Source organism: Actinoplanes sp. NPDC026623 (assembly GCF_040638275.1).
Lineage (GTDB): Bacteria > Actinomycetota > Actinomycetes > Mycobacteriales > Micromonosporaceae > Actinoplanes.
In genome coordinates this window covers 1-55,957 of sequence record NZ_JBEZXZ010000020.1, presented here as the reverse complement: position 1 = coordinate 55,957, position 55,957 = coordinate 1, and the positions used below count along the sequence as shown (strand labels likewise).

Annotated in this window: 53 protein-coding genes (1 of these 53 cut by a window edge); 26 read left to right on the top strand and 27 right to left on the bottom strand. The window is 72.5% G+C overall.

Features of this window, described 5'->3' with window-relative positions; genetic code table 11:
• The 4 genes in view from AB0F10_RS09145 to AB0F10_RS09130 are tightly spaced (at most 7 nt apart) and all read left to right on the top strand, a layout consistent with a single transcriptional unit that may run on beyond the window.
• Positions 1 to 326: the 3' portion of a metalloregulator ArsR/SmtB family transcription factor gene (locus tag AB0F10_RS09145; RefSeq protein WP_360621716.1), read on the top strand. 31 nt of this gene lie to the left of the window's left edge; only the last 326 of its 357 coding nucleotides appear in the window; its start codon lies off the left edge, out of view; its stop codon occupies positions 324 to 326.
• Positions 327 to 1,163, top strand: coding sequence for an MIP/aquaporin family protein (locus AB0F10_RS09140; protein WP_360621714.1), 837 nt, complete (start codon positions 327 to 329; stop codon positions 1,161 to 1,163).
• The gene (locus AB0F10_RS09135; RefSeq protein WP_360621712.1) at positions 1,160 to 1,570 is read left to right on the top strand and encodes an arsenate reductase ArsC; all 411 of its coding nucleotides are present in this window, start codon (positions 1,160 to 1,162) and stop codon (positions 1,568 to 1,570) included. Before AB0F10_RS09140 ends, AB0F10_RS09135 begins: the two co-directional genes overlap by 4 nt.
• A gap of 7 nt (positions 1,571 to 1,577) precedes the next feature.
• Complete coding sequence (locus AB0F10_RS09130; RefSeq protein ID WP_360621709.1) at positions 1,578 to 1,793, top strand: nuclear transport factor 2 family protein; 216 nt, start codon at positions 1,578 to 1,580, stop codon at positions 1,791 to 1,793.
• Between the two features lie 3 nt (positions 1,794 to 1,796).
• Here the strand turns inward: AB0F10_RS09130 and AB0F10_RS09125 are convergent, their stop codons facing one another.
• From AB0F10_RS09125 to AB0F10_RS09075, 11 genes are all read right to left on the bottom strand, one after another.
• The gene (locus AB0F10_RS09125; RefSeq protein WP_360621707.1) at positions 1,797 to 3,239 is read right to left on the bottom strand and encodes a M28 family metallopeptidase; all 1,443 of its coding nucleotides are present in this window, start codon (positions 3,237 to 3,239) and stop codon (positions 1,797 to 1,799) included.
• A 67-nt stretch (positions 3,240 to 3,306) separates the two neighbouring features.
• Complete coding sequence (locus AB0F10_RS09120; protein ID WP_360621705.1) at positions 3,307 to 4,155, bottom strand: serine hydrolase; 849 nt, start codon at positions 4,153 to 4,155, stop codon at positions 3,307 to 3,309.
• Positions 4,152 to 4,796, bottom strand: a complete 645-nt coding sequence (locus AB0F10_RS09115; RefSeq protein ID WP_360621703.1) for a response regulator transcription factor — start codon at positions 4,794 to 4,796, stop codon at positions 4,152 to 4,154. The genes AB0F10_RS09120 and AB0F10_RS09115 overlap by 4 nt, the downstream gene beginning before the upstream one ends.
• 1 nt (position 4,797) lies before the next feature.
• Positions 4,798 to 6,015 (bottom strand): sensor domain-containing protein, encoded by a 1,218-nt coding sequence (locus AB0F10_RS09110; RefSeq protein WP_360621701.1) that lies wholly within the window; start codon positions 6,013 to 6,015, stop codon positions 4,798 to 4,800.
• Positions 6,012 to 7,331 carry an ABC transporter permease gene (locus AB0F10_RS09105; RefSeq protein ID WP_360621699.1) on the bottom strand — a complete coding sequence of 440 codons (1,320 nt, stop codon included), beginning with the start codon at positions 7,329 to 7,331 and terminating at the stop codon, positions 6,012 to 6,014. Before AB0F10_RS09105 ends, AB0F10_RS09110 begins: the two co-directional genes overlap by 4 nt.
• On the bottom strand, positions 7,328 to 8,050 hold the full coding sequence (locus tag AB0F10_RS09100; RefSeq protein WP_360621697.1) for an ABC transporter ATP-binding protein: 723 nt from the start codon (positions 8,048 to 8,050) through the stop codon (positions 7,328 to 7,330). The genes AB0F10_RS09105 and AB0F10_RS09100 overlap by 4 nt, the downstream gene beginning before the upstream one ends.
• A 75-nt stretch (positions 8,051 to 8,125) precedes the next feature.
• Complete coding sequence (locus tag AB0F10_RS09095; protein WP_360621695.1) at positions 8,126 to 8,800, bottom strand: ElyC/SanA/YdcF family protein; 675 nt, start codon at positions 8,798 to 8,800, stop codon at positions 8,126 to 8,128.
• Between the two features lie 96 nt (positions 8,801 to 8,896).
• Positions 8,897 to 9,733, bottom strand: coding sequence for an NAD(P)-dependent oxidoreductase (locus tag AB0F10_RS09090; protein WP_360621693.1), 837 nt, complete (start codon positions 9,731 to 9,733; stop codon positions 8,897 to 8,899).
• 44 nt (positions 9,734 to 9,777) lie between these two features.
• Positions 9,778 to 12,060 (bottom strand): glycoside hydrolase family 3 N-terminal domain-containing protein, encoded by a 2,283-nt coding sequence (locus tag AB0F10_RS09085; RefSeq protein ID WP_360621690.1) that lies wholly within the window; start codon positions 12,058 to 12,060, stop codon positions 9,778 to 9,780.
• A 193-nt stretch (positions 12,061 to 12,253) separates the two neighbouring features.
• Entirely contained in the window at positions 12,254 to 13,000 is a 747-nt protein-coding gene (locus tag AB0F10_RS09080; RefSeq protein ID WP_360621688.1) for a Crp/Fnr family transcriptional regulator, read from the bottom strand.
• A 23-nt stretch (positions 13,001 to 13,023) separates the two neighbouring features.
• Positions 13,024 to 13,539: a Pycsar system effector family protein gene (locus tag AB0F10_RS09075; RefSeq protein WP_360621686.1), complete on the bottom strand. Its 516-nt coding sequence runs from the start codon at positions 13,537 to 13,539 to the stop codon at positions 13,024 to 13,026.
• Positions 13,540 to 13,748: 209 nt separating this feature from the next.
• Here AB0F10_RS09075 and AB0F10_RS09070 point away from each other — a divergent pair, with 209 nt between their 5' ends.
• The 11 genes from AB0F10_RS09070 to argG all read left to right on the top strand — a co-directional run bounded on the left by AB0F10_RS09070 (position 13,749) and on the right by argG (position 25,468).
• Positions 13,749 to 14,474 carry a hypothetical protein gene (locus AB0F10_RS09070; protein WP_360621684.1) on the top strand — a complete coding sequence of 242 codons (726 nt, stop codon included), beginning with the start codon at positions 13,749 to 13,751 and terminating at the stop codon, positions 14,472 to 14,474.
• Positions 14,471 to 16,726 (top strand): hypothetical protein, encoded by a 2,256-nt coding sequence (locus AB0F10_RS09065; RefSeq protein ID WP_360621682.1) that lies wholly within the window; start codon positions 14,471 to 14,473, stop codon positions 16,724 to 16,726. Before AB0F10_RS09070 ends, AB0F10_RS09065 begins: the two co-directional genes overlap by 4 nt.
• 2 nt (positions 16,727 to 16,728) lie before the next feature.
• On the top strand, positions 16,729 to 17,562 hold the full coding sequence (locus tag AB0F10_RS09060) for a hypothetical protein (protein WP_360621680.1): 834 nt from the start codon (positions 16,729 to 16,731) through the stop codon (positions 17,560 to 17,562).
• A gap of 87 nt (positions 17,563 to 17,649) precedes the next feature.
• Complete coding sequence (argC, locus tag AB0F10_RS09055) at positions 17,650 to 18,651, top strand: N-acetyl-gamma-glutamyl-phosphate reductase (protein ID WP_360621678.1); 1,002 nt, start codon at positions 17,650 to 17,652, stop codon at positions 18,649 to 18,651.
• Positions 18,648 to 19,820 (top strand): bifunctional glutamate N-acetyltransferase/amino-acid acetyltransferase ArgJ, encoded by a 1,173-nt coding sequence (gene argJ, locus AB0F10_RS09050; RefSeq protein ID WP_360621676.1) that lies wholly within the window; start codon positions 18,648 to 18,650, stop codon positions 19,818 to 19,820. The genes argC and argJ overlap by 4 nt, the downstream gene beginning before the upstream one ends.
• Positions 19,817 to 20,683, top strand: coding sequence for an acetylglutamate kinase (argB, locus tag AB0F10_RS09045; protein WP_360621674.1), 867 nt, complete (start codon positions 19,817 to 19,819; stop codon positions 20,681 to 20,683). Before argJ ends, argB begins: the two co-directional genes overlap by 4 nt.
• The gene (locus tag AB0F10_RS09040; protein WP_360621672.1) at positions 20,680 to 21,837 is read left to right on the top strand and encodes an acetylornithine transaminase; all 1,158 of its coding nucleotides are present in this window, start codon (positions 20,680 to 20,682) and stop codon (positions 21,835 to 21,837) included. Before argB ends, AB0F10_RS09040 begins: the two co-directional genes overlap by 4 nt.
• Positions 21,834 to 22,757 carry an ornithine carbamoyltransferase gene (argF, locus tag AB0F10_RS09035; protein ID WP_360621670.1) on the top strand — a complete coding sequence of 308 codons (924 nt, stop codon included), beginning with the start codon at positions 21,834 to 21,836 and terminating at the stop codon, positions 22,755 to 22,757. Before AB0F10_RS09040 ends, argF begins: the two co-directional genes overlap by 4 nt.
• A 55-nt stretch (positions 22,758 to 22,812) precedes the next feature.
• Positions 22,813 to 23,313 (top strand): arginine repressor, encoded by a 501-nt coding sequence (locus AB0F10_RS09030; protein WP_360621668.1) that lies wholly within the window; start codon positions 22,813 to 22,815, stop codon positions 23,311 to 23,313.
• Entirely contained in the window at positions 23,310 to 24,203 is an 894-nt protein-coding gene (locus AB0F10_RS09025) for a hypothetical protein (protein WP_360621667.1), read from the top strand. The genes AB0F10_RS09030 and AB0F10_RS09025 overlap by 4 nt, the downstream gene beginning before the upstream one ends.
• An 11-nt stretch (positions 24,204 to 24,214) precedes the next feature.
• The gene (gene argG / locus AB0F10_RS09020; RefSeq protein ID WP_360621666.1) at positions 24,215 to 25,468 is read left to right on the top strand and encodes an argininosuccinate synthase; all 1,254 of its coding nucleotides are present in this window, start codon (positions 24,215 to 24,217) and stop codon (positions 25,466 to 25,468) included.
• Positions 25,469 to 25,474: 6 nt separating this feature from the next.
• Here argG and dapE read toward each other — a convergent pair whose 3' ends face one another.
• On the bottom strand, positions 25,475 to 26,542 hold the full coding sequence (gene dapE / locus AB0F10_RS09015) for a succinyl-diaminopimelate desuccinylase (RefSeq protein WP_360621664.1): 1,068 nt from the start codon (positions 26,540 to 26,542) through the stop codon (positions 25,475 to 25,477).
• A gap of 69 nt (positions 26,543 to 26,611) precedes the next feature.
• On the opposite strand from dapE, the gene argH reads away from it, so the two are divergent.
• Entirely contained in the window at positions 26,612 to 28,042 is a 1,431-nt protein-coding gene (gene argH, locus AB0F10_RS09010) for an argininosuccinate lyase (protein WP_360621662.1), read from the top strand.
• Positions 28,043 to 28,121: 79 nt separating this feature from the next.
• Here the strand turns inward: argH and AB0F10_RS09005 are convergent, their stop codons facing one another.
• Entirely contained in the window at positions 28,122 to 29,081 is a 960-nt protein-coding gene (locus tag AB0F10_RS09005) for a sulfite exporter TauE/SafE family protein (RefSeq protein WP_360621660.1), read from the bottom strand.
• A gap of 300 nt (positions 29,082 to 29,381) precedes the next feature.
• On the opposite strand from AB0F10_RS09005, the gene AB0F10_RS09000 reads away from it, so the two are divergent.
• On the top strand, positions 29,382 to 30,392 hold the full coding sequence (locus tag AB0F10_RS09000) for a LysR substrate-binding domain-containing protein (protein ID WP_360621658.1): 1,011 nt from the start codon (positions 29,382 to 29,384) through the stop codon (positions 30,390 to 30,392).
• Positions 30,393 to 30,469: 77 nt separating this feature from the next.
• On the opposite strand, the gene glpK (AB0F10_RS08995) is transcribed toward AB0F10_RS09000, so the two are convergent.
• Positions 30,470 to 31,978 (bottom strand): glycerol kinase GlpK, encoded by a 1,509-nt coding sequence (glpK, locus tag AB0F10_RS08995; RefSeq protein WP_360621656.1) that lies wholly within the window; start codon positions 31,976 to 31,978, stop codon positions 30,470 to 30,472.
• Entirely contained in the window at positions 31,975 to 32,742 is a 768-nt protein-coding gene (locus tag AB0F10_RS08990) for an IclR family transcriptional regulator (protein ID WP_360621654.1), read from the bottom strand. Before AB0F10_RS08990 ends, glpK (AB0F10_RS08995) begins: the two co-directional genes overlap by 4 nt.
• Before the next feature lie 120 nt (positions 32,743 to 32,862).
• Between AB0F10_RS08990 and glpK (AB0F10_RS08985) the strand changes: the two genes are divergently transcribed.
• Complete coding sequence (glpK, locus tag AB0F10_RS08985; protein ID WP_360621652.1) at positions 32,863 to 34,350, top strand: glycerol kinase GlpK; 1,488 nt, start codon at positions 32,863 to 32,865, stop codon at positions 34,348 to 34,350.
• A 24-nt stretch (positions 34,351 to 34,374) separates the two neighbouring features.
• Positions 34,375 to 36,099: a glycerol-3-phosphate dehydrogenase/oxidase gene (locus tag AB0F10_RS08980; RefSeq protein ID WP_360621650.1), complete on the top strand. Its 1,725-nt coding sequence runs from the start codon at positions 34,375 to 34,377 to the stop codon at positions 36,097 to 36,099.
• Positions 36,100 to 36,135: 36 nt separating this feature from the next.
• Here the strand turns inward: AB0F10_RS08980 and AB0F10_RS08975 are convergent, their stop codons facing one another.
• Both AB0F10_RS08975 and AB0F10_RS08970 read right to left on the bottom strand, forming a co-directional pair.
• On the bottom strand, positions 36,136 to 37,020 hold the full coding sequence (locus AB0F10_RS08975; protein ID WP_360621648.1) for a hypothetical protein: 885 nt from the start codon (positions 37,018 to 37,020) through the stop codon (positions 36,136 to 36,138).
• Positions 37,021 to 37,206: 186 nt separating this feature from the next.
• The gene (locus AB0F10_RS08970) at positions 37,207 to 38,154 is read right to left on the bottom strand and encodes a DMT family transporter (protein WP_360621646.1); all 948 of its coding nucleotides are present in this window, start codon (positions 38,152 to 38,154) and stop codon (positions 37,207 to 37,209) included.
• Between the two features lie 38 nt (positions 38,155 to 38,192).
• Between AB0F10_RS08970 and AB0F10_RS08965 the strand changes: the two genes are divergently transcribed.
• The 3 genes from AB0F10_RS08965 to AB0F10_RS08955 all read left to right on the top strand — a co-directional run bounded on the left by AB0F10_RS08965 (position 38,193) and on the right by AB0F10_RS08955 (position 40,403).
• Complete coding sequence (locus AB0F10_RS08965; RefSeq protein ID WP_360621644.1) at positions 38,193 to 38,735, top strand: CGNR zinc finger domain-containing protein; 543 nt, start codon at positions 38,193 to 38,195, stop codon at positions 38,733 to 38,735.
• Positions 38,736 to 38,892: 157 nt separating this feature from the next.
• Positions 38,893 to 39,240, top strand: a complete 348-nt coding sequence (locus AB0F10_RS08960; RefSeq protein WP_360621642.1) for a YciI family protein — start codon at positions 38,893 to 38,895, stop codon at positions 39,238 to 39,240.
• Positions 39,234 to 40,403: a sigma-70 family RNA polymerase sigma factor gene (locus tag AB0F10_RS08955; RefSeq protein ID WP_360621640.1), complete on the top strand. Its 1,170-nt coding sequence runs from the start codon at positions 39,234 to 39,236 to the stop codon at positions 40,401 to 40,403. Before AB0F10_RS08960 ends, AB0F10_RS08955 begins: the two co-directional genes overlap by 7 nt.
• On the opposite strand, the gene AB0F10_RS08950 is transcribed toward AB0F10_RS08955, so the two are convergent.
• The 9 genes from AB0F10_RS08950 to AB0F10_RS08910 form a co-directional block, all read right to left on the bottom strand.
• Positions 40,393 to 41,877: an alpha-N-arabinofuranosidase gene (locus tag AB0F10_RS08950; RefSeq protein ID WP_360621638.1), complete on the bottom strand. Its 1,485-nt coding sequence runs from the start codon at positions 41,875 to 41,877 to the stop codon at positions 40,393 to 40,395. The genes AB0F10_RS08955 and AB0F10_RS08950 overlap by 11 nt on opposite strands.
• 2 nt (positions 41,878 to 41,879) lie before the next feature.
• Positions 41,880 to 42,731, bottom strand: a complete 852-nt coding sequence (locus tag AB0F10_RS08945; protein WP_360621636.1) for a carbohydrate ABC transporter permease — start codon at positions 42,729 to 42,731, stop codon at positions 41,880 to 41,882.
• The gene (locus tag AB0F10_RS08940) at positions 42,728 to 43,660 is read right to left on the bottom strand and encodes a sugar ABC transporter permease (protein ID WP_360621634.1); all 933 of its coding nucleotides are present in this window, start codon (positions 43,658 to 43,660) and stop codon (positions 42,728 to 42,730) included. The genes AB0F10_RS08945 and AB0F10_RS08940 overlap by 4 nt, the downstream gene beginning before the upstream one ends.
• A gap of 11 nt (positions 43,661 to 43,671) precedes the next feature.
• Positions 43,672 to 44,991, bottom strand: a complete 1,320-nt coding sequence (locus tag AB0F10_RS08935) for an extracellular solute-binding protein (RefSeq protein WP_360621632.1) — start codon at positions 44,989 to 44,991, stop codon at positions 43,672 to 43,674.
• Positions 44,992 to 45,084: 93 nt separating this feature from the next.
• The gene (locus AB0F10_RS08930; protein WP_360621630.1) at positions 45,085 to 45,756 is read right to left on the bottom strand and encodes a hypothetical protein; all 672 of its coding nucleotides are present in this window, start codon (positions 45,754 to 45,756) and stop codon (positions 45,085 to 45,087) included.
• A 195-nt stretch (positions 45,757 to 45,951) separates the two neighbouring features.
• Positions 45,952 to 49,050, bottom strand: coding sequence for a GH92 family glycosyl hydrolase (locus AB0F10_RS08925; RefSeq protein ID WP_360621628.1), 3,099 nt, complete (start codon positions 49,048 to 49,050; stop codon positions 45,952 to 45,954).
• Between the two features lie 127 nt (positions 49,051 to 49,177).
• Complete coding sequence (locus AB0F10_RS08920; protein WP_360621626.1) at positions 49,178 to 49,645, bottom strand: hypothetical protein; 468 nt, start codon at positions 49,643 to 49,645, stop codon at positions 49,178 to 49,180.
• Positions 49,646 to 49,671: 26 nt separating this feature from the next.
• Positions 49,672 to 50,307: a DNA-3-methyladenine glycosylase gene (locus tag AB0F10_RS08915; protein WP_360621624.1), complete on the bottom strand. Its 636-nt coding sequence runs from the start codon at positions 50,305 to 50,307 to the stop codon at positions 49,672 to 49,674.
• Between the two features lie 204 nt (positions 50,308 to 50,511).
• Entirely contained in the window at positions 50,512 to 51,279 is a 768-nt protein-coding gene (locus AB0F10_RS08910; protein ID WP_360621622.1) for a CAP domain-containing protein, read from the bottom strand.
• 161 nt (positions 51,280 to 51,440) lie between these two features.
• On the opposite strand from AB0F10_RS08910, the gene AB0F10_RS08905 reads away from it, so the two are divergent.
• Genes AB0F10_RS08905 through AB0F10_RS08895 form a run of 3 tightly spaced genes read left to right on the top strand, consistent with a single transcriptional unit; the run spans position 51,441 to position 53,203 of the window.
• Complete coding sequence (locus AB0F10_RS08905) at positions 51,441 to 51,917, top strand: type II toxin-antitoxin system PemK/MazF family toxin (protein ID WP_360621620.1); 477 nt, start codon at positions 51,441 to 51,443, stop codon at positions 51,915 to 51,917.
• Positions 51,918 to 51,955: 38 nt separating this feature from the next.
• Positions 51,956 to 52,537, top strand: a complete 582-nt coding sequence (locus tag AB0F10_RS08900) for a hypothetical protein (protein WP_360621618.1) — start codon at positions 51,956 to 51,958, stop codon at positions 52,535 to 52,537.
• Between the two features lie 12 nt (positions 52,538 to 52,549).
• The gene (locus tag AB0F10_RS08895; protein WP_360621616.1) at positions 52,550 to 53,203 is read left to right on the top strand and encodes a nucleoside monophosphate kinase; all 654 of its coding nucleotides are present in this window, start codon (positions 52,550 to 52,552) and stop codon (positions 53,201 to 53,203) included.
• A gap of 14 nt (positions 53,204 to 53,217) precedes the next feature.
• Here AB0F10_RS08895 and AB0F10_RS08890 read toward each other — a convergent pair whose 3' ends face one another.
• Complete coding sequence (locus tag AB0F10_RS08890; protein WP_360621614.1) at positions 53,218 to 53,979, bottom strand: UDP-galactose-lipid carrier transferase; 762 nt, start codon at positions 53,977 to 53,979, stop codon at positions 53,218 to 53,220.
• A 101-nt stretch (positions 53,980 to 54,080) separates the two neighbouring features.
• On the opposite strand from AB0F10_RS08890, the gene tyrS reads away from it, so the two are divergent.
• On the top strand, positions 54,081 to 55,322 hold the full coding sequence (tyrS, locus tag AB0F10_RS08885; protein ID WP_360621758.1) for a tyrosine--tRNA ligase: 1,242 nt from the start codon (positions 54,081 to 54,083) through the stop codon (positions 55,320 to 55,322).
• Positions 55,323 to 55,957: the final 635 nt, after the last annotated feature.

Sequence of the window (55,957 nt, the reverse complement as noted above, 5' to 3'; positions counted from 1 at the left end):
CCCCGGAGGTTCCCTGCTGCTCTCCGATGGCCCGGCAGAGCCTGGACTCCGCCGCCGCGATCAACCTGTCGGTCGCGTTCAAGGCGCTCGGTGACCCGGTCCGCCTGCAGCTGATGTCGATGATCGCCTCGGCGCCGGGCGGCGAGATCTGCGTCTGCGACCTGACCCCCGCCTTCGAGGTGTCCGCCTCGACCATCTCGCACCACCTCAAGACCCTGCGCGAGGCCGGCCTGGTCGACGCCGAGCGCCGGGCGAGCTGGGTCTACTACCGGCCCCGGCCGGAGCTCATGGGCCGGCTCGCCACGCTGCTCACCCCGGGCGCCTGAGTGCCGGCCCGCAGAAACGCGGCCTGGCGCCGGCTGCTCGCCGAGTTCCTCGGCACCGCGATGCTGGTCACCGCCGTCGTCGGCTCCGGCATCATGGCCGCCGAACTCTCGCCGGCCGACGTCGGCCTGCAACTGCTGGAGAACTCGGTCGCCACCGCGCTCGCCCTCGGCGCGGTGATCCTCACCTTCGGCCCGATCTCCGGCGGCCATTTCAACCCGGTCGTCTCCGCCGCCGACTGGTTCCTCGGCCGCCGCACCCGCACCGGCCTGTCCGGCGCGGACCTCGCCGGATACCTGGCCGCGCAGTGCGCCGGGGCGATGGCCGGATCCGTGCTGGCGAACCTCATGTTCGGCCTGGCGCCGGTCACCGTCGCCACCCGCGACCGCACCGGCGGCCACCTGTGGCTCGGCGAGATCGTGGCCACCGCCGGGCTGCTCCTGCTGGTGTTCGCGCTGGCCCGCTCCGGCCGGGCCGCCGTCGCCCCGGCTGCGGTCGGCGCCTACATCGGTGCCGCGTACTGGTTCACCAGCAGCACCAGCTTCGCCAATCCGGCCGTCACCGTCGGCCGCACGCTCACCGACACCTTCGCCGGCATCGCGCCCGGCTCCCTGCCCGGATTCCTCATCGCGCAGGCGGCCGGGCTGGTCGCCGGCGTCATCCTGCTGCTCGCCCTCTACCCGGACGCGGCGGAGACCGCCACCGCGGTCGTGGCCGAGCACCCGGACCCGGCAGAGGCCGCCGGGGTCGGGGTCGAGCACTCGGCGCCGGCGGAGACCGCTCCCGGGGTCGTGGTCGAGGACCCGGCGCCGGCATTCATCTCGAGGACGGGGCCGTGAGCGACACCAGACCCAGCGTGCTGTTCGTCTGCGTGCACAACGCCGGGCGGTCGCAGATGGCCGCCGGCTGGCTGCGCCATCTCGCCGGCGACGCCGTCGAGGTCCGCTCCGCGGGGTCCGAGCCCGCCGACCGGATCAACCCGGCCGCGGTCGAGGCCATGCGGGAGGTCGGTATCGACATCACCGATCGGGTCCCGGCGAAGCTGACCTGGGACGCCGCCCGGGAATCCGACGTCATCGTCACCATGGGCTGCGGCGACGCCTGCCCGGTCTTTCCCGGCAAACGTTACGAGGACTGGAGGCTCGACGACCCCGCGGGCCGGGGCGTCGACGCCGTGCGCCCGATCCGCGACGCCATCCGGACCCGGGTCGAGAAGCTCCTCACCGAACTCGACATTGGTCCATGATGGGCGCATGGATCGGATCGTCGCCGAGGTGCTGGCCGCCGCCGAGCGTGCCGACACCGCCGCGCTGAAGGCGCTGCTGCATCCCTACCTGCACTGGCACGAGCCGCGCCTGGACCTGCGCGGCCGGGTCAAGGTGCTGGCCCGCCTGGCCGCCGCGCCCGCGCCGCGCCCGCCGGCCTCCTACGAGCTGCGGGACGGCCAGATCTACCGCTGGAACGGCTGAGCCTCAGCTCGACGGCCGGGGCGCCGTCACCGGGCTGCGATGGCCGGCCCGGTCCAGCGCCCGTACGCCGAAGAAGACGTTGTCCTTCGACAGGTCGATCGTCACCGAGGTCACGTTCCCGACCGCCATCGCGTTCGTCCAGTCCGGCGCGGTCGTCTCGCGCCAGACCACCTCGTAGCCGGCCAGGTCCGCCGCCGTGTCCGGCTGCCAGCGCAGGGTCGTCGCGTTGGTCAGCTGGGTCGTGTCGATCACCACGCCCTTCGGCGTGCCCGGCGCCTGCGCGAGGGACCACAGCACCGCCCCGTTCACCCGGGCCACCCGCGCGATGTAGGCGAAGTCGCAGAACTCCACCAGGTCGCCGTATTGGACGCCGTTCTCGACGCGGACGTCCTGGTGCTCGTGCGCGAAGTTCTCCCGCGGCTCGGTGAAGCGGGCCGCGGGGTAGCCCCGGAGCAGGAACGAGACGTGATCGCTGCCGCGCAGGTAGCGGTCGCGCCGCCAGATCACGCGGATCTTCATCCCGGTCTGCGGATTCTCCGCGACCTCCTTGACGAAGCGGCCGAGCTGCCGCGACGGGCCGTCGTTCTCGCCGCCGACGGACCTGCGGACGTTTGCCTCCGCGGCGGTCTCCGCGGTGGGCACGCCCTCGACGAACAGCCGCACGGTCCGCGGGTCCGGTGCGGTGCCGTCGTGCGCGTCGCCGGTGCCGACGATGTCGTTGCTGAACATGGCCTGCACGTCGGCGCCCGCGTCCCGGAACTGCTGCGCCAGGTGGTCGGAGCCGTAGAGGCCCTGCTCCTCGCCCGCGACGGCGGCGAAGACGATCGTCGCCTCGGTGTGCCGGGTGGCCATCACCCGGGCCAGCTCCATGATCACCGCCACGCCGGACGCGTCGTCGTCGGCGCCCGGCGCGTCGCTGGTGGCGTCCATGACGTCGGTGACCCGCGAGTCGTAGTGGCCGGTCACCACGTAGACCCGGCCGGGATCGTCGTCGCCGCGCAGCGTGGCGACGACGTTGGTGATCAGGGTCGGTTCGGGGATGCGCGACGCCGGCGGCTGGATGAAGGACTGCAGCTCGACGGTCATCCGGCCGCCGGACGCGGCGGCGTAGGCGCTGAGCTGCTCGAAGATCCAGTCCCGCGCCGCGCCGATGCCGCGCGCGGGGTTGTCCTGCGCGGACAGGGTGTGCCGGGTGCCGAAGGCGGCGAGCCGGGTGACGGTGGCGCCGATCCGGTGCGGATCGATCTCCCGGAGCATCGCCCGGAGCTCCCGGTCGGGCGCCTGTCTGCGCGGAGCGGAACCGGCGGCCTCGGCGCGGCCGGCGCCGAGCGCGGGGCCGGCGCCGAGTGCCGAGCCGGCGCCGAGTGCTGGGATCGCGGCGGCGGCCGCCGAGGCCGACAGGAACGCGCGCCGCGAGGACGTGGGCCTTTCGCGCTGATCTGTCATACCCCGCATGCTTGTCCAAAGGAGAGCGCATGTCCATGCCCGTCGATGTCTTATCTCGTCGCGGTAGCTACTTCGGCGTCTCCGGCAGGTTGTCCAGCATGGCCCGGCCGATCCTGGAGTGCGCCCGCACCGCCGGGTGGGTCGCGCCGTAGTTGTCCGGCTCGCCCAGGCCCTCGGCGAACATCGCGTAGGTCAGCAGCGGCCCGCCGTTCTCGCCGAACATGACGCCGGCCTCGTGCCGCGACTCGCCGAGGCGGTTGAAGTCGGCGCCGTGCTTCGTCGCGATCCGCCCGCGCTCGCGCGACGACATCACCCGGCGGACCCCGTCGTGATAGCCGTTGTGCCCGCGCAGGATGCTCAGCAGGAAGTCGCAGGAGTCCGGCGCGAGCAGCGTCCGGCTCGCGAGCCGCCAGAGCAGGTCGTGCGTCTCCCGCGGGGTGGTGGTGCCGAGCAGGAAGCGGCTCGGGTCGGCCACCGGCTCGACCCGGGTGTGCGCGAAGCCCAGCGCCGCGAGAATCTCGTTCATCTCGGCCGCCGGCACCACCCGGCCGCACATGCGCACGGCGGTGTTGTCCGAGACCAGCAGCATCGCGGTGAGGAAGTTGGCGACCGTGATCTCGTCGCCCCAGACCCGGTGCAGGTGGTAGCTGCCCGAGCCGCCGAGGATGAGGCCCGCCGGCAGGTCGAGCCGGGTGCCCAGGGTCAGCCCGCCCCGGTCGATCCGGTGCATGACCGCGACCGCCACGGCGAGCTTCTGCACGCTGTAGCCCTGGGTGACGTGATCGGCGTCGTCCTCGAGGATCGGCCTGGGCCCGCCGTCCGGGCCCACGGCGGCGATGTGGGTGTGCCACACGCCGCCCGCCGCGGCCTTCTGCAGCCGGTACACCCTCCTGATCCGCGCGGCCGGGCCGCTCATGAGCGGAGATACCGCAGCACGGCCAGGACGCGCCGGTGGTCGGTGCGCGCCTGCGGCAGGTCCAGCTTGGTGAAGATGGCCGTCACGTGCTTCTCGACGCTGCGCTCGACCAGGTGCAGGGTGTCCGCGATGGCCACGTTCGAGCGCCCCTCGGCCAGCAGGCCGAGGATCTCCCGTTCCCGTTCGGTGAGCCGGGCCAGCCCGGCGTCGACGGCCGGCCCGGCGAGCAGCTGCCGGACCACCTCCGGATCCAGGGCGGTGCCGCCGTCGGCGACCCGCCGCAGCGCGCCGATGAACTCGTCGGTGCTCACGATCCGGTCCTTGAGCAGGTATCCGACGCCGCCGACGTGCTCGGAGAGCAACTGCCGCGCGTAGCTGGTCTCGACCCACTGCGAGAAGACCAGGACCCCGACCCCGGGGTACGCCGACCTGATGGTCAGCGCGGCCCGCAGTCCCTCGTCGGTGTGTGTCGGCGGCATCCGGACGTCGACCACCGCGGCGTCGGGCGGATCGGCGGCGACGGCCGAGAGCAGCGCGCCCGCGTCGGCCACCGCGGCGGTCACCTCGATGTCGTGCTCGCCGAGCAGCAGCGCGATGCCGTCGCGCAGCAGGGCGTTGTCCTCGGCGATCACCACGCGCATGTCAGGTCTCCACGGGAAGGGTCATGGTCACGGTCGTCGGGCCGCCCTGCGGCGAGTCGACGGCCAGCGAGCCGTCCAATGCGGACGCCCGGCGCGCGAGGCCCGCGAGCCCCGTACCGGAGGAGGCCAGGGTCGCGCCGCCGCGCCCGTCGTCGGTCACCGTGAGCAGCAGCAGCCCGTCGTCGGTGCGCAGGCCGACCCGCACCCGGCTCGCCTGCGCGTGCCGCGCGACGTTCGTGAGCAGCTCGGCCACCGCGAAGTACAGCGCGGAGGCGGTCGCGTCCGGCGGCCGGGCGGCCAGGACGACGGTGACCTCGGCGGGCACGGCGCTGCGGGCCGCGAGGGTGGTCAGCGCGACGTCGAGGCCGTCGTCGAGCGCGGGCGGGTGCATGCCGCGGACGATGTCGCGCAGCTCGGCGAGCGCCTCGGTGACCGTGCCACGGGCGTCGGCGGCCATCGTGCGCACGTCCTCGTCGGCGGTGCGGTGCTCGATCCGCGACAGGGTGACGCCGAGCGAGACCAGCCGGGCCTGGGTGCCGTCGTGCAGGTCGCGTTCGACCCGGCGCAGCATCGCCGTCGCGTCGGCCTGCAGGGCGGCCCGGCCGGCCTCGAGCTCGGCGATGCGCCGCTGTGACCGGCTCGGGTGCAGCAGCGCCCGGACCAGGAGGCGGTCGCCGGCGACGACCAGCCGCATCCACCACGGCACCGCGAGCAGGACGGCGGCGCCCTGCAGCGCGACCCGCCAGGTGCCCGCCCAGCTGTCGGTGTCGAACGCGCCGAGACCGGTCGGCGTCACGAACCACCACAGTGGATAGGTGAGCGCCGACGGCGCGATGACCAGGGCGACCGCCGCCGGATACGCGCCGACGATCGTCAGCGGCCAGCGGGCGAGGCAGTAGCCGAGCGCGCGCCACGCGGCCGGGTCGAGGATCAGCGCCAGGATCCGGCGCCAGAAGGTGCGGGCCGGCAGCGGCGGCGGGTCGCCCCACTCCCAGCCGAGGAAGTAGCGGGCGTGGCCGCGGAACCAGCGCGGGCTGAGCCGGGCCAGGGCCAGCACCCCCACCAGGATCGGAAGGCCGACGGTGAGCACCGAGGGCGCCAGCGCGATGATGCCGAGCAGGCCGAGCACGAACGTCGGCGCGGTGACCAGCACCCCGGTGATCAGGTAGCCGAGCTCGCGCCAGGTGCGCGCCGTCAGCCAGGCCCGCAGCACGATCATGCGACCACCTCGATCGGCGGCCGGCGCAGCGCCAGCGCCGCCGGCAGGACGGTGCCGGCCAGCACCAGCGCCGCGGTGCCCAGCACGCCCGCGAGCAGCCACGACGGCGGCAGCCACGGCGTCCAGGTGCCCAGCGCGGTGTGCAGCAACGGCAGCAGCGTCGTCGTCGCCACGACCGCAGCCACCGCCAGCGCCGTACCCGTCACCACCAGAGCCTCGCAGAAGATCACGGCCAGCGTGCGCCCCCGGGTGCCCCCGGCGAGTTGGGTGACCGCCAGGTCGCGGCGCCGGCTCAGCATGAGCGTGACGAGGGTGTTCAGCGCGGCGACCGCCGCGAACACCGCGTAGACGGCCGTGCCGGAGTACTCCAGCCAGCGGTCCGCGGCCGAGCCGGGATCGCCGGTGACGTGCACCCGGGTCGTGTACGAGACGACCTTGACCGCGGCGAACGCCACCGCGAGGGTGAGCGGCACCAGCGCGCCGGACAGCGCCTTCGCGCGTACCCCGATGTTGTCGGCGGCGAGGCGCCCGGCGTCGCCGAGCAGGCGCGCGGCCGGCGCGGCGACGGCGAGCAGCGCCGGGCCGAGGCAGCCGGCGCCGACGCACATCGCCAGCATCACGAAGAGGCCGGCCTGGTCGGCGATCGCCGCGGAGCGGCCGGCGATCGCCGCGGACAGCCCGATCCCGCCGCAGATCAGGAGCAGGCCCACCACGGTACGGACGACGCCGACCCGCCGCCGGGGCGCCGCGGTCTCGGCCAGCGCGACCGCCGGGCGTACCCGGGAGGGCCGGACGGCGGCGACGAGCGCGCCGATCAGCGAGGTGCCGACGGTGATCGCGAGGGCGATCGGCAGCGCGCCGCCGTGCGCGTGGAAGGTGACGGCCGGCGGGGCGATGCCGTGCGAGACCAGGGATTCGAGCCAGGCCCGGGCGCCGAACGCGCCGGACGGCACCCCGGCGAGGGTGGCGGGCACGGCCACGCACGCGGCCTGGGCGGCGATCGCCCGCCGCACCCGGCCCGGGGTGGCGCCGATGGCCCGGACCAGGGCGATGTCGCGGGCCTGCTGCGCGATCGTGGCGTTCATCGTGACGCCGACGATGATGATCGACAGATAGATCGCCAGCATCAGGAAGACGACCGCCATGTCGGGCAGGCCGCTGTCGGTCACCGCGCGCCGGGCGGCGGGGTCGAGCGGCGACCGGTCGATCGAGGCCATGATCCCGAGCGCGGCCGCGACCAGCGCGGCGGCCAGGAACTGGGTGGCGGCCGGGCCGAGGAACGACCACGGGTTGCGGCGCAGCGCCTGCCGGATCACGCCGCCACCGCCGCGGAGACGCCGCGCAGCCGGTCGGCGATGGTCGCGGCGTCCGGTGTCGCGTCGTCGGCGGCGAGGGCGCCGTCGCGGAGCAGGATCAGCCGGTCGCTCCAGGCGGCCGCCGCCGGGTCGTGGGTCACCATCACCACGGTCACCCCGTCGCGGTCGACCGAGGCGCGGAGCAGGCCGAGGATCTGGCCGCCGGTGGCGGGGTCGAGCGCGCCGGTCGGCTCGTCCGCGAAGATCACCGCAGGGCCGGTCACCAGCGCCCGGGCGATCGCCACCCGCTGGCGCTGGCCGCCGGAGAGCTCGCCGACCGGGCGCCGGCCCAGCCCGCCGAGGCCGACGGTCTCCAGCACGTCCTCGATGCGGCGCGGGCGCGGCCCGCCGAGCCGGCCGGGCAGCGCGACGTTCTGCCGCACGCTGAGCTCGGAGAGCAGGTTGTAGGACTGGAAGACGAAGCCGAGCCGGTCGCGCCGCAGCCGGGTCAGCGGGCCCTCGCGCATCCGGGTGATGTCGCGCCCGGCGAGCCGCACGGTGCCGGCGCTGGGCCGGTCGAGCCCGGCGGCGCAGTGCAGCAGCGTGCTCTTGCCCGAGCCGGTCGCGCCCATGACGGCGACGAACTGCCCGCCGGGCACGGCCAGCGACACGTCACGAAGGGCGACGACGCCGCGGGGGAAACGACGGGTGACACGGGTGAGTTCCAGGACCGGTTCCATGCGTTCCAGCCTGGTCGGCGGGGGCGCCGCGGTCAGCCGGGCAGGCCCGCCGGCCCTGGTACGGGAAACCGAACCTCAGCGGCTCGCGAGCGCGTCGCCGACGCCCGGCTCGTTCGGGCCGAGGAAGACCGGGTCGCGGCCCGAGACCACGTCGAACAGGGCCTTGACCACCGCGCCGCGCTCGCGGATCACGCAGTTGCGCCACGGCTCGGTGTAGATCCGCACGCTGTCGTCCCCGACGCCGTTCGCGGCGACGCCGAGGCGGCGGCACAACGCCACCGCCCGGTCGATGTGGTAGCTCTGCGTCACCACGATCGCCGCGTCGACCCCGAAGACCTGCTTGGCCCGGGCGCACGAGTCGTAGGTGTCGAAGCCCGCGTGGTCCAGCACCACCAGGCGGCTGGGCACGCCGCGGTCGGTCAGCCACCGGAACATCGCGCCGGGCTCGTTGTAGCCCCAGTCCATGTGGTCGCCGGAGACGAGGATCGCCTTGACCTTGCCGGCGGCGAGCAGCTGCCGGGCGATCTCCAGCCGGGCGGCGAGGAACGGCGACGGGTTGCCGTCGGGGTAGACCTCGGAGCCGAGCACGAGCGCGACCGGCGCGGCCGGGACGTCGGCCGCGCTGTACACGTGGCCGGAGGCCTCCGCGCGCACCCAGAGGTCACCGGTCGCCATCGCGAGCACCGCGACGGCCACGCCGAGCGCGCCCGCCACCACGGCACGCTTGAACCACGTCTTCAACCTGACCATGTCCGCCACCCTGTCAGCCGCCGTCAACCGCGTGCCGGCGACGACCGGGTTACGCATGAGCGGCCCAGGATACCCGTCGGGCCGGCCGGCGCCCGGTCACGAGCGCCAGGAGTGCTCGGGCTCGTAGCCCAGGACCCGGCGGGCCTTGTCGATCGAGAGCAGCGTCTCGTGCTCACCGAGCTCCCTGGTCACCGGTACGCCCGGGAAGACCTCGGCCGCCAGCGACGCGCTGGAGCGGCTCATGACCGTGTCGGCGTTGGCGATCACGAAGACGTCCATCCCCCGCGCCTGGTGTGCGAGGGCCCGGCGGACGGCCTGCGCGCCGTCGCGCGCGTCGATGTAGCCCCACAGGTTCCAGCTGCGGGCGCGCGGATCCGCGTCGAACGAGGCGAACTCGGCGTAGTCCTGCGGCTCCATGACGTTGGAGAACCGCAGGCCGATCATCTTGAGCTGGGGGTTCCACCGGCAGAACTGCGCGGCCATCTGCTCCTCGAGGTGCTTGACCAGCGAGTACGTCGACTCCGGCCGGGCCGCGTACTCCTCGTCGACCGGGAGGTACGGCGGCGGGGTGGCGAACGGCAGGCCGAGCACGGTCTCGCTGGACGCCCACACCACGTTGGTGATCCCGGCGAGCCGGGCGGCGGCGAAGACGTTGTAACTCGCCGTGATGTTGTGGTGGAACGTGGCCGCGTTCGGGATGAGCCCGGGTGCGGGGATCGCGGCGAGGTGCACGACGGCGTCGATCCGGTCGTAACGGTCGTCGATGCGGGTGAGCGCCTCGACGGTCTGCCCGTAGTCGGTCAGATCGATCTTGAGTGCCGGGCGCGGCGCGGCCACGTCCAGGTTGACCACCTCGTCGCCGTGCGCGACCAGGTCGTCGACCACGGCGCGACCCAGCTTGCCGCTTCCACCGGTGACCGCGATCCGGGCCATCTCGATCCCCTCTCCACCTGCCTGTCGAGCAGTATCCGGTGGGTTCAGCCGATCCGGAAGCGGGCGGCGGTCAGGCTCTCCGGGCGCGAGTCGGGGCCGACCAGCAGGTCGAAGTCGCCGGGCTCCACGACCCGGCGGGCGTCGGCGGTGACCAGGGAGCATTCGGCGGCCGGCACCTCGATCCACACGGTCACGCTCTCGCCGGGCGCCACGTGCACCTGCCGGTACGCCTTCAGCTCCCGCGCCGCCCAGGTGACGCTGGTGACCAGGTCGCTGACGTACGCCTGCACGGTCTCCAGCGCCGGGCGGGTGCCGGTGTTGGTCAGCCGTACGCTCGCCCGCACGACGCCCGTCGGCGACACGTCCGGATCGGGGATGCTCAGGTCCGAGTACTCGACGGTGGTGTAGCTCAGGCCCTGGCCGAAGGCGAAGAGCGGATCCTGGGTCAGGTCCGCGTAGCGGGTGCCGTGCTGGCCGCGTACCTGGTTGTAGTAGACCGGCTGCTGGCCGACGTGCCGGGCGGCCGAGACCGGCATCCGGCCGGTCGGCTCGACGAGGCCGAGCAGGAGCTCGGCCAGGGCCCGGCCGCCGCGCATGCCCGGGTTGAACGCCTGCACGATCGCGGCCGCGTCCAGCGCGGACTGCGGCAGCGCGGCCGGCTTCGAGTTCAGCAGCACCAGCACGAGCGGGGTGTCCGTCGCGGCGAGCGCGTCGAGCAGCGCGATCTGGCCGCCCTGCAGCTCCAGCGTCGCGGTGGACCTGCTCTCGCCGGTCAGCGCGACGGTGTCGCCGACGACCACGACCGCGTAGTCGGCGGCGCGGGCGACGGCGACGGCCTCGGCGATCAGCGCCGGGTCGGCGGTGGCCGGCTCGGAGATCGGCGGCCGGGGCTGCCCGTCCGGGTACGCGGCGCCGGCCGGATCGGGCACCAGCCGCTCGATCTCGGCGCCGAGCGCGGTCGTGATGTTCCACCCGGCCGGCGCGAGGGCCCGGAAGCCGTCGAGCACGGTCTCGATCAGCTCACGGGGCTGCCCGTCGGGCATCCAGTCGACCTGCCCGGACGCGCCGGCCCAGTCGCCGAGCTGGGACTGCGGCGCGTCGGCGTTCGGGCCGATGATCGCGATCGTCCGCGCGGCGCCGGTGTGCGCGGCCCGGCCGTCGCCGCCCGCCGTCAGGCCGCCGGCCAGCGGCAGCGTGCCGTCGTTGGCGAGCAGCACCAGCGAGCGGCGGGCGATCTCGAGGTTGAGCGCGGCGTGGTCGGCGTGCCCGATCACGGCGGCCTGCCGCGCGGCGTCGGGCGCCCGCGGGTTCTCGAAGAGGCCGAGCTCGAACTTGAGGCGCAGGATCCGCCGGACCGCGGCGTCGATCTCCTCCTCGGCGATCAGGCCCCGCTCGACGGCGGTCTGCGCGCCCTCGAAGAAGCCCGGCGTGGTCATCACCAGGTCGTTGCCGGCCCGCACGGCCTGCGCCGAGGCGTCGACGAGGTCGGCGCAGACCTGCTGCTCCCAGACCATCCGCCCGACGTTGTCCCAGTCGGTGACCAGCGTGCCGGCGAAGCCCCACTCCTGCTTGAGGACGTCGTGCAGCAGCCACCGGTTCAGGGTGATCGGCACGCCGTCCATCGACTGGTAGCCGAGCATGAACGTGCGGCAGCCCTCGCGGGCGACCCGCTCGAACGGCGGCAGGAACCAGGAGCGCAGCTTGCGCGGGCTCAGGTCGGCCTCGCTGGCGTCGCGCCCGCCCTGGGTCTCCGAGTAGCCGGCGAAGTGCTTGGCCGAGGCCAGGATCGCGGTCGGGTCGGCGAGGCCGTCGCCCTGATAGCCGCGGACCATCGCGGCGCCGAGCTCGCCGATCAGGAAGGGATCCTCGCCGAAGGTCTCGTTGAGGCGGCCCCAGCGCAGGTCTCGGGCGATGCACAGCACGGGGGAGAAGGTCCAGTGGATGCCGGTCGCGGAGACCTCGATCGCGGTGACCCGGGCGACCCGCTCGATCAGCTCCGCGTCCCAGCTCGCGGCCATCGCAAGCTGGGTGGGGAAGACGGTGGCGCCGGACCAGAAGCCGTGGCCGTGGATGCAGTCCTCGGCGGTGATCAGCGGGATGCCGAGCCGGGTGCCGGCGGCCAGGTCGACGGCCTCGAGCATGCGCTGCGGCGAGGCGTGCAGGATCGAGCCCGCGAGCCGGGTGCCGACCGATTCCTTGAGATCCTGCCGCGCGTCGAGCTGCAGCATCTGCCCGACCTTCTCGGGCAGGGTCATCCGGCCCAGGAGATCGTCGACGCGCTGCTCCACGGAGAGGCTGGGATCACGGTACGGGTCGTCAGCGGCCACGAGTTCCTCCGGATCGACCGCACGACACACGGTCTTCGAAACGCAACACATCGGTAAGCGTTCGGAAGTGTCGCACAGCCCGGAACCGGTACCGGCGCCCACCGGGGTCGGATCTTTGGTCAATCAGTACCGGAACCGGATCGAACGGGAGCGAATTTGTGCGTTCCGGTGCCAGACGTCGGCTTGGCCCGGCTCAGTAGAGGTCGGGCCGCCGCTGATCCGGTGCCATGTCCGCGCTGCCGCGAAGCTCGGCGAGATTCCAGATGGTGATCCGGCCGTACCGGGTGCTGATGAGATTGGATCGGCGCAGGTCCCGCAGCGCCTTGTGCACGGTGATCTCCGCGGCGCCGCACATGGTGGCGAGCTCGGTCTGGGTCAGCCTGACCCCGATCTCCAGGGCGCCGCCGCGGCGCTGCTGGCCGTAGAGGTCGGCGAGTTCGGCCAGGACGCGGGCGAGCCGGGTCTTGAGCGGGTACGAGGTGTAGTCGATCCGGCGCCGGTTCGACCAGCGCAGCCGTTCGGCGACCATGGTGGCCAGCTCGACCGCGGCGCCGGGGAACTCGTTCAGGAACGGGGTGAAGTCCCGGCGGTGCACGAACCTGACCAGGCCCGTCCCGCACATGGTCACGGTCGCGGAGCGCGGCGATCCGCTGAGCGCCGACATCTCACCGAGCAGGTCCCCGGCGACCCGGATGGAGAGCAGCGCCGCGCGCCCGTCGGCCATCTCCGCGGTCACCTTGGTCAGGCCCCGCTGGATGACGATCACGTGCGACTCGAGGTTGCCCTCCCGGATCAGCACCCGGCCGGGCGCCACGCGCTGCTCGACGCCGAGCCGCAGCAGCGCCCGCGCCGTCGGCGGGGCCAGCCTCGCCAACAGGGTGCCGACCGGCCATTGTGGTGTGTCCGTTTCGCCCACCCGAGACTCCCGAGCGCCCGCCATGTGCACCCAACGCTATCGCGAGCCTACTGTGAGGCGCCGATCAGGCATAGCCAGCCGACGATGGCCGTGGTCGAGCCGGCCATCGACCACATCGCCCAGCGGATGAGCTCGTACTTGCGCCGCGCCGTACGCGACAGCCGCATGGCGAGCCGCCAGGCGTCGTCGGATGACTCACGGTAGTGGGCGCGCGGCGGCGCGTCCCGGGTCGCCAGCGCGGGGAAGGCGAAGAGGTTGCCGGTGCCCTCGCCGCTGAGCCGGGGCCAGATGACCGCGCCGAGCAGGCTCAGCGAGCCGCCGAGCCCGGCGACGAGCAGCACCGCGAGCAGGATCGCCGCGGGGCGGTCGGCGGGGCTCGAGTGCCAGACCCGGGAGGCGTCCCCCGCCCGGCCCAGCGCGATCGTCAGCACCGAGAGCTGGAATCCGACCAGCCCGGCGGCCTTGGTGTCGGCGCGCCGGATGGCGATCTGCACCCGCTCCAGGGCGGTGAGCGCGATGGCCAGCTCCTGCTCGGTGGCCACGGTTGCGTTCTGCTGCTCCATGTCTACAGCAGACCGCATCCCGGCCGCGGCGATCCGATAGAACGACGGCTTGTGACCGGCTCGCAAACCCGTATTTCTACGGGGTGCCGGCGGGCGCCGCGGCCTAGGAAGTAATCAGCCGGCGAAGTGTCGAGCCGGATGGGTCCTTCCTGGAGGTCGACGTGGGAGACAGCTCGCGTCCCTATCGGCGGTTGGTCATGGTCGCCGACATGGAGCGTTACAGCGCGCTGAGTTCGGTGCTGCAGAACCGGGCGCAGGGCGCGTTCCTCGACGCGCTGGACGCGGCCGGCACGGCCGCCGGGCTCGATCGGGGCGCGTGGCGGCGCCAGTCGAGCGGGGACGGCGAGCTGGCCGTGCTGCCGGCGGACGTCGACGAGCCCGCGCTGCTGAGCGCGTTTCTGGTGAAGCTGGACGGTCAGCTGCGGGCCTACAACGCCGGGCGTGAGGCGAGGATCCGGATCCGGGTCTCGGTCCATCAGGGACTGATCTTCCAGGACAGCCGCAACGGCTTCGCCGGCGAGGCGGTGAACACGGCCGCGCGGCTCGTCGACGCCCCCGCGCTGAAGCGGGCGCTGAGGGCGTTCCCCGCCGCGGCGGTGGCGTGCATCGTCTCCGAGGGCATCCACCGCGACGTCGTGACGGGCGGCTACGAGGGCATCCGGCCCGAGCGGTTCCGGCGCCTGCGGGTCGTGCTTGCCGACAAGGGTTTCGACGAGTGGGCCTGGCTGGAGATCGTCGGCGAGGACGCCACCGGGATCGATCTGGCGCCGGTCGCCGAGGAGCCCGGCCCGGACGAGGCCCCGGCCGGGCCCGAGGAGGCGCCGACCGGCGGGATCCGGGTCGGCGACGTGGACAACCGCAACGGCCAGGTGGCCATCGGTCACGGCGCGACCGCCGTCGGCGGCAAGGGCCACCGGATCCGGTTCCCGCGATGAGCGACGAGCCGCAGGAACAGCCTCCCGTCGAGGCCGCGAGCCCGCAGGACAGCAGCGCCGCGCCGGAAGCCGAGCCGGAGACCGCGCCGGAGTCCGCAGCCGATGACCCGAAGCCTGCCGCGGGGCGGGCGGGCGACGACGTGCCCGACGACTTCGTGGTGGACGAGACGCAGACCATCGGGCAGGCGGACATCAACCGCCAGCTGTTCGACATGCTCGGCCGCCTCGGCGCCACCACGACCGGCAACATCCGCAACGAGGGGCAGACCGCGGTCGGCGACGGCGCCACCGCCGCGGAGTCCATCCTCTACACCACCTTCAACGTCGGGCAGAAGGGCAAGAGCTGGTCCGGGGCGGTGCCGCGGGAACACCTCGACCGCCTGGTCGCCGCGTACGCCACCGGGCCCTCGGACGCCGAGCTGGCGAGCGTGCTCACGCTCCGCAGCGTCGTCTATCTCAGCGCGCGCCCGGGATGGGGCCGGTACGCCGCCGCGCAGGTCGCGCTCGCGACCCGGCACTCTCCCGACCGGGTGGTGATGATCCACGTCGCGCCCGGCGAGCGGATCGTCGAGGCCGTCGAGGACGACAGCTACTTCGAGGGGCACGGCCACGTCGTCGACGCCACCGACGCGCACTCGATCGGCTTCATGGACCTGCTGTCGATCGACCGGCACGCCCGGGCCAAGAAGGCGACGGTCGTCGTCATCGGCCCGCTGGCCGAGCGCGGGCACGACCTGGGTTCCTACCTGTTCAGCCACCGCCGGCCGACCGCCGTCGCGGCGTTCCGCAGTCAGCTGACCTACCTGCTGAACAAGCGCGGCAAGTGTGTCGCCCGCTGCCCGGTGTGCCGGCTCGACTGCGTGCCGGCGTACCTCGACGGCTGCATCTCCCAGCATGCGCTGCGCTCACACCTCAACGAGACGCTCTCCCTCGAGGACGCCGCCAAGATCGCCGCGGTGATCGGCGGGGCCGCGCCCGGCACGGATCTCGACCGGCTGGTGGCGGACATCCTCAACCAGCGGCTGCACGCACAGGCGCGGCTCGTGCTGCGGGCGTCCGACGAGGAGAGCCGCACCGACCGGGAGCTGTGGAGCGGCACCGCCGACTACCGGCGGGCCTTCCGTCTCGCCTTCGGCGCGCTCGAGGGCGCGCCGATGGCGGCCGTCTACGGCGCGGCCGACCGCCTGATCCGGATCCAGCGGGCGGAGAACACGGACGTCGTCGCGGCGCCGGATCCGGTCGAGTTCGAGCTCGACTGCCTGCTCTCGTACGGGATGCAGGTGCCCGGGCTCGACGCCCCGCCCGTCGGCAGGCCCCGGATCGCGCGGATGGCCAACCCCGAACTCGTGCCGGCGATGCTCGACGTCGGCTGGAACGAACGCGGGCTGGGCCCGCGGCTGATGCGGTGGCTGGGCGAGCTCGCGGTCGAGCCGTTGCCGGTGGTCCGTGAGCGGGCCGCGATGATGGCCGGGCTGCTGAGCTTCAGCGACTACGACGCGGTCATGGACGGCCTCATCTCGCCCTGGGCCCGCAGCCGGGGGATGCGTCCGCGGCAGGCGGCCGGCCTGAGCCTGCTGTCGTGCGCGCACAACCCCGCCCTGCACCCGAACCTGCGGCGGCAGATCGACCTCTGGATGGACCGGTCCAAGGGCAGCGTCTACACCCGCGACACGGTCGCCTGGGCCTACGCGTACGGCCTGGGCGCGGCGTTGCCGTACGAGGGGCTGGGGCATCTGCGCCGCATCGGCAAGGACCGCTGGCAGCGGCGCAGCTTCCTCGTGGCGTTCGGGGTGGAACAGGCGTACGCCCGCGAGCGCGCCGCGTCGGTGCTGGACGAGCTGCTGGAGTGGGTTCGGGCGAACGACGAGGAGAAGCGGCTGCAGGTGCACGCGGCCCGCGCGTTCGTCCGGCTGGCCCGCCGCGAGACGCTGCTCGGCGAGGCGCGCTGGCCGGAGCTGCTGCTGCGCAGGCACCGCGGCGACGTCGGCGAACGGCAGCTCGCCGACCTTTGGCACGCCGCGTTGTGCCTGCCCTCGACGGCGGCCTCGGCCTGGCAGGCGTTCACGGCCTGGCTGGTCCTCGGCGACGGCCGGCCGGAGATCGCGGACCGGATGCTCGACCTGATCCGGGCGCTCGCCGCCGACGCCCGTCTCCGGTCCCGCCTGCGCCATCAGCGCGACCACGTCTGGTTCGAACGGCGGCCGTCGAGCCGGTTGCTCGCCGCCGCGTCCCTGCTCATCGGAGAGGACTGATCATGTCAGCGCACACGCATGCCGCGGGGTTCGACGCCCCGTCCGAGGCCCGCACGCACGGTCGGCGGGGATGGTTCCAGAACCTGTTCGCCCCGCCGCACGAGGCGATCCGGCTGGGGCCGTACGGCGCGGAGCGCGAGCTCACCTGCCGGCAGGAGCCGGCCGAGCCGCTCCGGGTCCTCGCGGACGGCGACGCGTTCTCCTTCAAGGTGTTCCCCACGTACGAATGGCGGGCGTACGCCGACAGCATGGAGGAGCTCGAGGACTGCACGGCGCGGCTGCTGCCGCGGGCCCGCCGTACCGTCCTGCACGTGCTGCGGCCCATCGCGTGCGCGCACCAGCCGCACCGGGCCCGCGACTTCGAGACCGAGGTCAACAAGCGGACGGACGGCGAGTGGCGCAGGCTCACGGACGAGGGCCGGGACTTCTGGTTCATGTTCACCGTGCGCGCGGAGCCGGACGATCTCGTCCAGGAGCAGATCCGCCCGTACTGGGCGGCGCGGATCAGGGCCGAGTGCGATCACGCCCTGGGCCTGCAGAAGGCGCAGCAGGCCGACGAGCTCACCCGCAGGTGGTCGGCGATCTTCGACACTCTCGAGAAGGATCCGCGCGCCGCGCACGCCGCGAGGCTCAGCGGCGAGGACTTCGCCGAGGTCTTCGGCGCCTTCGTCGGCGGCCGGCAGAAGGCGGTGCTCGACCTGCTGCAGCTGCTGCGGGACGCGGTGAACGGGCAGGGTGAGGCCGGTCTCGGTCCGTCCGAGTACACCCGGGCCTGGGACGAGGCGCTCAAGGCCTTCCAGCAGCAGTACGGCTTGAAGGCCACCGAACCCGAGTGACCCGGCCGGGTGAATGCATAATATAAGAACTTGCCGCATGGCTATGCGCGTTGATACGGTCCTCTGCATAGTCATGCGGAGGTAAGTATGGGAATCAGGATTGCTGTCGCCGGGGCGAGCGGGTACGCCGGGGGCGAGCTGCTGCGCCTGATCGCCGGGCACCCCGAGTTCGACCTCGTCGCCGCCACCGCACACAGCAGCGCGGGTGCGCCCGTGTCCGCCGTACACCCGCAGCTCGCGGGCCTGGACCTGGTCCTCGGCGGGACCGACGCCGCCGGCCTGAGCGACGCCGATCTGGTCTTCATAGCCCTGCCGCACGGGCAGTCGGCGGCCCTGGCCGCCCGGCTGCCCGCCGGGGTGAAGGTCGTCGACCTGGGCGCCGACTTCCGGCTGCGCGACGCCGGCGCCTGGGACCGCTACTACGGCGGCACCCACGCCGGCACCTGGACCTACGGCCTGCCGGAGCTGCCGGGGCACCGGGCCGCGATCGCCGCGAGCGACCGGGTCGCGAGCACCGGCTGCTACGCGGCCACGATCACCCTCGCGCTGGCGCCGCTGATCGCCGCCGGCGTCGCCGACCCGGCCGACGTCGTGGTCGTCGCCGCCTCCGGCACGTCCGGAGCCGGCCGCTCGGCGAAGGTGAACCTGCTCGCCAGCGAGGTCATGGGCGACCTGTCGCCCTACAAGGTCGGCGCGCACCAGCACGTTCCCGAGATCAAGCAGGCGAGCGGCGCGACCTCGCTGTCGATGACCCCGGTGCTCGCGCCCATGCCCCGCGGCATCCTCGCGACGGTGACCGCGAGGCCGCTCGGCGACGCCGACCCGCGCGAGATCCTGGCCGCGGCCTACGCGGACGAGCCGTTCGTGCACGTCCTCGCGCCCGGCGTCTGGCCGCACACCGCCGCCACCGCCGGCTCCAACTCCTGCCACCTGCAGGCCACGCTCGACGTCGACTCCGGCCGGATCGTCGTGGTCAGCGCGCTGGACAACCTCGGCAAGGGCGCCGCCGGCCAGGCCGTGCAATGCGCCAACCTCATGCTCGGCCTGCCGGAGACGACGGGCCTCTCGACGTTCGGAGTCGCGCCGTGACCGTCACCACCCCCAAGGGATTCCGGGCGAGCGGCGTCGCCGCCGGGCTCAAGAGCGGCGGCGGCCTCGACGTCGCCGTCGTCGTCAACGACGGGCCGGACGCCACCGTCGCCGGCGTCTTCACCGCCAACCGGGTCAAGGCCGCGCCCGTCATGTGGAGCCAGCAGGTGCTCAAGGGCGGCGTGGTGCGCGCCGTCGTGCTCAACTCGGGCGGCGCCAACGCCTGCACCGGCACGCAGGGCTTCCGGGACACCCACGCGACCGCCGAGCACGCCGCCGCCGTGCTGCGCGGCGGCGCCAAGCCGCTGCTCGTCGGCCCCGGCGACATCGCGGTCTGCTCCACCGGCCTGATCGGTGAGCTGCTGCCGATGGACAAGCTGCTGCCCGGGGTGACCGCCGCCGTCAAGGCGCTGAAGACCGACGGCGGCACCGCCGCCGCGAACGCCATCATGACGACCGACACGGTGGCCAAGAACGCCGTCTTCTCGGGCGAGGGCTGGTCGATCGGCGGGATGGCCAAGGGCGCGGGCATGCTCGCGCCCGCCCTGGCCACGATGCTCGTCGTGCTCACCACCGACGCGGTGGCCGGCTCCGAGACGCTGGACGCGGCGCTGCGCGAGGCCACCCGGCTCACCTTCGACCGGATCGACGCCGACGGCTGCATGTCCACCAACGACACCGTGCTGCTGCTGGCCAGCGGCGCCTCCGACGTGCAGCCCACCCAGGAGGAGCTGACCGCGGCGGTCACCGGTGTCTGCCACGACCTGGCCCAGCAGCTCATCGCCGACGCCGAGGGCGCGACCAAGCACATCGCCATCGAGGTGCTCGGCGCCGCGAGCGAGCGCGACGCGGTCGAGGTCGGCCGCACCATCGCCCGCAACAACCTGGTCAAGACGGCGCTGTTCGGCAACGACCCGAACTGGGGCCGCATCCTCGCCGCGGTCGGCACCACGCAGGCGGCGTTCGCGCCGGACCGCGTCGACGTCGCCGTCAACGGCGTGTGGGTGTGCCGGGGCGGTTCGGCGGCCGAGGACCGGTCCAAGGTGGACCTGGCCGGCCGGGACGTCACCATCACCGTGCACCTGCACGAGGGCGAGATGTCCGCGACCATCTGGACGACCGACCTGTCGCACGCCTACGTGCACGAGAACTCGGCGTACTCGTCGTGACCCCGAACGAGAAGGCCGCGACGCTGATCGAGGCGCTGCCGTGGCTCGAGCGGTTCCACGGCAGCACCGTCGTCATCAAGTACGGCGGCAACGCGATGATCGATCCGGAGCTGCAGCGGGCCTTCGCCGCCGACATGGTCTTCCTGCGATACGCCGGGATCAGGCCGGTGGTGGTGCACGGCGGCGGACCGCAGATCTCGTCGATGCTGGGCAAGCTCGGCATCGAAAGCGAGTTCCGCGGCGGCCTGCGGGTCACCACCCCCGAGGCCATGGACGTCGTGCGGATGGTCCTCGTCGGCCAGGTCGGCAGGGAACTCGTCGGGCTGATCAACGAGCACGGCCCGTTCGCCGTCGGCCTGTCCGGCGAGGACGCCCGGCTCTTCACCGCCGTCCGGCGGCACGCCGTCGTCGACGGCGAACCGGTCGACATCGGCCAGGTCGGCGACGTCGCGCACGTCGACACCTCGGCCGTCGACGACCTGATCGCCGCCGGGCGCATCCCGGTCGTCGCCTCCGTCGCGCCGGACCCGGCCGGCGTGGTGCACAACGTCAACGCCGACACCGCCGCGGCCGCCCTGGCCGTCGCGCTCGGCGCCCGCAAGCTGGTCGTGCTCACCGACGTACCCGGCCTCTACACGAACTGGCCCGACACCTCGACCCTCACCTCCCAGATCGACGCCGACGCCCTGGAGAAGCTGCTGCCCAGCCTCCAGTCCGGAATGGTGCCGAAGATGGAGGCGTGCCTGCGGGCCGTGCAGGGCGGCGTGCCCGCCGCCCACGTGGTCGACGGCCGGGTACCGCACTCGACGCTGCTCGAAGTTTTCACCTCGGAAGGATTCGGCACCATGGTGGTCCCTTCATGAACTCGTTCACCGACCGCTGGTCGCAGAGCATGATGAACAACTACGGCACGCCGTCGCTCGGCCTGATCGCCGGTTCCGGCTGCGTCGTCGTCGGCGAGGACGGCAAGGAGTACGTCGACATGCTCGGCGGCATCGCCGTCAACGCGCTCGGCCACTCCCACCCGGCCATCGTCGCCGCCGTCTCCCAGCAGGTCGCCACGCTCGGCCACGTCTCCAACCTCTACATCGCCGAGCCGCCGCTGGCCCTGGCCGAGCTGCTGCTCGTGCTCGCCGGGCGCCCCGGCCGGGTCATCTTCGGCAACTCGGGCGCCGAGGCGAACGAGGCCGCGTTCAAGCTGTCCCGGCTCACCGGCCGGACCCACGTGGTGGCGGCCGAGGGCGGCTTCCACGGCCGCACGATGGGCGCCCTGGCCCTGACCGGCCAGCCGGGCAAGCGGGAACCCTTCCTGCCGCTGCCCGGCGAGGTCACCCATGTCCCGTACGGCGACAGCGAGGCGCTGCGGGCGGCCGTCACCGGCGAGACCGCCATGGTCATCCTCGAGCCGATCCAGGGCGAGATGGGCGTGGTCGTGCCGCCGCCCGGGTACCTCACCGCGGCGCGGGAGATCTGCACGGCCGCCGGCGCGCTGCTCGTGCTCGACGAGGTGCAGACCGGCATCGGCCGCACCGGGCACTGGTTCCACCACCAGAGCGAGGGCGTCGAACCCGACGTCGTGACCCTGGCCAAGGGCCTCGGCGGCGGGCTGCCGATCGGCGCGTGCATCGCGTTCGGCGAGGCCGGCGAGCTGTTCGGGCCGGGATCGCACGGCACCACCTTCGGCGGCAACCCGGTGAGCTGCGCCGCCGGCCTGGCCGTCATCCGGACCATCGCGGGCGAGGGCCTGCTCGACCACGTCAAGCGGGTCGGCGAGCTGATCCGCCGCGGCGTCGAGGGGCTCGGCCACCCCGCGATCGCCGGCGTGCGCGGCGCGGGCCTGCTGCTCGGCATCATGTTCAACGAGCCGATCTCGGCGGAGCTCGCCGCGAAGCTGCGCGACGCGGGGTTCCTCGTCAACCCGATCCAGCCGGACGTCATCCGGCTCGCTCCGCCGCTGATCCTGACCACGGCGCAGGCCGAGTCGTTCGTGGCGGCCCTGGGGGAGGCACTTCCATGACCCGGCACTTCCTGCGTGACGACGACCTGTCGCCGGCCGAGCAGGCCGACGTGCTCGACCTCGCGGCGGCGATGAAGGCCGACCGGTTCGCACACCGGCCGCTCGCCGGGCCGCGGTCGGTGGCGGTCTTCTTCGACAAGGTCAGCCTGCGCACCCGGCTCTCGTTCGAGGCCGGCATCGCCGAGCTCGGCGGCAACGCCATCGTCGTGGACACCCAGGCCACCCACTTCGGCCGCGGCGAGTCGCTGCTCGACGCGGGCCGGGTCGTCTCCCGGTACGCGTCCGCCATCGTCTTCCGCACCTCCGGCGACGAGCGGCTGGCCGAGCTCGCCTCGGACGTGCAGGTGCCGGTCGTCAACGCGCTGACCGACGGGTTCCACCCGTGCCAGCTGCTGGCCGACCTGCAGACGATCCGCGAGCGGCTCGGCGGCACCGCCGGGCGCACCCTCGCCTACGTCGGCGACGGCGCGAACAACATGGCCCACTCGTACCTGCTGGCCGGCGCGACCGCCGGCATGCGGGTCCGGGTCGCCTGCCCCGAGGGGTTCGACCCGGACCCGGCGGTGGTGGCGCGGGCCGAACAGATCGCCCGGACCACCGGCGGCTCCGTCAGCGTCCTGCGCGACCCGCGCCTGGCCGCCTCCGGCGCGCACGTGCTCGCCACCGACTCGTGGACCTCGATGGGCATGGAGGACGACGGCGTCGACAGGCGTACGCCGTTCCGGCCGTACCAGATCAACAAGGACCTGCTGACCGCCGCCGCGGCCGACGCGATCGTGCTGCACTGCCTGCCCGCGCACCGCGGTGACGAGATCACCGACGAGGTGATGGACGGCGCGCAGAGCGCGATCCTCGATCAGGCCGAGAACCGCCTGCACGCCCAGAAGGCGCTGCTCACCTGGCTGCTGGCGACGTCATGACCGACCGCACCGGGCGCAGCGAGGGCCAGGAGGGCATGACAGAGGCGGGACGGCCGTGACCGGGCCCGGCACCCGTGCCGCGCGGCACGCGCGCATCGTCGAGCTGATCCGGGACAAGGCGGTGCGCTCGCAGACCGAGCTCGCCGAGCTGCTCGGCCTCGACGGCGTGCAGGTCACCCAGGCGACGCTGTCGCGCGACCTCGAGGAACTGCGTGCCGTCAAGGCCGGCGGCATCTACGTCATTCCCGAGGACGGGCTGCCCGCGCTGCGCCCGGTGGAGCAGGCGCCGGCCCGGCTCGTCCGGCTGCTGCGCGAGCTGCTCAACTCGGTCGACGTCAGCGGCAACCTGGTGGTGCTGCGGGTGCCGCCCGGCGCCGCGCAGTTCCTGGCCAGCGCGCTCGACCGCTCGGGCCTGCCGGACGTCGTCGGCACGATCGCCGGCGACGACACCATCCTGGTGGTGGCGCGTGACTCGGGCGACGGTCCGGGCGCCGCGCTCGCCGAGAAACTCACGGCCTGGAGTCGTGCCGAACCGCAGGAAGGTAGCCAACCGTGACCTTGACACCCCGGCCCGCCGTCGAGGCCCACTTTCCCGGCTTCGCCGACAACATGCAGAATCTGCTCGGCCACGGCCTCGAGTTCTACCTGGCGTCCAACGAGTCGCTGCGCCCGTTCCTCAACGAGGCGCCGTACGGCCACAAGCTCACCTGGCTGGACTTCACCGACACGACCGAGGACAAGGGCTGGGACACCGGCGAGTTCCTCAACCTGTTCAACGTGATCAACGGCATCGCGTTCGGCGACCGGGGCATCCCGATGCCGCAGTGGGTGATGGTCGACCTGATCCTGATGCCCTCGGCCGCGGTCATCGCCGCCCTGCCGCAGTCGTCGTTCACCGAGATCCTCGAGACCAGCGCCTTCGACGAGGACGCGAAGCGCCACCTGCGCGCCGTCTTCGAGCGGGCGAAGCAGAGCGACTACAGCGGCCCGATCCCGATCGGCGGCTACTGCGCGGCGCCGAGCGCGGCGCCGGGCACCTGGGTCGGCTGGTCGCTGTGGTCGGTGATGACGAACGTCGGCCTGGGCCGCGCGCTCAAGGCGCTCGCCCTCTCCGCGTACCAGGCGCGGAAGCTCGACGGCGTCACCCAGTACGACAACAGCGCGCTGCGGGTGCACACCCGCTTCGGCCGGCTGCGCATCATGGTCGCCACCGTGCCGTTCCACACCTCGCCGGGCTCGTTCGTCTACGAGAACGACTTCACCGTGCCGGTGACCGCGCCCGAACCGGACCCGACGTTCCTGCTCGACCCGTTCGACTACGAGCGGCAGCGCGCCATGCAGAAGACCATCGAGGCCCGGGAGTCCACGTTCTACGTGCTCGCGCCCGGCCACCTCGTGCAGGACGGGAAGACGTACGTGCCCATCCTCGAGATCCCCGCGTCCTGAAGGAAGAACTGATGTCCAAGCGCAAGATCGTCCTCGCCTTCTCCGGCGGCCTCGACACGTCGTACGCCCTGGTGTCGCTGCGCGAGCAGGGCTGGGAGGTGCTCACCGCCAACATCGACACCGGCGGCCTGCACAGCGGCGAGGGCGACGCCGTCCGGGCCCGCGCGGTGGAGCTCGGCGCGAGCAGGCACTTCGTCATCGACGCCCGCGAGGAGCTGTACTCGCGCGTCGTCACGTACGCGATCAAGGCGAACTACCTGCGCAACGGCGGCTACCCGTCCTGCGTCGGCGCGGAACGCCTGGTGCAGGCGGAGAAGGTCGTCGAGTGTGCGCTGGAGAACGGCGCGGACGCGATCGCGCACGGCTCCACCGGCGCCGGCGCCGACCACGTGCGCTACGACTCGGTGATCCGCGCGCTGGCGCCGCAGCTGGAGATCATCACTCCGATCCGCGACGAGCGGCTGACCCGCGAGTTCGAGCGGGACTTCCTGCGCAAGCACGGCTTCGAGACCAGCGACAAGGTCACCACGTACTCGATCAACGAGGGCCTGATCGGCACGTCGATCGGCGGCAAGGAGACCTACAACTCCTGGGACTACCTGCCCGAGGAGGCCTGGGAGAGCACGAAGGCGATCAAGGACGCGCCGGAGGACGGCATCGACCTGATCCTCGGCTTCGTCCGCGGCGAGGTGACCACGGCGACCCGCCTCGACGGCACCCCGATCGAGGGCACCGGCCCGGACGCGCCCCACTACGCGATCCTGCGCTCGCTCAATGTGCTCGCCGCCGAGCACGCCGTCGGCCGCGGCATCCACATGGGCTCCACCATGGTCGGCAACCTGGCCCGCGTCGGCTTCGAGGCGCCCGGCATGCTCACCCTGATCGCCGCGCACCGCGAGCTGGAGCGCCTGGTCCTCAGCAACCGCCAGCAGGCGACCAAGGCCACCCTGGGCACCACGTACGGCGACCTGATGCACGAGGCCGTCTACTACGACCCGATCCAGGACGACCTCCGGGCGTTCCTGGACTCCAGCCAGGCCCGGGTCACCGGCGAGGTCCGGGTACGGCTGCAGAAGGGCAACGTCATCCCGCTCGGCAGCCGCAGCCCCTACAGCCTGCTCGACGCCGCCACCCGCCAGGGCGTGGTCTACGGCTACGGCTCGTCGCTGTGGACCGGCGAGCAGGCCCGGGCCTTCGCGCACATGTACGCGATCCCGGGCGCCATCGCCGAGAACGCCGGCCTGGGCGAACAGCGGAAGCCCTGAGCCGTGTCAGCGCAGCCAGGCGGCGAGCACCCGTTCGCACTCGCGGATGTCCGCGGTCGGCAGGTGCTCCTCGTCGGTGTGCGCGAGCAGCGGGTCTCCCGGCCCGTAGTTGACGGCCGGGATGCCCAGGCTCGCGAAGCGGGCCACGTCCGTCCAGCCGAACTTCGGCGCGGGCGGGCGGCCCACCGCCGCCAGGAACTCGGCCGCCGCCGGCTGGTCCAGCCCGGGGCGCGCGCCGGACGCCTGGTCACGCACCTCGAGCTCGTAGCCGGCGAACACCTCCCGCAGGTGCGCCAGGGCGGCGTCGATGGAGCGGTCGGGCGCGAAGCGGTGGTTGATGTCGATCACGCACTCGTCCGGGATCACGTTGCCGGCGATGCCGCCGGAGATGTTCACGGCGCTGAGGCCCTCGCGGTATTCGAGCCCGTCGACCTCCACGGTCCGCGGCTCGTAGGCGTTGAGGATCGCGAGCACGTCACCGGCGGCGTGGATGGCGTTGACGCCGCGCCACGACCGGGCCGCGTGCGCGGCCTTGCCGGCCAGCGTGATGCGCACCCGCATCGTGCCCTGGCAGCCGCCCTCGACCGTGCCGTTGGACGGCTCGCCGAGGATGGCGAAGTCGCCGGCCAGCCACTCGGGGTGGTTGCGCACCAGGCGGCCGAGGCCGTTGAGCACCGACGCCACCTCCTCGTGGTCGTAGAACACGAAGGTGAGGTCGTTGCGGGGCGCAGGGACGGTCGCGGCGATGCGCAACTGGGCGGCGACGCCGCCCTTCATGTCGACGGTGCCGCGGCCGTGCAGGATCTCGTCCGCGCCGGTACCCGTGGTCCAGGTCGGCAGGTTGTCCTTGATCGGCACGGTGTCGAGGTGACCGGCGAGCACGACCCGCCGGGCCCGCCCCAGGTGGGTGCGGGCCACGACGGCGTCGCCGTCGCGCAGCACCTCGAGGTGGCCGAGCCCCCGCAGCGCGGCCTCGACGGCATCCGCGATCGGGGCCTCGTCCCCGCTCACCGAGGGGATGTCACAGAGCGCGCGGGTCAGTGAGACGACATCGTCGTGCAGGTCAAGCTTCATGCGGGCGAGATTACCGCCCGTCGGTAAGGTCATTTCGACCGAGTAACACTGATCCTGAGGAGCGAGCACGTGCCGGAGACCGAAGGCCCGACCAGGCTGTGGGGCGGCCGATTCGCCGGCGGACCGGCGGAAGCCCTGGCCCGCCTGAGCGTGAGCGTCCACTTCGACTGGCGCCTGGCGCCGTACGATCTGGCCGCGTCCCGGGCACACGCCCGCGTGCTGGCCGGCGCCGGCCTGCTGGACGCCGACGAACTGGGCCAGATGCTGGCCGCGCTGGACGACCTCGAGTCGGCGTGCGCGGCGGGGGAGTTCCGCCCGACCGTCGAGGACGAGGACGTGCACACCGCCCTCGAGCGCGGCCTGCTCGAGCGCCTCGGCGCGCTCGGCGGCAAGCTGCGCGCCGGCCGCTCCCGCAACGACCAGGTCGCCACCGACCTGCGCATGTACCTGCGCGATCACGCCCGCGGCGTGGCCGCCGCCGTGGTCGAACTGGCGGACGCCCTGATGGAGCAGGCGGGCCGGCACGTCGACACCCCCGCGCCGGGCATGACCCACCTGCAGCACGCCCAGCCGGTGAGCTTCGGCCACTGGCTGCTGGCGCACGTGCAGCCGCTGCTGCGCGACCTGGACCGGCTGCGCGACTGGGACGAGCGCACCGCGATCTCCCCGCTCGGCTCGGGCGCGCTCGCGGGCTCGTCGCTGCCGCTGGACCCGGGCGCCGTCGCGAAGGAACTCGGCTTCAAGGCCCCCGCGCAGAACTCCATGGACGCGGTCTCGGACCGCGACTTCGTCGCCGAGTTCCTCTTCATCACCAGCCTGATCGGCGTGCACCTGTCCCGCCTCGGCGAGGAGATCGTCCTCTGGACCTCGCAGGAGTTCAGCTGGGTGATCCTGGACGACGCGTTCGCCACCGGCTCGTCGATCATGCCGCAGAAGAAGAACGCGGACATCGCCGAGCTGGCCCGGGGCAAGGCCGGCCGGCTGATCGGCGGCCTGGTCACGGTGCTGACCATGCTGAAGGGCCTGCCGCTGACCTACGACCGCGACATGCAGGAGGACAAGGAACCGGCCTTCGACGCGATCGACACGCTGCAGCTGCTGCTGCCGGCCCTGGCCGGCATGATCTCGACGATGACGGTACGCGTCGACCGGCTCGTGGCGGCGGCGCCGATCGGCTTCTCCCTGGCCACCGAGGTGGCGGACTGGCTGGTCCGCAAGCACGTCCCGTTCCGCGACGCCCACGAGATCACCGGCCGGCTGGTGGCGCTCTGCGCGGCCCGCGAGTGCGAGCTGGAGGACGTCTCGAACGACGACCTGAAGACGGTGAGCGAGCACCTGGACCCGTCGGTCCGGGAGGTGCTCAGCGTCCGCTCGGCGCTGGCGGCCCGGACCACGCCGGGCTCGACCGGGCCGGGGCCGGTCGCGGACCAGCTCCGGACGGCCTCGGACCGGCTCGACGGCTGGCGCGAGTGGTCCATCGAGCGGGTCGTCCCGCGCTGACCCCGACCGGCACCGGACGGGCCGGCGCGGGACCTCACGTCCCGGCGTCCGGCCCGGGTCCGCGTTCCGGGGCCGGCCCTCAGCCGGCGGTCATGCTCTTCTCGCGGTCGTCATCCCGCGAGGCGTGCTCTGGCAGGGCCGTCCCGGCGTCGTCCGGGGCGTTCCCGCCGGCGTCCCGGGCGTTCCTGTCGGCGGTGACGCGGCGGAAGACCGCCAGGCCCACCGCCACCAGGACGGCCGCACCCGAGAGGGCGCCGACCGCCGGGGTCGGCACGTCGAGGAGCTTCAGGGAGCTGGCCAGCAGCACGATCACCAGCGCCGCGCGGATGATGCCGCCCGGGGCGCGGGAGGAGATGCGGGCGCCGAGCAGCACGCCCGGGATCGAGCCGATCAGGACCGCGCCCGCGATGTCGAGCTGGAGGTCGCCGAAGAGGGCGTGGCCCAGCGCCGCCGAGATGACCAGCGGGATCGCCTGGACCAGGTCGGTGCCGACCAGGTCGTTGGCGCGCAGCTTGGGGTAGAGCGCCAGCAGCGCCACGATGATCAGGGAACCCGAACCCACCGAGGTCATGCCCACGATCAGGCCGCCGCCGATGCCGACGAGCAGGGTCGGGATCGGGCGGACCACGATCGGCTCGGCCGGACCGTCGCCGCGCTGCCTGCGGGTCACCCAGGCCTTGAGCAGCATGCCGCCGGCGGCCAGCAGCAGGGCCACGCCGAGGGCGATCTTGATCGTGTGCTGCACGGTCGCGTCGTCGCCGAGCAGGCGCAGCAGCAGCACGCCGAGGAACGCGCTCGGGATGCTGCCGGCGCAGAGCCAGGCGACGAGGCGCCAGTTCACCGTGCCGCGGCTGGCGTGCACCCACCCGCCGAACGGCTTCATCACCGCGCTGGCCGCGAGGTCGCTGGAGACCGCCGCGATCGGGGGGACCCCGAAGACCAGCACGAGGATGGGGGTCATCAGGGCGCCGCCGCCCATGCCGGTGAGTCCGACCACGATGCCGACGCCGAGTCCGGCGAGCGCCAGGGTGAGATCCATCGGTCGAGTCTCGGCGAGAATCCCTGCTTTGTCTACTAACTTGGTTGACTTTGTGGGAGTTTTCCCACGGCCGTCTCACCCAGTGAAACGGAGCATCGTTCCGCTCATCTTCACGGCCCCTCGACGCCGAAGCGGCGGGCTCCCGCGCCGATCGCGGGTGACGATCACTCGCGGCGATGTGACCGCTAACAGACGATGCGTAGATTTCGTGTTACGGCGCTGTTACGCCTTGACGACGTGAATGTTAGCGATAACACTGCGAGATACGTATCGACGGTTGGTGATCGAGGAGGTCTCGGCATGAGCAGCCTGCCCCGACAGCCGACGTTCGACGGCCGGCCTCCCGGGGTCGCCATCCGGACCATTCCCGACGCCGGCGGCGGCGCCCGGATCGAGCTGCGCCAGCTTCGCTACTTCGTCACCCTCGCCGAGGAGCTGCACTTCGGCCACGCCGCCGCCCGCGAGCACATCGTCCCGTCCGCGCTGAGCGCCCAGGTCCAGCGCCTCGAGCGGGCCGTCGGCGTGCTGCTCGTCGACCGCACCACCCGGCATGTCGCGCTGACCGCGGCGGGGGCCCGCTTCCTGATCGAGGCCCGGCAGATCCTCGCGCACGTCGACCGGGCGGCGGTGCTCGCACAGGGCATGGCGCTGGCCGCGCCGCGCCTCCGGGTCGGCGTCCTGGACGAGGGCTACGACGCCGTCCGGCCCGTGCTGCGCGCGATACAGGCCCGCCACCCGGAGCTTCAGATCCACCAGGTGCTGGCGGGCGTGCCCGAGCAGTGCCGCCTGCTCGCCGACGGCCGGCTCGACGTCGGGGTCGGACGGCTGCCCGGCGCCGCGCCGGACATCGCCGCCGAGATGTTCCGGCTCGACTCGCTCGGCGTCCTGGTGCCGGCCGAGCATCCGTTCGCCCGGCTGGCCCACGTGCCGGTCACCGCGCTGCGCGACGAGACGCTGCTGCTCGCCGACGAGGAGCAGGCACCCGAGTTCAACGCCTTCGTCGCCGAGGTGTGCCGGTCCGCAGGCTTCTTCCCGACGCTGTTCTCCGGCAGCGTGCAGACGCTGCGCGCGGCAGCGGACCTGGTGACGCAGGGCCGCTGCGTGCTCTGCACCCCCGCCTCGACGGCCGCCGTCTCGTTCGGACCCGAGCTGACCTGGCGCCCGCTCGGCCCGTCCGTGCCCCGCTACCCCTGGTCGATCCTGTGGCGTGCCCAGGACCCCTCCCGGTACGCGGTCGACCTGGTCCGCACGGCCCGCGCACTCTCCGCCGAACAGGGCTGGCGCGACGCGGCCGGCGAGCGCGCCAGCTGAAACGGTGGTCACCGGCCGGCCGCGGCGCCGAGTGCCGGGCGCCCGAGAGCCGGGGAAGTGACGGCACCGCGGGCGGGTCAGTGCGGCTCGGCGGTCGGCCGGGGGCGGCTCCAGACGACGGCGCATTCGATGGCGCGTTGCCAGTTCTCGTATTCGGCGGCGCGTTGTTGGGGGTCCATGGCCGGCAGCCACTGGCCCGCGCGGTGCCGGTTGTTGCGCAGGTCCTGCAGGTCGGACCAGTAGCCGACGGCGAGGCCGGCCGCGTACGCGGCGCCGAGGGACACCGTCTCGGCGACCATCGGGCGGACCACCGGGACCCGCAGCACGTCCGCCACGATCTGCATCAGCAGGTTGTCGGAGGTCATGCCGCCGTCGACGTTGAGCGCGGTCAGGGCCAGGCCGGAATCGGCGTTCATCGCGTCGACGACGTCGCGGGTCTGCCAGCCGGTCGCCTCCAGGACGGCCCGGGCCAGGTGGCCCTTGGTGATGTAGGAGGTCAGCCCGACGATGACGCCGCGGGCCTCGCTGCGCCAGTACGGGGCGAAGAGGCCGGAGAAGGCCGGCACGATGTAGCAGCCGCCGTTGTCGTCGACCGTGCGGGCGAGTGTCTCGATCTCCGAGGCGGTGCCGATGAGGCCGAGGCCGTCGCGGACCCATTGGACCAGCGATCCGGTGATGGCGATGGAGCCCTCGAGGGCGTACGCGGCCGGCTCGGAACCGATCCGGTACGCGACGGTGGTGAGCAGCCCGTGCGTCGAGCGGACCGGGGTGGTGCCGGTGTGCAGCAGCAGGAAGCCGCCGGTGCCGTACGTGCATTTGGCCTCGCCGGGCGCGAAGCAGGTCTGGCCGAACAGGGCCGCCTGCTGGTCGCCGATCGCGGCGGCGATGGGCACCCCGGGCAGGAGACCGTCGGCGTAGCCGTACACCTCGGAGGAGGAGCGGATCTCGGGGAGCATGGCCCGGGGGATGTCGAAGAAGCCGAGCAGTTGCTCGTCCCATTGCAGAGTGGACAGGTTCATCAGCATGGTCCGGCTGGCGTTGGTGACGTCGGTGAGGTGGCGTCCGGTCAGGTTCCACAGCAGCCAGCTGTCCATGGTGCCGAACAGGACCTCACCGCGCTCCGCGCGTACCCGAAGATCCGGATCGTTGTCGAGCAGCCAGCGCAGGCGGGGCGCGGAGAAGTAGGTCGCCAGGGGCAGGCCGCTGAGCTCCGGCACGATCGCGGCGTCCGGCCGCCGGCCGAGGCTTTCGACCAGGTCGCCGGTGCGGGTGTCCTGCCAGACGACGGCGGGCGCGACGGGCGTGCCGGTGGCGCGGTCCCAGAGGACGGTGGTTTCGCGCTGGTTGGCGATGCCGATCGCCGCGACCTGTTCCGGGCCGATGCCGGCCTCCCGCAGCGCGCGGGGGATCAGCCGCTGGACGTCGCGCCAGATCCTGGCCGCGTCGTGTTCGACCCAGCCGGGCCTCGGGTAGGACTGGGGGTGTTCGCTGCGGACCACGGAGACCACGGTGGCGCGGCGGTCGAACAGGATGCACCGCGTGGAGGTGGTGCCCTGGTCGACGGCGAGGACGTAGCGTTCGCTCACGGGCGCGGGCCGGCCAGGTCGCGGGAGATCGCGCGGGCGGCGTCGCACACGTGCTCGACCAGCGCGGGCCGGGGCCGCCCCCGGGTGTCGCAGAGCCGTTCGATCTCTCCGGAGATGCCGATGGCGCCGACCACCAGCCCGCCGGTGGTCCGGACGGGTGCCGCGATGCCGGCCCGGCCGGCCTCCCGCTCCTCGACGGAAAGTCCCCAGCCGCGGGACCGGATCTCGGCGAGGGACCGCGCGAGGTCCTGCCGCGAGCCGACGGTCCGCCTCGTGTACGCGTCCAGCGCGCCCCGGGCGACGGCGTCCGCGGCCACCGGGTCGTAGGCGAGCAGCACCTTGCCCAGCGCGGTCGCGTGCGGGGGAAGCAGGCTGCCGGTGTCCATCGACTGCGCGGAGTCGTCGGGCCGGAACACGTGGTGGATCACCATCACGCTGCCGTCGTGCAGCGTGCCGATGCGGACCGCCTCGCCGCTGCGGGAGGCGAGCGAGTCCGCCCAGTCGAGGGCCCGCGAGCGCAGTTCGTTGACGTCGAGGCCGCCGGTGCCCAGCTCGAGCAGGCCGCGGCCGAGCCGGTAGCGGGTGGTGCGGGGGTCCTGCTCGACGAAGCCGATGTGTTCGAGGGTGCGCAGAATGCTGTGCGCGGTCGACTTGGCGAGGCCGAGCGAGTCGGCGATCTCCTTGACCCGGAGCCGGTCGGGACCGGCCGCGAGCAGCCGCAACACGGCCGACGAGCGTTCGATGGACTGGATAAGACCCGGCACCGCGCGAGCGTAGCCCGGCGGGCCGCGGCGGACAACGTGCGACATTGTCGCACGCATGGAGTTGCCCCTCCCTTGTCCGTTTCCTAACGTCGCGGCACGTAGGGGCAACCGGGAGGCACCGTGGCGGACTTCGTCGGCGCGATCGATCAGGGCACCACCAGCACGCGGTTCATGATCTTCGACCGGGCCGGTGGCGAGATCGGGCGGCACCAGATCGAGCACCGGCAACTCCTGCCCGGCGCCGGGCGGGTCGAGCACGACGCGCTCGAGATCTGGGAGAACACCCGCAAGTGCATCGCGGTCGCGCTCGGTGAGACCGGGCTGGGGCCCGGCGACCTGGCCGCGGTCGGGATCACCAACCAGCGCGAGAGCGTCGTGGTGTGGGACCGCGCGACCGGGCTGCCGTGCCACAACGTGATCGTCTGGCAGGACACCCGTACCGATCGGATCGTCGCGGAGCTCGACCGCGACGGCCGCGGCGACGTGATCCGCGAGCGCACCGGCCTCCCGCCGGCCACCTATTTCTCCGCGGCGAAGGTCCAGTGGCTGCTCGACAACGATCCGGATCTTCGGGTACGCGCGGAGCGCGGCGAGGTCCTGTTCGGCACCATGGACAGCTGGCTGCTGTGGAACCTGACCGGACGCCACCTCACCGACGTCACCAACGCCAGCCGGACCATGCTGATGAACCTGTCCACCCTGCAATGGGACGAGCAACTGCTCGGCTTCTTCGACATCCCCCGGGCCATGCTCCCCGAGATCCGCTCCTCCTCCGAGGTGTACGGCTACGCCGACGGTCTCCTGCCCGGGGTGCCCATCGCCGCCGCGATCGGCGACCAGCAGGCGGCCCTGTTCGGCCAGACCTGCTTCGCGCCCGGCGAGGCCAAATGCACCTACGGCACCGGGAACTTCATCCTGCTCAACACCGGCACCACGCCGGTCCGCTCGACGCACGGGCTGCTCACCACCGTCGGCTACCGCTTCGGCGACGAGGCGCCGGTGTTCGCCCTGGAGGGCTCGATCGCCGCGACCGGCTCGGCCGTGCAATGGCTGCGCGACCAGCTCGGCGTCATCGGCGACGCCGCCGAGAGCGAGACCCTGGCCGGCCGGGTCGACGACAGCGAGGGCGTCTGCTTCGTGCCGGCCTTCTCCGGGCTGTTCGCGCCGTACTGGCGCTCGGACGCGCGGGCGGCCATCGTCGGGCTGTCCCGCTATCACACCGCCGCGCACATCACCCGGGCCGCGCTCGAGGCCATCTGCTACCAGACCCGCGACGTGGTCGAGGCGATGGCGCGGGACTCCGGCACGTCGCTGGACTGCCTCAAGGTGGACGGCGGCGTGACCGTGAACGCGCTCTGCATGCAACTGCAGGCGGACATCCTCGGCGTGCCGGTCAGCCGGCCCGCCGTGGCCGAGACCACCGCGCTGGGTGCGGCGTACGCCGCCGGGGTCGCGGTCGGCCTCTGGAGCTCCACGGCGGAGCTGCGCGCCAACTGGCGCGAGGACCGGCGGTGGCAGCCGACCTGGTCCGGGGACCGGCGAGACGAGGGCCACACGCGCTGGAAGGCGGCCGTCGACCGCAGCCTCAACTGGGTCAGCGTCGGCTGAATCCACCACGAGAAGAGGATCCTCATGAACACGGCAGTGATGGCGCCGCAGGCGCGCGAGGCGGCCCTGGCCGCGATGTCGGCGGGCGACGAGCTCGACGTGCTGGTGGTCGGCGGCGGTGTGGTGGGTGCCGGCTGCGCGCTCGACGCGGCCACCCGCGGGCTCACGGTCGGCCTGCTGGAGGCCCGGGACTTCGCCAGCGGCACGTCCAGCCGGTCGAGCAAGCTGATCCACGGCGGCCTGCGCTACCTCGAGATGCTCGACTTCGGCCTGGTCCGCGAGGCGCTGCGCGAGCGCGGCCTGCTCGTACAGCGGCTGGCACCGCATCTGGTGCGCCCGATCCCGTTCCTCTACCCGCTGCGGCACCGGGCCTGGGAGCGGCTCTACGCCGGCGCGGGCGTGCTGCTCTACGACACCCTGGGAATCTCGGGAGGGTCCGGCGCGGGCCTGCCGCGGCACCGGCACCTGAGCCGCGGCGCCGCCCTGCGCGCCTTCCCGGGGATGCGCCCCGACTCGCTGGTCGGCGCGATCCAGTACTACGACGCGCAGGTGGACGACGCCCGGCACACCCTCTTCCTGGCCCGCACCGCGATGGCGCACGGCGCGCACGTCGCCGCCCGTACCGAGGTCATCGGGTTCCTCCGCGAGGGCCGCCGGATCGTCGGGGTCCGCGCGCTCGACACCGAGTCCGGCGCCGAACTGGAGATCCGGGCCCGCGCCGTCATCAACGCGACAGGCGTGTGGACCGACGACATCCAGGCGCTGCTGCCGGAGCGCGGGCAGTTCCACATCACCGCGTCCAAGGGAGTCCACCTGGTGGTGCCGCGCGACCGGATCCCGGCCACCACCGGCATGATCCTGCGTACGGCGACCAGCGTGCTGTTCGTCATCCCGTGGGAGCGACACTGGATCGTCGGCACCACCGACACGCCGTGGGACCTGGACAAGGCGGACCCGGCGGCGTCCGGCCGCGACGTCGACTACCTGCTCGAGGAGGTCAACAAGGCGCTCGTCACGCCGCTGACCCGCGCCGACGTGCAGGGCGTGTACGCCGGCCTGCGCCCGCTGCTGTCGGCCGACGCCGAGCTGACCTCGAAGCTGTCGCGCGAGCACGCCGTGGACACCCCGGTACCCGGCCTGGTCGTCGTCGCCGGCGGCAAGTACACGACGTACCGGGTGATGGCCCGCGACGCCGTCGACGCCGCGGCCCGCGACCTCACCGCGCGGGTGCCGGACTCGTGCACGGCGCACGTGCCGCTGCTCGGCGCGGCCGGCTACCCGGCGGCGTGGAACCGCCGCGCGGTGCTGGCCCGCCGGGCCGGCCTGCACGTCTCGCGGATCGAGCACCTGCTGCACCGCTACGGCACCCTCGTCGACGAGGTGCTGGCGCTGATCGAGGCCGACCCGGCGCTCGGCGCGCCCCTCGACGGCGCCACCGACTACCTGCGGGCCGAGGTGGTCTACGCGGTGACGCACGAGGGCGCGCGGCACCTGGAGGACGTGCTCACCCGCCGCACCCGCATCTCGATCGAGACCCCCGACCGGGGTGTGGCGGCGGCCCGGGCGGCCGGCCCGCTCATCGCCGGCCCGCTCGGCTGGTCCGCCCAGGACACCGCCCGGGAGATCGCCGGCTACGAATCGCGGGTGGCGGCCGAACGCGCCGCGCAGGAACAGCCGGACGACCGCACCGCGGACGCGACCCAGCGTGACGCCGCCGAGTCCGCACCCCTCGCCGCCGCAGCCGCCTGAGGATGCCGCGACATCCCGCCGAATCGCCGGGCGCTGTCAGCGCGTCAGGTCGATGCGGTCGAAGTCGGGTGCGTCCTCGGTGTCGTTGCGCAGCTCGATGGTGTTCGCCCCGGCCTTCAGGGCGATCCGCAGGGTCACGGAGTCCACGGTGTACCAGTCGGGGCTTACCGGGAACGTGAGGGTTTCCAGGAGGCGGCCATTGACCAGGATGGTCGCCTGCCGGGGGTCGCCCGATATGTAATGTATCCGGACGCTGTAGGCGTCGGAATCGGGCACCGTCAGCCCCGTGAAGCGCAGGAAGTTGTCCTCGCCGTCGCCGACGAACCGGACGACGAGGCCGTCGGAGGCGTCGTCACGCGGCATCGGCCGGGCCTGGCCCCCCATCACGTTGCGCTCCGACTCCGCCTCGTAGGACGCCTGGAACGGTGCCGGTCGCGCGGATGGGGCCCGGCTCGGAGCGGGTGAGCGTTTCGCCGCCGACGGGCGCACGGCGCCGTTGTGCGAGGGCGAGGCCGTCGCCGGGCTCTGCGGCGCCGGCGACGTCGACGGAAAGCCGGACGGAAGAGTCACGGGCGGATCGGCGGCCGCGGCGGGCTGCGGGACCACCGGCAACCCGGCCACCGCGGCCGGGGAGTCGGGCCGGGAGATGACGCCGATCAGGACGCCGGCCACCGCGAGGGCGGTGAACACGGCGGCGCCCTCGACGGCGCCACGCCTGCGTGCCAGGGCCATCGCCCGGCGTCGCGCCGATCGGGTGAGCCGGCTGACGGTCGGTCGCTCACCCGCCGCCTTCGGTTCGGGGACCGGCCGTGCCGATTCGGCCGGGATGTCCTGCGGTGCCGGACTTGCGGGGCTGACCGGCGGCAGCCACCCGCCAACGCGCAGCGTGCCGGCGGTCGGCTCCGGCTCATCGTCATGCATGGTGATCGTCCTCATTCGATGGTCCGCCGAGATTAGCCGCGCCATCTTCCGGTACGGCCATCCGTTCGGACGATCTTGATGTGGCCGATAGGTTGAGATCGTCATGGGCCAACCGGTCTGCCCGGCCCGGCCGGTTACGACCCCCGCGCGCCTGACGGCGATCGCGGGGAGAGTCCGGGCACGATTTCAGGCGACGGCGCGGTCGCCGAGGCGGACGGCGATCACGCCGCCGATGATCAGGAGGCCGCCGGCGAACTGGGTCGCGGTGGGTAGTTGGGAGACCAGTAGCCAGGCGAACAGGACCGCGGCGACCACCTCGAGCAGGGCCACGAAGGACGCCACCCGGGAGCCCAGCCGGCGGCTCGCGATGACGCCGGTCGCGTAGGCCAGGGCCGCGGTGACCAGGCCGAGCAGGAGCATCGGCACCCACCAGGGCGGGCTGCCCAGGGAAAATTGCGCGGCGGCGGTGGAGGCGTGCATCGGGAGCAGGCCGGTGACGGCGAGTGCCAGCAGGCCGAGGCCGCCGACCGTGAGGCCGGCGCCGGCCAGGGCCAGCGGCGGCAGTCCGGTGTCGGTGTCGGCCGAGATCAGGAAGTAGGCCGTGGCGCCGACCATCGCGCCCAGCGACCAGGCGACGCCCGACCAGGCCAGGTCGACGCCGGAGAACAGGTCGAGCACGAGCAGCAGGCCGGCCGCGGCGACGACCGCGCCGCCGACGGTGAGCGGGCTGGGGCGCTGGCCGCGCCGGAGCCACAGCCAGGCGACCACGGCGGCGGGCGCGGTGTATTCGATGAGCAGGGCGGGGGCGACGTCCATGGTGGCGACCGCGGAGAAGTAGCAGAACTGGGCGCCGGCCACGGCGAGGACGCCGTAGAGCAGGACCTGTCCGGCCTGGCGCCGCAGCAGGTGCCAGCGGCCGCGCAGCGCGGCGATGGTGAACGGGGCCAGGGCGAGCGCGGCGAGGGCGACGCGGCCGAGCACGATCGCGCCGGGGCTCCAGCCGGTGGCGAGCAGGCCGGCGGCCAGCGGGCCGGAGAGGCCGAAGCTGGTGGCGGAGACGACGGCGAGCAGCAGGCCGCTGCCGACGCCGGGCGCGGCCGGGCGAACGGTGATGTCATCGGCTAACTGGGCCATGGCAAGTGACGCTATGGACGCCGTCGTAAGATGTCAAGGTGCTTTTAGCCCATGACACCGAGGCCACCCTCCACGCGGTCGTCGAGCTGGTCAACAGCGAAGCAGACCCGGACACGCTGACCACGACGGCGCAGGCCGACGCCTGGTATGCGAAGCACCGCTACACGGGCCGCCGCGACCGCGACGCGGCGGAACTGGCCGACCTGCGTGCCGTACGCCCGGTGTTGCGGGCCCTGCTCACCGCGGACCGCGACGGCGCCGCCGAGGTGATCAACGACATGCTCGCGGAGGCCCGGCCCGTGCTCCGGCTGGTCCGCCACGACGGCATCGACTGGCACATCCACGCCGTGTCGGCCGACGAGCCCCTGGCGCGGCGGGTCGTGGTCGAGGCGGCGATGGCCATGGCCGATCTCGTACGCGGCGACGAGATGTCCCGCCTGGCGGTGTGCGCCGACGAGTCCTGCGACGGCATCGTGCTCGACCTGACCCGCAACCGGTCGCGCCGCTTCTGCAGCACCGCCTGCGCCAACCGGGTCGCGGTGGCCGCGTACCGGGCCCGAGCCAAGGCCGCCAAGCCCTGACGGCGGCCCTGGTCACGCACGCTGTGGCGCAGATATCCGCCTGAGACACACCGGCCGTAGGCGGCACAGCTCACAGGAACTCCGCTCCCGTCGGGCTGTCGATTTCCCGGCCCGCCGTTCGTCTTACTGCGAATCTGGTACCGACGAGGAGATGGCGATGAAATACATCATGCTGATCTATCAAGGCGCGGCGCTCGAACGGCAGGCCGCGCTCACCGAGGACGAGCAGAAGCAGGTCTACGCCGACTACCAGGGGATCAACGAGACGCCGGGGGTCACCCCCATGCCGCCGCTCGGGCTCGCCGAGACCGCGACGACGGTGCGCGTCGAGGGCGGCCGGACCCTCACCACCGACGGCCCGTTCGCCGGGATGAAGGAGGCCGTCGGCGGCGTGTTCATCCTCGAGGCCGACGATCTCGACGCGGCCATCGAGGTGGCCGCCCGCGTCCCGGCGGCACGCTACGGCGGGGCCGTCGAGATCCGGCCCTCACAAGTGTATTGGTAGCGCTCGACGAGGTCTTCCGCGAGGAATGGGGCCGCGTGCTGGCCACCCTGATCGGCGTTCTCGGCGACTTCGACCTCGCCGAGGACGCCGCGCAGGAGGCGTTCGCCATCGCCGCCGACCGGTGGCCGCGCGACGGCGTGCCGGACAACCCGCGCGCGTGGCTGATGAGGACGGCGCGCAACCGCGCCACCGACCGCATCCGCCGCGACCGGGCGCTCGCACCGAAGCTCGCGCTGCTCGCCGCCGCCGATCGTGTCGAGGTGCCCATGGATGCCACCGCGTTTCCCGACGAGCGCCTGGAGCTCATCTTCACCTGCTGCCACCCGGCGCTCGCGATCGAGGCGCAGGTCGCGCTCACCCTGCGTACCGTGGGCGGGTTGAGCACCGACGAGATCGCCCGCGCGTTCCTGGTGCCGGAGCGCACCATGGCGCAGCGGCTGGTCCGGGCCAAACGCAAGATCAAGGCGGCGGGCATCCCGTTCCGGGTCCCGCCGGCTCATCTGCTGCGGGAGCGGATCGACGCCGTTCTCGCGGTCGTGTACCTGATCTTCAACGAGGGCTACGGCGGCCGCGACGACCTCGCGGCCGAGGCGATCTGGCTGGGCGGCGCCCTGGCCGAGCTGCTCGGCGACGATCCCGAGGTCCGCGGGCTGCTGGCGATGATGCTGCTGCACGACTCCCGCCGGGAGACCCGGTTCGACGGCGGCGAGTTGGTGCTGCTCGCGGACCAGGACCCGGCGCGGTGGGACGCCGCGCAGATCGGCCGCGGGCGCTCCCAGCTCGACCGGGCGATCGCCCTGGGCGGCCGGGGACCCTACGTCCTGCAGGCCGCGATCGCGTCGCTGCACGCGCAGGCGCCGTGCGACTGGGCGCAGCTCGCCGCCCTGTACGGCGAGCTCGGCCGCCGCACCGCCTCGCCCGTCGTCGAGCTGAACCGCGCCATCGCCGTCGCGGAGACCGAGGGGCCGGCGGCCGGCCTGCGCATCGTCGACGGGCTCGGCCTTGACGACTTTCGCTACCTGCACTCGACCAGGGCCGAGCTGCTGCGCCGGCTCGGGCGCCTCGACGAGGCCCGCGACGCCTACCGGCGGGCGCGGGAGCTCACCGCGGACGGCGCCGAGCGGCGCTTCCTCGAGCGCCGGCTCACCGAGCTCAACGGCTGAGCCGGATCATGTTCCAGGACAGGGCGGGCAGGACGACCTGCAGCCGGCCGCCGTCCAGCCTCGGGGCGTCGAGGTCGCGCGGGGTGACCCGGTCCGGGTGCCGCGCGGTGTTCACCGCGTCCGGGTCGTCGTCGGCGATCACCGTGTGGGTCGCGGTCGCCAGGCCCGGCAGCGCGCGCAGGTCGGCGTCCAGGGTCATCGGCCGCGTCTGCGACCGGTTCACCGCGAACAGCACCACGCCCGCGCCGGATTGCACCGCGACCGCGTCGAGCAGCGGCACCTCGCCGTACCGGGCCGTCTCGTACGCCGGTGCCGAGATCGCCGGCCGCAGCACGGTGCCGCGGCCGTACCGGGTGGTCAGCGCGTACGGGTGGAAGCTGGCCTGCCGCCAGGCCGGGCCGCCCGGCTCGGTCATGATCGTGGCGATGACGTTGACCAGCTGGGCCTGGCAGCCGATCTTCACCCGGTCGGCGTGCCGGAGCAGGCTGATCAGCAGGTTGCCGACCACGACCGCGTCGGTGACCGAGTAGACGTCCTCGATCAGGCGCGGGGTGCGCTCGACCTCCAGGTTGGTCTCGCCGGCGAACCGGCTCTGGTACCAGACGTTCCACTCGTCGAACGAGAGGTGCAGGCGCTTGCGGTGCCGGCCCACCGCGCGCACGTGGTCGGCGGTGGCGACGACCTCGTCGATGAAGTGGTCCATGTCGCTCGCGCAGGCCAGGAAGCTGTCCCGGTCGTCGCCGTGCTGCTGGTAGTAGCCGTGCAGGGAGACGTAGTCGACCGCGTCGTAGGTCTCGCCCAGGACCGTCGCCTCCCAGCTGCCGAACGTCGGCATGTGCCGGCCCGAGCTGCCGCAGGCGACGAGCTCGATCGACGGGTCGACCTGGCGCATCGCCTTCGCCGTCTCGAGCGCCAGGCGCGCGTACTCGCCGGCGGTCTTGTGGCCGATCTGCCAGGGCCCGTCCAGCTCGTTGCCGAGACACCAGGTCCTTATCCCGTACGGCGTTCCGCCGCGCAGGTCCGACCAGTAGGTGCCGGAGGCGAGGTTGCAGTACTCGACCAGGGACCGGGCCGCGTCGATGCCGCGGGTGCCGAGGTTGACCGCCATCATCGGCTCGACGCCGACCGTCCGCGCCCACGTCATGAACTCGCCGACGCCGACGTGGTTGGTCTCCACCGAGCGCCACGCCGGGTCCAGCCGGGCGGGCCGGGCGTCGACCGGCCCGATGCCGTCCTCCCACCGGTACCCGGAGACGAAGTTGCCGCCGGGGTAGCGCACCAGCGGCGTGCCGAGCTCGCGGACCAGTTCGGCGGTGTCGCGCCGGAAGCCGTCGGCGTCGGCCTCGGGGTGGCCGGGCTCGTAGATGCCGGTGTAGACACAGCGGCCCATGTGCTCGACGAACGAGCCGTAGAGCCGGGGGTCCACGTCGCCCACCCGGAACGCGGGGTCGATGGTCATGGTGGAGCGGAGCACGCTCACCCCTTCAGGCCGCTGCCGGCGATGCCCTCGACGATGTTCCGCTGGAACAGCAGGAACACGGCGACCAGGGGAACCGCGCCGAGGATGGCGGAGGCCATCGTGTCGGCGTACCGGATGCCGAACGAACCCTGCACGGTCGCCAGGCCGACCGGGATCGTCATGATGTCGGGGTTGCTCAGCACGAGCAGCGGCCACAGCAGGTCGTTCCAGGACTGCACGAAGGTGAAGATGGCGACGGCGGCGACCGCCGGGCGGGCCAGCGGCATGATGATCCGGCGATAGATCCGCAGGTAGCCGGCGCCGTCCATGCGGGCGACCTCCTCCAGCTCGCGGGGCAGGCCGTCGAAGAACTGCTTGAAGATGAAGACGCCGATCGCGGTGGGTATCTGCGGCAGGCTGACGGCCCACCACGTGTTCAGCAGCCCCAGCGCGTCGAACTCGCGGAACCACGGCACGATCAGCACCTGGCCGGGGATCATGATGCCGGCCAGCACGCCCCAGAAGACCACGTTGCGGTAGCGGAACCGCATCCGGGACAGGGCGTACGCGGCCAGGCTGGCCACCAGCACCGTGCCGGCCGCCGACAGCGTCGCGATGAACAGGCTGGAGCCGAACCAGGTCACGATGTCGGTGTCGCGCAGCACCCGGCCGAACGCGTCAAGGGTCGGCTCGGCGATCGCCCAGGTGGTGCGGGTGGTCTCGGAGTTCGGCTTGAGGGCGGTGTCCAGCGCCCAGGCCAGCGGCACGATCCAGATCAGCGCGAACGCGATCAGCACCCCGAGGCAGATGCGGTTGAAGAGCTTGACCCGGAACTCCGCCCGTTGCGCGAGGTCGGTCACGGTGGTCACACCTCCTTCTCCTGGCGCCGGACCAGGGCGAACCAGACCGCCGAGACCCCGAGCACGACCAGGAAGAACAGCATCGAGACGGCGGCCGCGTAACCGACCCGGAAGTTGGTGAAGCCCTCGTCGTAGACGTACTCGAGGATCGAGCGGGTGGCGAAGTTCGGCCCGCCCGAGGTCATGATGTACATCTGATCGAAGACCTTGAGCGAGGCGATCACCTGCAGCACGGCCACCAGGGTCGTGGTGCGCCCGAGCATCGGGATGGTGATCTTGCGGATCTGCTGCCAGGGCGACGCGCCGTCCATCGAGGAGGCCTCGTAGAGGTCGCGCGGTATCTCCTGCATGCCGGCCAGGTAGAGCACGAAGTTGAAGCCGAGCGTCCACCAGATGGTGGTCATGGCCAGCGACGGCATGGCCCAGTTCGGGTCGCCGAGCCAGTTCGGCGAGGTGACGCCGATCTTGCCGAGGGCCGTCTCGATCAGTCCCAGTCCGGGCGTGTAGATGAAGATCCAGATGAGGGCCACGACCGCGGACGGCAGGATATAGGGCGCGAAGAACGCCAGCCGGAAGAACCAGCGGCCGGTGCGGGCCCGGTCGGCGAGCAGCGCGAACGCGAATGCGAGGACGATCAGCGGCGGCGTGGTCAGGATCGTGAACCACACGGTGTGCCACAGCGACGACCAGAAATCGCTGCTCTGCAGCGCCTCGGCGTAGTTGCCGAAGCCGGCGAAGCCGGACAGGCCGGGCTTGACCAGGCTGGTGTCGAAGAAGCTCATCACCAGGCCGTACAGGGCCGGACCGACGATGAACGCCAGGTACAGCAGCAGGAACGGCGCCAGGAAGCCCAGCGCGGGCAGGCCGGTGCCGCGCGGCCGCTCCGGCGGGACCTCGGACTCGGCGGCATCAGGGCGTACGGCGGTCTCGGTGGTCACCAGGCACCCCCTCAGATGGGCGACGCGGTAGTCGACAGGTTCTCCAGCTGGCCGCGCATCTGCGCCAGCGCGTCCGCCGGGGCCCGCTGGCCGGCGAGGACGGTGGCGATCGCGGAACCGGCGACGATCTCGAAGTTGGAGCCGGATCCGGAGTACCAGCCGTCCGGGTCGTAGACCGCGCCGTCGGCCGCGGCGGCGTAGTTCGACTGCGGCGTCATGCCCTTGTATTCGGCGCTGTCGCGGAACGGCAGCCAGGCCGGCACGTGTCCGCCCTCGGCCCAGGTCTTGCTCTGGTCGAGCATCGAGCGGACCAGCAGCAGCGACCGGTTGACCTGCTCCGGGTCCCGCGCCGGCTGGCGGGGGATGACCAGGGTGTGCGAGTCCGCCTGCACCGCGTAGCGGGTGCCGCCGTACAGGTTGGGGAACAGCGTCATGGAGAACGGCATCTTCGCGGTCTGGAAGGTGGAGATCTCCCACTCGCCCTGGAAGTAGAAGCCGGCCTGGCCGTTGGCGAAGGTGGCGATGGCGCCCTGGTAGTCGATGTCGGCGGGGAAGAGGCCGTCGTGGGTCAGCGACCGCAGGAAGGTCAGCACCTGCGTCGCCTTGGCGTCGTCGATGACCACCCGGCGGCCCTCGTCGGCGAGGGTCTCGCCGCCGAGCTGGCCGTACAGCGACTGGAAGATGCGCCACGGGGTCGACGTGTCGTTGTTGATCGACACCACCCCGCCGTACCCGCCGGAGGCCTCCTTGGCGCGGCGCATCGCGTCGGTGAACTTCTCGGGAGTGTCCAGCGGGGTGAGCGCGCCGGCCGTGTCGAGCAGGCCGGCCTTGTCGCAGATGTCGGTGTTGTAGAACATGACGAACGGGTGGGTGTCGATCGGGATCGCGTACGCCCGGCCGTCGACGAGCCCCGCCTGCCAGGCCCGCTCGGTGAACTTGTCCGCCGAGATGCCGTGCCCGGCCAGGTCCTCGGGCCGCAACTCCTCCAGCAGGTCGGCGGCGACCAGGTTCTTCATCCTGGTCAGGTGCGCGACCGCCACGTCCGGCGGCTTCTCGCCGAGCGTGGCCAGCGACAGCTTGGTGTAGTACGGGTTTCCCCAGGCCAGGGTGACGGCGCTGAGCTCGATGCCGGGGTTGGCGGTGCGGAAGCCGTCGAGCATCTGGTTCATCCGGACGCCGTCGCCGCCGCCGAAGAGGTTCCAGTAGTCGAGCGATCCGCTGCTGTCCCGCCCCGGGGACAGTCCGCCGCAGCCCGCCGTACCCACGCCCACCAGCCCCAGTGCGGTTGCGGCGGCGGTGCCGCGCAGCAGTTCGCGTCGGGTCAGTGTCATGAACGGAGCCTGCCGCCGGGGCTCGGAACGAGTCCAGGAATCGGTCTTCGCAAGACGAGAAGGCCCGGACGCGAATCGAGAAGGATCCCTTAATTACTCCTCGGCGGCGTGGCGCTGCCCTTCCTCCGGCCGAGGGTCGCCGGCGGCCGCAGCCGGCGTGATCTCCACCGTGTCGACCTCGGGCCGGTCGGCCCAGAGGGCACGTAACTGGCCCTGCATGAACGAGGTGAGCCGCCTGCGGTACTCGCGGTCGAACTGCTCCAGCGATTCGATCTGCTGCTGCAGGGACTCCCGCTTGGCGATCAGGCTGCCGACGGAGTCCTCGTAACGCTGCTCCGCCTGCGACTTCAGGTGCTCGGCGTGCCCCTCGGCGTCGCCGATGATCGTCTTGGCCTGGGTGTTCGCCTCGGCGAGGATCTGGTCGGCCCTGCGCTGCGCCTCGTCCGCGCGGATCCGCGCGTCCCGCGCCGCCTGCTCGGCGGTGGCGCGCGCGTCGGTCAGCACCTTGTCCGCCTCGCAGCGGACGTTGTGGGCGTGCACCTGGGCGTCCCGCGCCGACTGGTCGGCCGTGGCCTTGGCGTCGGTGCGGATCTTCTCCGCGTGCCGGTTGGCGGCGGCGATGTGCTCCTCCGCCGTGCGCTGGGCCAGCGTCAGCACCTGCAGCGCGTTGTCCGTGCGGGCCGGTCCGCCGGGAAGGGCGGGGTGTTCCGAGGTCACGCCCTCCGGGGCCGTGCCGCCGATCACCGCCTTGACACGAGCCCTCATCTGACTGTCGTTCACGGGAGACCTCCAGTTCGTGTCAACGAGCCGTCCGGCCGGACCCACCTGCGGCCCGGCCATCCTGATAACGGTTGAGACACGGATCCCGGCGCGGTCTCCGGCCGGTTCATTAGGACATTCGCGACATTGGCTACCCGGGGACGGGAGCCGCGGGACCCGGCGCCCGCCCCCGGGCGGTCTCTAGTTGACGAGGACCTCGTAGATGCGTGCCGCGGTGTTGCCGTCGGACGCCGGCGTGACGACCGCGACCCGGACATAGCGGGCGTCCACGTTCACCGCCGTGGTGGTCGAGTCGGCGGTGTTGCCGCGGACCTGCGCCCGGGTCGTCCAGGCCGACCCGTCGTCCGACGTCTGAATGTCGAAGTCGCGGGTGTTCCACGCCGGGTACTCGCCGCCCGCGCCCGCGTGCCGGATCACCACCGAGCCGACGCGCTGCCGGGTGCCCAGGTCGGACTGGACCCACTTCGTCGCGCCCTGCGAGCACCACTTGTCGTTCCAGCCGCCCAGCCAGCTGCCGTTGAACGCCTTGGCCGGGCCCTCGTTCGCACCGCAGGACGAGTCCGCGCCCGCCGGGCGGTTCAGGGCCAGGTCGGTCGGTGCGCTGCTCTCGCCGTACACCTCGAGTTCGTAGATCCGGGCGGCCGAGTTGGTGTCGTTGGCCGGCTGGCTGGTCTCGAAGCGCACGTACCGCGCGGTGCGCGCGGCGATCGGGGTGTAGGTCCGGCTGCTCTTCGATGCGGTGACGGTGACCGCGTTCGACCAGTTCGTGCCGTCGGTGCTGGTCGAGATGGTGAACGCGCCGGTGTTCCAGTTGGTGACCTCGCCGCCGAGGGCGGCGTGCTTGACGATGAACGACGACACCGTGCGCGCCGAGCCGAGGTCCACCTGCAGTTGCCGCGGCGCGGTGCCGGAGCACCACTTGCTGTTGCCGGCGAGCACGCCGTCGACCGCCTTCGGCGCGGCCTCCGCGCTCCCGCACGCCGTGGATCCGGTCGCGGCCCGGCCCAGGGCCAGGTTCGCGCCGAGGTCCGGTTCCGCCGCCGGCTGGTCGGCGCCCGCGGCGAAGCTCGGTGGTACGTCCGAAGCGCCCGTGCCCCAGGTCGAGGGGCTGCCGCCCATGGTGAGGGCCACCGTCGCGCCGTTCGCGATGTCGCCGTACCGCAGGTAGCTGTGGCTGGTCGAGGCTCCGCCGACGGACAGCGACTGCACGTAGGGGCTGGTCGCGCTGCCGCCGGTGATCGTGATGTTGCCGGGCGCCCGCTGGATGAGCACGCTGGGGAAGATCCCGCCGTGCACCGCGAGCGTGTCCGCGCCCGGCGTCACCGGATACATGCCCAGCGCCGACCAGACGTACCAGGCGGAGGTGGCGCCCAGGTCGTCGTTGCCGGGCAGGCCGCCCGCGCCGGTGGTGAACGATTCGGCCATGATCCGGCGCACCGCGCTGCTGGCGCCGGCCGGCCTGCGCGCGGCGTTGTAGGTCCACGGCACATTGTGCTCGGGCTCGTTGCCGATGTAGAAGTACGGCCGGCTCAGCCCGCCGTTGAGCTCGGTGAAGTGGTGGTCGAGCCGCTGCGCCGCGGTGGTCGGCCCGCCCATCAGGGTGATCAGCGCGCCGAGGTTGTGCGGCACCATCCACGAGTACTGCGCGGCGTTGCCCTCGACGTAGGGGCTCTCCTGCGCCGGGTTGAGCGGCGCCGACCAGCCGCCGCCGCTGTCGCGGGTGTGCAGGTAGGACGACTCGCCGTTGAACAGGCTGCGCCAGTACTGCGAGCGGCTCGCGTACGTGTCGCGGGCGGCGGTGTCGCCGAGCGCGCCGGCGAACTGCGCGATGGCGAAGTCGGAGGAGGCGTACTCGAGGGTCTCCGACGGGTTGCCGGGGATGAAGTGGTTGCTCTGGTAGACGGACTGGTTGCCGCGCAGCACGACGCCCTGTGTCGAGCCGCCGCTGCCGCTCTTCTTCATCAGCGCCAGCGCGGCGGCGGTGTCGAAGTCGCGCACGCCGAACGCGTACGCGGCGGCCACGATGATCGGGCCGGGGTCGCCGGGCATGACGAAGTCCTCGACGGTCTGGTGTGACCACTTGGGCAGCAGGCCGCCCTGCTGGCCGTCCAGGACCATCGACCTGACGATGTCGGTCATCACGTCCGGCGCGATCAGGGCGACCAGCGACGCCCAGGACCGGTAGATGTCCCAGCCGGAGTAGTTCTGGTAGACCGGGTGCGAGGCGGTGTGCACCGCGTTGTCGAAGCCGCGGTACTCGCCGTTGGTGTCGCTGGACAGGTTCGGGTTCTGCAGCACGTGGTAGAGCGCCGTGTAGAACTTCTGCAGGTCGGTGGCGCCGCCGCCGGTCACCTGGACGCGGTTCAGGGCGGTGTTCCAGGCGGCGCTCGCGTTGCCGCGTACCGTCGCGAACGAGGCGGCCTCCGCGGTGGCGTTGTTCTGCGCGTTGGCGACGCTGACGAACGAGATGCCGACGGTGGCGTTGACGACGGCGTTCGAGGTGGTGTCGAACGTGACGTAGGCGCCGGTGCTGGTGCCGCTGGTGGTCGCCGAGCCGGCCGTGACCGTGCCGCCCTTGAAGGTGCCGAAGCCGGTCGGCGTGCGGTCGAACAGTATCGAGTAGTACATCTTGAACGTCTTGCCGCCGCAGAAGCCGCCGGCGGTGTGCTCGCCGTACACCCGGTTGCCGGAGACGGTGACGTTGCCGTCGCGGTCGCCGGTGGCGGAGCGGCTGGCGTTGACGAGCACCCGGGCCGTGGTGCTCGCGGGGTAGGTCAGCCGCATCGCGCCGGTGCGCTTGGTGGCGCTCAGCTCGGCGTCGACGCCGTACTTGTCGAGCCGGTTGCGGTAGTAGCCGGGCGCGGCGGACTCGTTGGCCTTCGTGTACGCGGACGCGTAGCTGGTCCAGCTGGATCCGGGTGAGGAGCCGATGTTGCCGGTGATCGGCAGGATCGGGATGTCCTCGTTGTTGGGGCAGCCGGCGCCGTTGAAGTGGGTGAGGCTGAACGACTCGACGGTGCGGTCGCGGTCCCGGTAGCCCGACGGCGATCCGGTGGGGGTGTCGGGGCTGAACTGGACCATCCCGAACGGCACGGTGGCGCCGGGGAAGGTGCTGCCGCCGGCGCCGCCGCCGACCGGGTTCGGGGAGTTGCTGTCGTCGGTGCCGATGAACGGATTGACGTATTGGGCCAGGTCGAGTTCGGCGGCGGCCTGGGCGGGCTGCGAGACCGAGAGGACCGCGGCGGCGAGGACTGCCGCCGCGGCGAGGGTACGGAGCATAGGGGTGCCGTCCCTTCGATGTGACAACGATGTCAAGAAAGCGTGACTTATAGAAGCACGCTGATATAACCAGTTGTCAATACGTGGACCAAGCACCGGGAGCGCGTCGTTCCCGTCCGGACCCGCTCTAGCCGGTACGCAGGGCACGCCGCTCGCGCAGCAGCGACGCGGCCGCGAGGGTGCTGCCGCCGACGCCGAGGCCGCCGAGCATCCCCAGCGCGAACCGCTGCTGATAGCCGATCAGCCGTTCCTGTGCGGCGCTGTCCCGGGCGGGCACGTTCACGCTCATCCCGGCGAACGCGGTCATCCCGGCGACCCAGAACGCGAGCAGCAGCAGGCCGCTGAGGACCAGCCCCCAGTGCGGCAGCTCGGGCGGCGCCCACACGGTACGGATCCAGCCGCTCTGCGGCTTGCGGCCGCGGACGATGCGGCGGTTGGTGATGAGCCCGGCGGTGAACCCCGGCAGCACGAGCACGGCGGCGACGATGACGGCGACGGCGGTCGGGAGCAGCCGTACCCCGGCGAACAGCCCGCCGATGAGCGCCGCCGCCCACCCGACGCCGGCCACGCACAGGAGATCCAGCAGCAGCAACATCCGACGTGAGATCACTAGCTGGGACGCTATATCCCGGTACCGCCCAGCGTGGGTAGATCGCGCCTTTTCCGCGGGGAGTGTCGGCGGTAGGCGCTGACGGTCGGGTCCCCGGCGACCCAGAACCGCCACGGCGTGTCGTGCGCGGAGGTCACCCCGACCCGCGGCCCGGCGGCGATGCTGTCCGGGCTCAGCGCCCGGTCCGGCGCCCGCAGGGTCGCCGGCCCGCTGCCGTCGACGACCGAGGTCGCGTTGGCCGACCGGTCCAGGCCGAGCGCCTGCATGAGCTTGGCCGGCCCGGCGGCGAGATCCGCATCCCGCTTCGCGGCCGGCCGCCGCTGCCGGGCGAGCGGGAGACCGTCGACCACCTCGCCGGCGCGCAGCAGAACGGCGGCGGCGACGCCCTCCTCGCCGCACACGACGTTCGCGCAGAGGTACATGCCGTAGATCTGGTAGACGTACAGCCGCCCGGCCGGGCCGAACATCACCGCGTTGCGGCGGGTGACGCCCCGGTGCGCGTGGCTGGCCGGGTCCTCACCCAGCCCGCTGTACGCCTCGACCTCGGTGAGCCGCACGGTCACCCCGTTGGCGGTGAGCAGCCACCCGAGCAGCAGGCGCGCGGCCTCGTCCACGGCCGAGGCGGGCAGGTCCAGCCACGATGTCATCCGCACAGCGAAGCACGGCCTGACACGCCACCCGGCTCGCGGGTGTTCACCGTGCCGGGCGGGTGGGTCCCGTCGGGCGGGTACGCCGGACCGGACCGCACCGGCCGCCGGGCCGGGTCGGTCCGAACGGCCGGGTCGGGCCGAAGAGGAAGAGCAGGCGCAGGCGCCGGCGTCGTGCTGGCCCGCTCGGGCCGACCGGCCCGGTCATCCGACGAAGTCCTGTGTCATCCAGACGATGCCCTTGCCGTCGCGCACAACGCTCAGACCGATCCGGGTGAAGCTCTTGCTGAGCAGGTTCCTGCGGTGGCCGTCCTCCGGCGCGACCTCGGCGAGCATGCTGTCGGTCAGCCCGTCGGCGGCCCTGATGATCGCGGAGTTGCCGGAGTTCGCCGAGCCGAAGCCGATGTTCTCGCCCGCCGAGGACCAGTCGACATTCTGCGCGCTGAACCGCTTGCCGATGTCGCCCTCGCCGGAGCACTGGTGCTCCAGGCCGCAGCCGTTGATCATGAGCTGATTGTGCAAGGCCGAGGCCTTCGACAGCGAGGAGTCCAGCCGATAGGCCGGCAGGCCCTCCTTGTCGCGGGCCGCGTTGATGTGGGCGAGCACCTGATCGAGGACCGAACCGCTGGTCGCCGGGGCCTCGGCCCGCTTCGTCGCGGGCGGCGCGGTGGTCTTGCGCCGGGTCGGCCTGGGCTTCGGCCGGGACGTGGTGGCCTTCGGGGCCGGCCTCGACGTCGGCGTGGCCGGGCTCGGCGACGCCTCGGCGTCCTCCAGCAGCAGGTCGGCGCCCGGGTCCTCGGTGGCCTCGGTCGCCACCAGCGGGGTGTCGGCCGAGGCGCGGTTCGTGGCGTCGGGGCTCTGCCGGTCCAGCCCGACCGCGGCGAAACCGACTCCGATGACTACGGCGGTGGCACCCGCCACCAACGTGAACCGGGCTCGATGAGTGGCGGACATCGACACGGGCTCGGTCACCTCGGTAATCGCGGCTGCAGGCCGCGGGCGCGGCAGGTCTGCCACACCGGCAGCGCACCGACTATGAGTGGTGACGCCCGCGCGCGGGCGTCACCTCAGGTGCGCTTAAGGATCGACTCACGAAGACATAAGGAGCCGGGCCCTGCCGATACAGTGCGCGGGTGAGCAGACTCCTCAAGAGCATCGCCGGAACGCTGCGCCGGGTCGCGGGACGCCGCACCCCGGCGCCCGCCCCGCCCGCGCCGCGACCCGCGCCCGCCGCCGCCCGCCGCGGCCGCCACCTCGAGTACTCGCCGAGCCTCGACGGCGACGCCGACCCGGGCGAGATCGTGTGGACCTGGGTGACGTACGAGGACGACCCCAGCCAGGGCAAGGACCGCCCCGTGCTGGTCGTCGGGCGCAACGACCGCACCCTGCTCGGGCTGATGCTCTCCAGCCAGTCGGAGCGCGACGGCCAGCGCGGCTGGCTGGCCCTGGGCCCGGGGGCCTGGGACCGCGAATCGCGCCCCAGCTGGGTGCGGCTCGACCGGGTCCTCGAGGTCGACGAGGTCGGCATCCGCCGCGAGGGCGCGATCCTCGACCGGGCCAGGTTCGACCGGGTCGCCGGCGCGCTGCGCAGCGACCACGGCTGGGCATGACGCCCGGACCCGGCGCGGAGCCCGCTACCGTGGCCGGCATGGATGCGGACAACATGGTCGGTTTCGGCGGCAAGCAGGCGTGGCTGGCGGTCCGCGACGGCGATCCGGTGCGGGTGCTCGAGGCCCTCGGCCTGCGCGACCTCGGCGAGGTCCGCTGGCGCGACGGCATCGACCTGGCCCACCTGACGGACGACCGGGTCGCGGTGACGCCGCCGCTGCCCGGAGCCCGGGACACCTCCTGGGTGCTCGCCGTCGGTCGCTACCTGCTGCGCCCGGACACGGTCGTCGACGTCGTCGACCTGTCGGCGCGGCTCGGCACCGAGGTTCAGTTCTTCGCCACCCACCGGGTGACCGAGTCGCACCGCTGGCAGCGCGCCGTCGACGGCGAACTCGTGCGGACCTTCGGCTACGTCGGGCAGACCGGCGACGTGACCTCGTGGCACGGCGATCCCGACCCGGCCGAACGCGCCGTCGGCCTGCCCGCGACCTTCGTCGACGAGGAGAGCACCGTGCTCGTCTCGGAGCACGACGTGCTCACCGTCGCCGACGGGTGGAGCATCGACCCTGCGAGGCTCGACGGGAAGGCGCCGGGCCCGCTGCGCGTCGGCGCCGCGGTCTGAGGAGGGGACACCATGCGCAAGTACGTGATCATGGGAGTGCAGGGCAGCGGCAAGGGCACCCAGAGCACGATGCTCTGCGCCGACCTCGACCTCGTGCACATCAGCGTCGGTGACCTCTTCCGCTGGCACGTGCAGAACCACACCAAGCTCGGTGCCCAGGTCCGCCGCGCGATGAGGGCCGGCGAGCTGGTCGGCGACGACCTGGTGGAATCGGTCGTCCGGGGCCGCCTCGACCAGCACGACTGGAACTTCGGCTTCGTCATCGACGGTTTTCCCCGCAACGGGCGCCAGGCCGAGTTCTTCATGGAGAGCTACGACATCGACGGCGTGATCCACCTGGAGCTCCCCGACGACGAGGTGCGCCGGCGGGTGCTCAGCCGGCGGCTCTGCCCGGGCTGCGGCATGGACTACAACCTGATCGCCGACCGGCCCGAGGTGGAGGGCCGCTGCGACATCTGCGGAACGGCGCTGATCACCCGCGAGGACGACACCCCGGAGGCGCTGGCGGCCCGGCTGCGCGACTACTACGAGAAGACCAGGCCGGTGCTCGAGCTGTTCCGCCGCAAGGAGGTCATCCACGACGTCTACGCGGGAACGGCGGTGGAGCAGGTGCAGGCCGGCATCCGGGAGACCCTGGGACTGCCGGCCTACAACCCGAAGAGCTGACCCGGGCCGCCGCGTCAGTCGGCGTCGTGCAGGTCGTAGCCCCGGGCGGTGAGGTCGGTCTCGAGGGTGCGGCAGACGTGTTCGAGGACGGCGACCCTGGCGTAGGGCTTGCTGTCACCGGCGACGATCTTCCAGGGTGCCCGCCGCTTGTCGGTCCTGGTGAGCATGGCCTCGATGGCGGCTTCGTAGTCGTCGCGGCGCTCGCGGTTTCGCCAGTCCTCGTCGGTGAGCTTCCACGAGCGCAGCGGGTCCTGGGCGCGGGCCTCGAAGCGGCGGAGCTGTTCCTCGGGGGAGACGTGCATCCAGAACTTGATCAGGATCATGCCCTCGGCGGTGAGGGTGCGCTCGAACTCGACGATCTCGTCGTAGGCGCGGGTCCACTGCTCCTTCGAGGCGAAGCCCTCGACGCGTTCGACGAGGACGCGGCCGTACCAGGAGCGATCGAGGACGGTCATGCCGCCCCAGCCGGGCAGGACGGGCCAGAACCGCTGCAGGAAGTGGTGCCGCTTCTCGTCGTAGGTGGGCGCGGCGAACTGGGAGACCCGGACGTGCCGGGGGTCGAGGGGGGCGACGAGGCGCTTGATGGCGCCGCCCTTGCCGGAGGCGTCCCAGCCCTCGAACAGCACGCAGAGCGGCGGGCCGATCTTGTGGTGGCCGAGTTGGCCGCCCAGCAGCAGCCGGAGCCGCAGCAGGCGCTGCTGCGCGGTCTCGAGGCGCCGCCGGCCGTCCTTCTTCGCGAGCGTGGCGGACAGGTCGACCTTTGCCAGGCGGGTCATGGCATCAGCCTCGCATCCGGGCGCGAGGAGGGCATCCCGAAACCCGGTGTGACCGGGCCCGGGAGATGCGCGACAATTCGGCGGTGACTCTCGTTGACGACATGCAGTGGCGCGGACTGATCCAGGACTCCACCGACCCCGAGGAGCTGCGCAAGCACCTCGAGGGCGGCCCGATCACGTTCTATGTGGGCTTCGACCCGACCGCGGCGTCCATTCACGTCGGCAACCTGATGCAGGTCGTCACGGCCCGCCGCCTGCAGCTGGCCGGGCACCGGCCGCTGCTGCTGGTCGGCGGCGCGACGGGCCAGATCGGCGACCCGGGCGGCAAGTCCGCCGAGCGCGTGCTGAACCCGCGTGAGGTGACCGCCGGCTGGGTGCTGCGCATTCGTGACCAGCTGTCCCCGTTCGTCACCTACGAGGGCGCGAACGCGGCGACGATCGTCAACAACCTGGACTGGACCGGCGAGCTGTCGGTCGTCGACTTCCTGCGCGACGTCGGCAAGCACTTCCCGATCAACAAGATGCTGGCCCGCGACGTCGTCAAGAACCGCCTCGAGACCGGGATCAGCTACACCGAGTTCAGCTACCAGCTGCTGCAGGCGAACGACTTCTACGAGCTGCACCGCCGGCACGACTGCTCGCTGCAGTTCGGCGGATCCGACCAGTGGGGCAACATCACCGCGGGCGTCGACTTCGTGCGCAGGCGGGGTGCGGGCCCGGTGCACGCGTTCACCACGCCCCTGGTCCTGAAGGCGGACGGCACCAAGTTCGGCAAGAGCGAGGGTGGCGCCGTCTGGATCGACCCGACCATGACCTCGCCCTACGCGTTCTACCAGTTCTGGGTGAACGCGGACGACCGCGACGTCAACGGCTACCTGCGCTACTTCAGCTTCAAGACCCGCGAGGAGATCGAGGAGCTGGAGAAGGCCACCGCCGAGCGGCCGCAGGCCCGCCTGGCGCAGCGCGAGCTGGCCTGGGAGCTCACCGCCCTGGTGCACGGCGAGGAGGAGGCCCGGCAGGCGGTCGCGGCCAGCCAGGCGCTGTTCGGCCGCGGATCCCTGGACGAGCTCTCGGCGGACACGCTGCGGGCCGCGCTGTCCGAGGCCGGCCTCACCGAGGTACGCGGTGAGCTCCCGGCGGTGACGGCGCTGCTGCAGACCGCCGGGCTGGTCAAGAGCGGGGGAGAGGCGCGCCGGACGATCGCCGAGGGCGGCGCCTACCTGAACAACGAGCGCATCACCGACCCGGAGGCGACGGTGCCGGAGTCGGCGCTTCTGCAGGGCCGCTTCCTGGTCCTGCGCAAGGGCAAGCGCACCTTCGCCGGTGTCGAGGTGCTCCGGTAACCGGCCGGGTCCGATCGCAGGGGCGGCGTCCGGCCGAGGCCGGGCGCCGCCCTCTTTGGTGCGCCGGGCCGCTCAAATCCCAGGTCAGGGCCGGTATGGCGGTGCGCCGGAGGGCCTTCCCCGGTGCTGTGGTCCGGGACACGGGGGGCCGATTTGGCGCTCTGGGTAGGACCGGGTAATGTTTTGCGAGCCGGCAGGGAAACGGGCGAGGCAAGCAGAACGAACCGAGAGATCGGGGAGATCAGCTACCGGCCGTCCTGCCAAACTCCAAGGAAATTGCATCGGGTAGGGTCGTGCGCGGCCCAATTCGAAGTAACGGATTTGGGGAACTTGCGGGAAATGCTCTGAAGCAAACCGGGAAACACTGGATTTGACGCAGAGAAATAGCGCGAGTAAAGTTGAGCGAGTGCCCCGGGGACGGGTTGCCTGGTGAGGGTGACGGTTTTCCGGTGTGTGGTTGTTCTTTGAGAACTCAACAGGGTGCTAGATAAGCCAGTGCCAATTGGTTTTGTCATGGCTGGTTCGCTTGCCTTTTGGGGTGGGTGTTCTGGTTGTGGTTTTCCTTTGGCAACAGAATTTGTTTTTTGTTGCTGGGAGAGTTTTTCAACAGGTTTTTGTTGGAGAGTTTGATCCTG

Excerpts from the sequence above, each read along its gene's own strand:
- AB0F10_RS09130 (WP_360621709.1), top strand. The coding sequence starts at position 1,578 with ATGGATCGGATCGTCGCCGAGGTGCTGGCCGCCGCCGAGCGTGCCGAC.
- AB0F10_RS09125 (WP_360621707.1), bottom strand. The coding sequence starts at position 3,239 with ATGACAGATCAGCGCGAAAGGCCCACGTCCTCGCGGCGCGCGTTCCTG.
- AB0F10_RS09120 (WP_360621705.1), bottom strand. The coding sequence starts at position 4,155 with ATGAGCGGCCCGGCCGCGCGGATCAGGAGGGTGTACCGGCTGCAGAAG.
- AB0F10_RS09115 (WP_360621703.1), bottom strand. The coding sequence starts at position 4,796 with ATGCGCGTGGTGATCGCCGAGGACAACGCCCTGCTGCGCGACGGCATC.
- AB0F10_RS09110 (WP_360621701.1), bottom strand. The coding sequence starts at position 6,015 with ATGATCGTGCTGCGGGCCTGGCTGACGGCGCGCACCTGGCGCGAGCTC.
- AB0F10_RS09100 (WP_360621697.1), bottom strand. The coding sequence starts at position 8,050 with ATGGAACCGGTCCTGGAACTCACCCGTGTCACCCGTCGTTTCCCCCGC.
- AB0F10_RS09095 (WP_360621695.1), bottom strand. The coding sequence starts at position 8,800 with ATGGTCAGGTTGAAGACGTGGTTCAAGCGTGCCGTGGTGGCGGGCGCG.
- AB0F10_RS09090 (WP_360621693.1), bottom strand. The coding sequence starts at position 9,733 with ATGGCCCGGATCGCGGTCACCGGTGGAAGCGGCAAGCTGGGTCGCGCC.
- AB0F10_RS09080 (WP_360621688.1), bottom strand. The coding sequence starts at position 13,000 with ATGGCGGGCGCTCGGGAGTCTCGGGTGGGCGAAACGGACACACCACAA.
- AB0F10_RS09075 (WP_360621686.1), bottom strand. The coding sequence starts at position 13,539 with ATGGAGCAGCAGAACGCAACCGTGGCCACCGAGCAGGAGCTGGCCATC.
- AB0F10_RS09070 (WP_360621684.1), top strand. The coding sequence starts at position 13,749 with ATGGAGCGTTACAGCGCGCTGAGTTCGGTGCTGCAGAACCGGGCGCAG.
- AB0F10_RS09065 (WP_360621682.1), top strand. The coding sequence starts at position 14,471 with ATGAGCGACGAGCCGCAGGAACAGCCTCCCGTCGAGGCCGCGAGCCCG.
- AB0F10_RS09060 (WP_360621680.1), top strand. The coding sequence starts at position 16,729 with ATGTCAGCGCACACGCATGCCGCGGGGTTCGACGCCCCGTCCGAGGCC.
- argC (WP_360621678.1), top strand. The coding sequence starts at position 17,650 with ATGGGAATCAGGATTGCTGTCGCCGGGGCGAGCGGGTACGCCGGGGGC.
- AB0F10_RS09040 (WP_360621672.1), top strand. The coding sequence starts at position 20,680 with ATGAACTCGTTCACCGACCGCTGGTCGCAGAGCATGATGAACAACTAC.
- argF (WP_360621670.1), top strand. The coding sequence starts at position 21,834 with ATGACCCGGCACTTCCTGCGTGACGACGACCTGTCGCCGGCCGAGCAG.
- argG (WP_360621666.1), top strand. The coding sequence starts at position 24,215 with ATGTCCAAGCGCAAGATCGTCCTCGCCTTCTCCGGCGGCCTCGACACG.
- dapE (WP_360621664.1), bottom strand. The coding sequence starts at position 26,542 with ATGAAGCTTGACCTGCACGACGATGTCGTCTCACTGACCCGCGCGCTC.
- AB0F10_RS09005 (WP_360621660.1), bottom strand. The coding sequence starts at position 29,081 with ATGGATCTCACCCTGGCGCTCGCCGGACTCGGCGTCGGCATCGTGGTC.
- AB0F10_RS09000 (WP_360621658.1), top strand. The coding sequence starts at position 29,382 with ATGAGCAGCCTGCCCCGACAGCCGACGTTCGACGGCCGGCCTCCCGGG.
- AB0F10_RS08980 (WP_360621650.1), top strand. The coding sequence starts at position 34,375 with ATGAACACGGCAGTGATGGCGCCGCAGGCGCGCGAGGCGGCCCTGGCC.
- AB0F10_RS08975 (WP_360621648.1), bottom strand. The coding sequence starts at position 37,020 with ATGCATGACGATGAGCCGGAGCCGACCGCCGGCACGCTGCGCGTTGGC.
- AB0F10_RS08970 (WP_360621646.1), bottom strand. The coding sequence starts at position 38,154 with ATGGCCCAGTTAGCCGATGACATCACCGTTCGCCCGGCCGCGCCCGGC.
- AB0F10_RS08960 (WP_360621642.1), top strand. The coding sequence starts at position 38,893 with ATGAAATACATCATGCTGATCTATCAAGGCGCGGCGCTCGAACGGCAG.
- AB0F10_RS08935 (WP_360621632.1), bottom strand. The coding sequence starts at position 44,991 with ATGACACTGACCCGACGCGAACTGCTGCGCGGCACCGCCGCCGCAACC.
- AB0F10_RS08930 (WP_360621630.1), bottom strand. The coding sequence starts at position 45,756 with ATGAGGGCTCGTGTCAAGGCGGTGATCGGCGGCACGGCCCCGGAGGGC.
- AB0F10_RS08925 (WP_360621628.1), bottom strand. The coding sequence starts at position 49,050 with ATGCTCCGTACCCTCGCCGCGGCGGCAGTCCTCGCCGCCGCGGTCCTC.
- AB0F10_RS08920 (WP_360621626.1), bottom strand. The coding sequence starts at position 49,645 with ATGTTGCTGCTGCTGGATCTCCTGTGCGTGGCCGGCGTCGGGTGGGCG.
- AB0F10_RS08915 (WP_360621624.1), bottom strand. The coding sequence starts at position 50,307 with ATGACATCGTGGCTGGACCTGCCCGCCTCGGCCGTGGACGAGGCCGCG.
- AB0F10_RS08900 (WP_360621618.1), top strand. The coding sequence starts at position 51,956 with ATGGATGCGGACAACATGGTCGGTTTCGGCGGCAAGCAGGCGTGGCTG.
- AB0F10_RS08895 (WP_360621616.1), top strand. The coding sequence starts at position 52,550 with ATGCGCAAGTACGTGATCATGGGAGTGCAGGGCAGCGGCAAGGGCACC.
- AB0F10_RS08890 (WP_360621614.1), bottom strand. The coding sequence starts at position 53,979 with ATGACCCGCCTGGCAAAGGTCGACCTGTCCGCCACGCTCGCGAAGAAG.
- tyrS (WP_360621758.1), top strand. The coding sequence starts at position 54,081 with ATGCAGTGGCGCGGACTGATCCAGGACTCCACCGACCCCGAGGAGCTG.